This is a genomic window from Streptomyces sp. AK02-01A (genome assembly GCF_033795305.1).
Lineage (GTDB): Bacteria > Actinomycetota > Actinomycetes > Streptomycetales > Streptomycetaceae > Streptomyces.
On sequence record NZ_JARBAE010000011.1, the window covers coordinates 1 to 57,671 of the forward strand.

The 57,671-nt window shown below is 69.7% G+C and carries 48 protein-coding genes (1 of these 48 running past the window's edge); 30 read left to right on the forward strand and 18 right to left on the reverse strand.

What is annotated here, in order from left to right; translation table 11 throughout:
- The first annotated feature begins 131 nt into the window (after nucleotides 1-131).
- Entirely contained in the window at nucleotides 132-842 is a 711-nt protein-coding gene (locus PV679_RS13370; RefSeq protein ID WP_319680395.1) for a PspA/IM30 family protein, read from the forward strand.
- A gap of 272 nt (nucleotides 843-1,114) precedes the next feature.
- Here the strand turns inward: PV679_RS13370 and PV679_RS13375 are convergent, their stop codons facing one another.
- The 6 genes from PV679_RS13375 to PV679_RS13400 form a co-directional block, all read right to left on the reverse strand.
- Nucleotides 1,115-3,673 carry a SpoIIE family protein phosphatase gene (locus PV679_RS13375; protein ID WP_319680396.1) on the reverse strand — a complete coding sequence of 853 codons (2,559 nt, stop codon included), beginning with the start codon at nucleotides 3,671-3,673 and terminating at the stop codon, nucleotides 1,115-1,117.
- Between the two features lie 146 nt (nucleotides 3,674-3,819).
- On the reverse strand, nucleotides 3,820-4,269 hold the full coding sequence (locus PV679_RS13380; protein ID WP_319680397.1) for an ATP-binding protein: 450 nt from the start codon (nucleotides 4,267-4,269) through the stop codon (nucleotides 3,820-3,822).
- Between the two features lie 257 nt (nucleotides 4,270-4,526).
- Nucleotides 4,527-4,934: a (deoxy)nucleoside triphosphate pyrophosphohydrolase gene (locus PV679_RS13385; protein WP_319680398.1), complete on the reverse strand. Its 408-nt coding sequence runs from the start codon at nucleotides 4,932-4,934 to the stop codon at nucleotides 4,527-4,529.
- A 349-nt stretch (nucleotides 4,935-5,283) separates the two neighbouring features.
- The gene (locus tag PV679_RS13390; RefSeq protein WP_319680399.1) at nucleotides 5,284-5,463 is read right to left on the reverse strand and encodes an SPOR domain-containing protein; all 180 of its coding nucleotides are present in this window, start codon (nucleotides 5,461-5,463) and stop codon (nucleotides 5,284-5,286) included.
- Nucleotides 5,464-5,713: 250 nt separating this feature from the next.
- Nucleotides 5,714-7,486 (reverse strand): hypothetical protein, encoded by a 1,773-nt coding sequence (locus tag PV679_RS13395; protein WP_319680400.1) that lies wholly within the window; start codon nucleotides 7,484-7,486, stop codon nucleotides 5,714-5,716.
- Nucleotides 7,487-7,645: 159 nt separating this feature from the next.
- The gene (locus tag PV679_RS13400; RefSeq protein ID WP_319680401.1) at nucleotides 7,646-8,398 is read right to left on the reverse strand and encodes a GntR family transcriptional regulator; all 753 of its coding nucleotides are present in this window, start codon (nucleotides 8,396-8,398) and stop codon (nucleotides 7,646-7,648) included.
- A 270-nt stretch (nucleotides 8,399-8,668) separates the two neighbouring features.
- Between PV679_RS13400 and PV679_RS13405 the strand changes: the two genes are divergently transcribed.
- Nucleotides 8,669-9,796, forward strand: coding sequence for a threonine synthase (locus PV679_RS13405; protein ID WP_319680402.1), 1,128 nt, complete (start codon nucleotides 8,669-8,671; stop codon nucleotides 9,794-9,796).
- Here the strand turns inward: PV679_RS13405 and PV679_RS13410 are convergent.
- From PV679_RS13410 to ychF, 5 genes are all read right to left on the reverse strand, one after another.
- Nucleotides 9,781-10,263 carry a cupin domain-containing protein gene (locus PV679_RS13410; protein WP_319680403.1) on the reverse strand — a complete coding sequence of 161 codons (483 nt, stop codon included), beginning with the start codon at nucleotides 10,261-10,263 and terminating at the stop codon, nucleotides 9,781-9,783. The two genes, PV679_RS13405 and PV679_RS13410, sit on opposite strands and share 16 nt — an antisense overlap.
- A 544-nt stretch (nucleotides 10,264-10,807) precedes the next feature.
- On the reverse strand, nucleotides 10,808-11,722 hold the full coding sequence (locus PV679_RS13415; RefSeq protein WP_319680404.1) for a hypothetical protein: 915 nt from the start codon (nucleotides 11,720-11,722) through the stop codon (nucleotides 10,808-10,810).
- 262 nt (nucleotides 11,723-11,984) lie between these two features.
- Complete coding sequence (locus tag PV679_RS13420; RefSeq protein WP_319680405.1) at nucleotides 11,985-12,239, reverse strand: Txe/YoeB family addiction module toxin; 255 nt, start codon at nucleotides 12,237-12,239, stop codon at nucleotides 11,985-11,987.
- A complete protein-coding gene (locus PV679_RS13425) occupies nucleotides 12,236-12,517 on the reverse strand; it encodes a type II toxin-antitoxin system prevent-host-death family antitoxin (protein WP_319680406.1) in 282 nt (93 codons plus the stop codon). Before PV679_RS13425 ends, PV679_RS13420 begins: the two co-directional genes overlap by 4 nt.
- Nucleotides 12,518-12,713: 196 nt before the next feature.
- Nucleotides 12,714-13,802, reverse strand: coding sequence for a redox-regulated ATPase YchF (gene ychF / locus PV679_RS13430; protein ID WP_319680407.1), 1,089 nt, complete (start codon nucleotides 13,800-13,802; stop codon nucleotides 12,714-12,716).
- 197 nt (nucleotides 13,803-13,999) lie between these two features.
- Between ychF and PV679_RS13435 the strand changes: the two genes are divergently transcribed.
- The gene (locus tag PV679_RS13435) at nucleotides 14,000-14,629 is read left to right on the forward strand and encodes a DUF6542 domain-containing protein (RefSeq protein WP_319680408.1); all 630 of its coding nucleotides are present in this window, start codon (nucleotides 14,000-14,002) and stop codon (nucleotides 14,627-14,629) included.
- A 100-nt stretch (nucleotides 14,630-14,729) separates the two neighbouring features.
- On the opposite strand, the gene ppgK is transcribed toward PV679_RS13435, so the two are convergent.
- The gene (gene ppgK, locus PV679_RS13440) at nucleotides 14,730-15,467 is read right to left on the reverse strand and encodes a polyphosphate--glucose phosphotransferase (RefSeq protein ID WP_319680409.1); all 738 of its coding nucleotides are present in this window, start codon (nucleotides 15,465-15,467) and stop codon (nucleotides 14,730-14,732) included.
- Between the two features lie 147 nt (nucleotides 15,468-15,614).
- The gene (locus tag PV679_RS13445; protein WP_319680410.1) at nucleotides 15,615-16,643 is read right to left on the reverse strand and encodes a 4-hydroxy-3-methylbut-2-enyl diphosphate reductase; all 1,029 of its coding nucleotides are present in this window, start codon (nucleotides 16,641-16,643) and stop codon (nucleotides 15,615-15,617) included.
- Nucleotides 16,644-16,760: 117 nt separating this feature from the next.
- Between PV679_RS13445 and PV679_RS13450 the strand changes: the two genes are divergently transcribed.
- The 4 genes from PV679_RS13450 to PV679_RS13465 all read left to right on the forward strand — a co-directional run bounded on the left by PV679_RS13450 (nucleotide 16,761) and on the right by PV679_RS13465 (nucleotide 20,571).
- Complete coding sequence (locus PV679_RS13450; protein ID WP_416069713.1) at nucleotides 16,761-18,167, forward strand: APC family permease; 1,407 nt, start codon at nucleotides 16,761-16,763, stop codon at nucleotides 18,165-18,167.
- Nucleotides 18,168-18,252: 85 nt separating this feature from the next.
- The gene (gene xseA, locus PV679_RS13455; RefSeq protein WP_319680411.1) at nucleotides 18,253-19,461 is read left to right on the forward strand and encodes an exodeoxyribonuclease VII large subunit; all 1,209 of its coding nucleotides are present in this window, start codon (nucleotides 18,253-18,255) and stop codon (nucleotides 19,459-19,461) included.
- A gap of 63 nt (nucleotides 19,462-19,524) precedes the next feature.
- Entirely contained in the window at nucleotides 19,525-19,785 is a 261-nt protein-coding gene (locus PV679_RS13460; protein WP_319680412.1) for an exodeoxyribonuclease VII small subunit, read from the forward strand.
- Nucleotides 19,786-19,980: 195 nt separating this feature from the next.
- Nucleotides 19,981-20,571: a malonic semialdehyde reductase gene (locus PV679_RS13465; protein ID WP_319680413.1), complete on the forward strand. Its 591-nt coding sequence runs from the start codon at nucleotides 19,981-19,983 to the stop codon at nucleotides 20,569-20,571.
- Between the two features lie 88 nt (nucleotides 20,572-20,659).
- Here PV679_RS13465 and PV679_RS13470 read toward each other — a convergent pair whose 3' ends face one another.
- The gene (locus PV679_RS13470) at nucleotides 20,660-21,184 is read right to left on the reverse strand and encodes a DUF4245 domain-containing protein (RefSeq protein WP_319680414.1); all 525 of its coding nucleotides are present in this window, start codon (nucleotides 21,182-21,184) and stop codon (nucleotides 20,660-20,662) included.
- Between the two features lie 123 nt (nucleotides 21,185-21,307).
- On the opposite strand from PV679_RS13470, the gene glpX reads away from it, so the two are divergent.
- Nucleotides 21,308-22,339 carry a class II fructose-bisphosphatase gene (gene glpX / locus PV679_RS13475; protein ID WP_319680415.1) on the forward strand — a complete coding sequence of 344 codons (1,032 nt, stop codon included), beginning with the start codon at nucleotides 21,308-21,310 and terminating at the stop codon, nucleotides 22,337-22,339.
- A gap of 213 nt (nucleotides 22,340-22,552) precedes the next feature.
- Here the strand turns inward: glpX and PV679_RS13480 are convergent, their stop codons facing one another.
- Nucleotides 22,553-22,927, reverse strand: a complete 375-nt coding sequence (locus tag PV679_RS13480; protein ID WP_319680416.1) for a WhiB family transcriptional regulator — start codon at nucleotides 22,925-22,927, stop codon at nucleotides 22,553-22,555.
- A gap of 187 nt (nucleotides 22,928-23,114) precedes the next feature.
- On the reverse strand, nucleotides 23,115-23,816 hold the full coding sequence (locus tag PV679_RS13485; RefSeq protein ID WP_319680417.1) for a DUF1707 domain-containing protein: 702 nt from the start codon (nucleotides 23,814-23,816) through the stop codon (nucleotides 23,115-23,117).
- A gap of 209 nt (nucleotides 23,817-24,025) precedes the next feature.
- On the opposite strand from PV679_RS13485, the gene PV679_RS13490 reads away from it, so the two are divergent.
- Nucleotides 24,026-25,690 (forward strand): fumarate hydratase, encoded by a 1,665-nt coding sequence (locus PV679_RS13490; protein ID WP_319680418.1) that lies wholly within the window; start codon nucleotides 24,026-24,028, stop codon nucleotides 25,688-25,690.
- Nucleotides 25,691-25,758: 68 nt separating this feature from the next.
- Here PV679_RS13490 and PV679_RS13495 read toward each other — a convergent pair whose 3' ends face one another.
- Nucleotides 25,759-26,745, reverse strand: coding sequence for a LuxR C-terminal-related transcriptional regulator (locus PV679_RS13495; protein ID WP_319680419.1), 987 nt, complete (start codon nucleotides 26,743-26,745; stop codon nucleotides 25,759-25,761).
- A gap of 175 nt (nucleotides 26,746-26,920) precedes the next feature.
- Here PV679_RS13495 and PV679_RS13500 point away from each other — a divergent pair, with 175 nt between their 5' ends.
- From PV679_RS13500 to PV679_RS13545, 10 genes are all read left to right on the forward strand, one after another.
- Nucleotides 26,921-28,183 (forward strand): MFS transporter, encoded by a 1,263-nt coding sequence (locus PV679_RS13500; protein WP_416069717.1) that lies wholly within the window; start codon nucleotides 26,921-26,923, stop codon nucleotides 28,181-28,183.
- Nucleotides 28,128-31,247: a type I polyketide synthase gene (locus PV679_RS13505; protein WP_319680420.1), complete on the forward strand. Its 3,120-nt coding sequence runs from the start codon at nucleotides 28,128-28,130 to the stop codon at nucleotides 31,245-31,247. Before PV679_RS13500 ends, PV679_RS13505 begins: the two co-directional genes overlap by 56 nt.
- Entirely contained in the window at nucleotides 31,244-35,587 is a 4,344-nt protein-coding gene (locus PV679_RS13510; RefSeq protein WP_319680421.1) for a MupA/Atu3671 family FMN-dependent luciferase-like monooxygenase, read from the forward strand. Before PV679_RS13505 ends, PV679_RS13510 begins: the two co-directional genes overlap by 4 nt.
- Nucleotides 35,584-37,161 (forward strand): condensation domain-containing protein, encoded by a 1,578-nt coding sequence (locus PV679_RS13515; RefSeq protein WP_319680422.1) that lies wholly within the window; start codon nucleotides 35,584-35,586, stop codon nucleotides 37,159-37,161. Before PV679_RS13510 ends, PV679_RS13515 begins: the two co-directional genes overlap by 4 nt.
- Nucleotides 37,158-38,465, forward strand: a complete 1,308-nt coding sequence (locus PV679_RS13520) for a M18 family aminopeptidase (RefSeq protein WP_319680423.1) — start codon at nucleotides 37,158-37,160, stop codon at nucleotides 38,463-38,465. The genes PV679_RS13515 and PV679_RS13520 overlap by 4 nt, the downstream gene beginning before the upstream one ends.
- A gap of 70 nt (nucleotides 38,466-38,535) precedes the next feature.
- The gene (locus PV679_RS13525; RefSeq protein ID WP_319680424.1) at nucleotides 38,536-39,246 is read left to right on the forward strand and encodes a thioesterase II family protein; all 711 of its coding nucleotides are present in this window, start codon (nucleotides 38,536-38,538) and stop codon (nucleotides 39,244-39,246) included.
- A gap of 86 nt (nucleotides 39,247-39,332) precedes the next feature.
- A complete protein-coding gene (locus tag PV679_RS13530; RefSeq protein ID WP_319680425.1) occupies nucleotides 39,333-40,742 on the forward strand; it encodes a class II fumarate hydratase in 1,410 nt (469 codons plus the stop codon).
- A gap of 95 nt (nucleotides 40,743-40,837) precedes the next feature.
- Nucleotides 40,838-41,512 carry a DUF402 domain-containing protein gene (locus PV679_RS13535; RefSeq protein WP_319680426.1) on the forward strand — a complete coding sequence of 225 codons (675 nt, stop codon included), beginning with the start codon at nucleotides 40,838-40,840 and terminating at the stop codon, nucleotides 41,510-41,512.
- Nucleotides 41,513-41,787: 275 nt separating this feature from the next.
- Nucleotides 41,788-43,668, forward strand: coding sequence for a SpoIIE family protein phosphatase (locus PV679_RS13540; protein ID WP_319680427.1), 1,881 nt, complete (start codon nucleotides 41,788-41,790; stop codon nucleotides 43,666-43,668).
- Between the two features lie 144 nt (nucleotides 43,669-43,812).
- Nucleotides 43,813-45,276, forward strand: a complete 1,464-nt coding sequence (locus PV679_RS13545) for a catalase (RefSeq protein WP_319680428.1) — start codon at nucleotides 43,813-43,815, stop codon at nucleotides 45,274-45,276.
- Between the two features lie 79 nt (nucleotides 45,277-45,355).
- On the opposite strand, the gene PV679_RS13550 is transcribed toward PV679_RS13545, so the two are convergent.
- On the reverse strand, nucleotides 45,356-47,596 hold the full coding sequence (locus PV679_RS13550) for a transglycosylase domain-containing protein (protein WP_319680429.1): 2,241 nt from the start codon (nucleotides 47,594-47,596) through the stop codon (nucleotides 45,356-45,358).
- A gap of 254 nt (nucleotides 47,597-47,850) precedes the next feature.
- Between PV679_RS13550 and PV679_RS13555 the strand changes: the two genes are divergently transcribed.
- The 11 genes from PV679_RS13555 to PV679_RS13605 all read left to right on the forward strand — a co-directional run.
- The gene (locus tag PV679_RS13555; protein WP_319680430.1) at nucleotides 47,851-48,786 is read left to right on the forward strand and encodes an SPFH domain-containing protein; all 936 of its coding nucleotides are present in this window, start codon (nucleotides 47,851-47,853) and stop codon (nucleotides 48,784-48,786) included.
- Complete coding sequence (locus PV679_RS13560) at nucleotides 48,732-49,055, forward strand: hypothetical protein (protein ID WP_319680543.1); 324 nt, start codon at nucleotides 48,732-48,734, stop codon at nucleotides 49,053-49,055. The genes PV679_RS13555 and PV679_RS13560 overlap by 55 nt, the downstream gene beginning before the upstream one ends.
- 249 nt (nucleotides 49,056-49,304) lie before the next feature.
- Complete coding sequence (locus PV679_RS13565) at nucleotides 49,305-49,826, forward strand: YlcI/YnfO family protein (protein WP_319680431.1); 522 nt, start codon at nucleotides 49,305-49,307, stop codon at nucleotides 49,824-49,826.
- 143 nt (nucleotides 49,827-49,969) lie between these two features.
- Nucleotides 49,970-50,815: a DUF4097 family beta strand repeat-containing protein gene (locus tag PV679_RS13570; RefSeq protein WP_319680432.1), complete on the forward strand. Its 846-nt coding sequence runs from the start codon at nucleotides 49,970-49,972 to the stop codon at nucleotides 50,813-50,815.
- 29 nt (nucleotides 50,816-50,844) lie between these two features.
- Nucleotides 50,845-51,819, forward strand: a complete 975-nt coding sequence (locus PV679_RS13575) for an ATP-binding cassette domain-containing protein (protein ID WP_319680433.1) — start codon at nucleotides 50,845-50,847, stop codon at nucleotides 51,817-51,819.
- Nucleotides 51,816-52,661 (forward strand): ABC transporter permease, encoded by an 846-nt coding sequence (locus PV679_RS13580; RefSeq protein ID WP_319680434.1) that lies wholly within the window; start codon nucleotides 51,816-51,818, stop codon nucleotides 52,659-52,661. Before PV679_RS13575 ends, PV679_RS13580 begins: the two co-directional genes overlap by 4 nt.
- Before the next feature lie 384 nt (nucleotides 52,662-53,045).
- Nucleotides 53,046-53,570, forward strand: a complete 525-nt coding sequence (locus PV679_RS13585; protein WP_319680435.1) for a PadR family transcriptional regulator — start codon at nucleotides 53,046-53,048, stop codon at nucleotides 53,568-53,570.
- On the forward strand, nucleotides 53,567-54,253 hold the full coding sequence (locus tag PV679_RS13590) for an ABC transporter ATP-binding protein (RefSeq protein WP_319680436.1): 687 nt from the start codon (nucleotides 53,567-53,569) through the stop codon (nucleotides 54,251-54,253). Before PV679_RS13585 ends, PV679_RS13590 begins: the two co-directional genes overlap by 4 nt.
- Nucleotides 54,250-56,649 (forward strand): ABC transporter permease, encoded by a 2,400-nt coding sequence (locus PV679_RS13595; RefSeq protein ID WP_319680437.1) that lies wholly within the window; start codon nucleotides 54,250-54,252, stop codon nucleotides 56,647-56,649. The genes PV679_RS13590 and PV679_RS13595 overlap by 4 nt, the downstream gene beginning before the upstream one ends.
- 365 nt (nucleotides 56,650-57,014) lie before the next feature.
- Nucleotides 57,015-57,569 (forward strand): peroxiredoxin, encoded by a 555-nt coding sequence (locus PV679_RS13600; RefSeq protein WP_319680438.1) that lies wholly within the window; start codon nucleotides 57,015-57,017, stop codon nucleotides 57,567-57,569.
- 7 nt (nucleotides 57,570-57,576) lie between these two features.
- Nucleotides 57,577-57,671: the beginning of an alkyl hydroperoxide reductase gene (locus PV679_RS13605; RefSeq protein WP_319680439.1), read on the forward strand. 439 nt of this gene lie beyond the right edge of the window; 95 of the gene's 534 nt are visible here — the first part of the coding sequence; the start codon lies at nucleotides 57,577-57,579; the stop codon falls past the right edge of the window.

Sequence of the window (57,671 nt, forward strand, 5' to 3'; positions counted from 1 at the left end):
GGTTTCGGCGGGGGGTCCGGGAGTCGCGGTGGCGGCGGTCCTGGCAGTTTTGGCGGCGGCAACACGCGCGGCAGGTTGGGCGGCGGCGGCCGTTTCTGACGCGATTCCCTTTCCGCACAAGGAGAAGAGCCATGCGCAGACAGACCATCCTCGGCCGCGTCACACAGCTGGCGAAGGCCAACATCAACGCTCTGCTGGACCAGGCCGAGGATCCCCAGAAGCTTCTCGACCAGTTGATCCGCGACTACACCGACAACATCAGCGAGGCGGAGCAGGCGGTGGCCGGCACCATCGGGAATCTGCGATTGCTGGAGCAGGACCACCTGGAGGATGTGGAGGCGGCCCGGGAGTGGGGCGGCAAGGCGCTCGCGGCGAGCAGGAAGGCGGACGAGCTGCGTTCGGCCGGCCGGAGCGAGGAGGCGGACACCTTCGACAACCTCGCCAAGGTGGCGCTGGGACGGCAGCTCCAGTCCGAGAAGGAGGCGAAGACCGCCGAGCCGGCCATCGCCGCCCAGACCGAGGTCGTGGAGAAGCTCAAGAGCGGCCTGGAGCGGATGAAGTCAAAGCTGACCGAGCTGCGGTCGAAGCGCGACGAGCTGGTGGCCCGCTCCACATCCGCCTATGCGCAGAACCAGATGATGGACGCGGTCAAGAGCGTCGATGTGCTCGATCCGACCAGCGAGATCGGCCGGTTCGAGGACAAGGTGCGACGCGAGGAGGCGCGGGCGATGGGCAAACAGGAGCTCGCCGCCTCGTCGCTCGACGCGCAGTTCGAGCAGTTGGACAGCCTCGGCGACAGCGCGGAGATCGAAGCACGGCTGGCCGCACTGAAGGGCGCCTGACCAGCGGAGCAGGGACGCCGGAAGCGGTCCTGCCGGCGCCTCGAAGAGCTCTGCCTCCGCGCCCGGCGCCGTGCGAGCCGCCCAGGCGGCACAACCGGTACGGCCCACTCGATCGCGGTCGGCGCGGACAGCCCGGAGGACTCAGCCGCCAACGGCGGCTTGGCCGTATTCGCCGGCCTGGCTCCGGCGGTCTCGTCGTCGCTCCTACGGGCGCGACCGTCGCGGGCGGTCTCCTCGTCGCTCTCGGGCCCGGCGGCCCGGTCGGCGTTTCGTCAGAACATGCTCAGCAGTTGTTCGACGCTGGGTTCCGCTGTCGGGCCGCCGTCGGGCAGGGCGAGTTCGAACCAGACCGTCTTGCCTCGCGGTGTCCGGCGCGAGCCCCATGCCGCGCTCAGCAGACCGACCAGTTGCAGTCCCCGGCCGCCCTCGTCGGTGTCGCGGGCCCGCCGCCGCCTCGGCTGTACGAGGCCCGCGTCCCACACCTCACAGACGAGCGTGCGGTCGCGCAGCAGCCGGAGCCTGATCTCGCCCTCGCCGTAGCGCATGGCGTTGGTGACCAGTTCGCTGACCAGCAGTTCGACCGTATCCACCAGCGGTTCGAGGTCCCAGGCGAGCAACTGGGCGCGGGCGAGCTCCCGGGCCCGGCCCACGGAGCGCGGCTCGCGCGGCAGCCGCCAGTCACCGACGGCGTCGGTCGGCAGTCCCTGGATACGCGCCATCAGGAGCGCGATGTCGTCCTCGCCGTGCCGAGTGTCAAGGGTGCTCAGCACATGGTCACAGACGTCTTCCAGCGGCCGTCCGGAATTCGCGAGGGCGGCGCGGAAGGCGGTCAGGCCTTCGTCGAGCGGATGGTCACGGGATTCGACAAGGCCGTCCGTGTAGAGAGCGAGCAGCGCGCCCTCCGTCACTTCGACCTCCACCTGCTCGAATGGTTCACCGCCCACACCCAGCGGCATTCCCGGCGGCACATCGAGCAGCAGCGCCTCCTCGCCGGGTTCGACAAGCACCGGCGGGAGATGGCCGGCGTTGGCGAATGTGCAGCGCCGGGTGACCGGGTCATAGACGGCATAGACACAGGTGGCGAGATAGACCTCGGAGAGGTCCGCGTCCCGCGACTTGTGGGCGACCCGCGACGCCTGCTGGGCGCCGATGGGAGAGCCGAGGCCGCGTGCGATCTCGTCGAGCGCGGAGAGTACCTCGGCGGGCTCCAGGTCGAGCAGAGCCAGGGTGCGCACGGCCGTACGCAACTCGCCCATGGCTACGGCGGCTCGCAGGCCGCGCCCCATGACGTCGCCCACGACCAGCGCGGTCCGGTGTCCGGGCAGTTCGATGACGTCGAACCAGTCGCCGCCCACCTCGGTGGCCGTGTTGCCCGGCAGATAGCGGCAGGCGATGTCCAGCCCGGCGGCCTCCGGGTCGCCGGGCGGGAGCAGACTGCGCTGCAGAATCAGCGCGCGTTCATGCTCCCTCCGGTAGAGGCGGGCGTTGTCGATACAGACGGCGGCGCGCGCGGCGAGTTCGGCGGCGAGTGTCCGGTCCCGTTCGCCGAAGGGTTCGCTGCCCTTCGCCCGGGAGAACTGCACGAGCCCGATGACGGTGTCGTGGGCGACCATGGGAACGGCGAGCGTGGACTGGACGAGGCTGCCGGCCCCGCCGGGTATGGACTGCACGCGGCCTGTGCGCAGCGCGCTCGCGCCGCGCGAGCTGAAGGGGAAGCGGTGTACCGCACCGACCTCGGGTGGGACGTATCCGCTGTCGCTCAGACCGTCGGGACCGGTCAGCGGGGCGTCGGAGACTGCGCTGGCGAAGGCGACCCGGCGCAGCCGGGCGCTGCCGCCGCCGGATTCGGTCCCGGAGGAGCCCCAGCGTCCCGGCGGCGCCTCCTCTCCGGTGAGCAGGCTCTGGTAGAGATCGACGGCCGCGAGATCGCAGAAACCGGGGACGGCGACGTCGAGCAGCTCGCGGGCGGTGGTCTCCAGGTCCAGGGAGTTCCCGATACGCGCGCTCGCCTCGTTGAGGAGGGCGAGGTTACGGCGGGCGCTGGCGGCCTCGCGGGCGGCGATATGACGACGTGTGACATCGGTGCCGACTCCGGCGACGCCGATGGGGCGGCCGGAACCGCTGTGCACGCGATACAGGTCGACGGACCAGTGCCGGCGTTCCTTGCCGCCGGGCCGGGTGCCGACGATCTGGAGGTCGGTGACGGGCTCTCCGGTCTCCAGGACACGCTTGAGCGAGGCGGTCATGCGCTCGGCCTCGGGGCGGGAGAGATAGTCGTGGACCGTCCGGCCGCGATGGTCGTTGGCCTCGCCGCCGAAGACCGCGGCGAAGCGCTGGTTGGCGCGCTGCACCTTGAGGTCCACGCCGAACAACAGGAAGCCGAAGGGAGATTGGCCGAAAATCGCCTGCGAGGATGCGATGTCGGATTCGATCCGGCGGAGCGCGCGGACGTCGACGACGATACAGAGAGCGCCCCGTTCGCCGCTCTCCGTCTCGCTCGGCATCACATAGACCTCGGCGAGCCCGTGCTCTCCGCGCCCCCGGTCCAGCCGGAACGGGACCAGGCCGGTCCATTCCTTGCCGTCAAGTATCTCGCTGACCTTGCGGTGGCCCCGCGAGCGCAGGTCGGCGGGCATGAATACCTCGACCGGGTCCTTGCCCCTGACCTCGTGCGGGCCGATGTGGAACAGCTCGGTGGCCCGTTGGCTCCACTGGTCGACCAGCCCGTCCGGGCCGATCGAGAAAGAAGCGACTCTGATGTAGTCATAAATCGAGCCGGGCGGACTGCTCTGCCATACGACGTCGCCCGCCGTCCCAGATATTTCGCTCACGCGACCGTCCCCTCCAGCTCACGCACCGGACCGGCCATGTCCGCAGTATTCAGCACTACGGCCCCAGGCGACACGGCGTTCACGATCACAGCACGGTCTCGTTCTATTTGAGCCGAGTCCAGCGTGATCGTTGTCCCTTCACACTTCTAACCAGGGAGGGGCAGCTCGAACCACACGGTCTTACCCGTCTTCCCTCGTCGCGTGCCCCAGCGACGGGCGGAACAGGCCACGAGGTGCAGCCCTCGCCCACCCTCGTCGTCGGGGCCCGCGGGACGCTCGGTCGGAACATCCGGAAGTGGATCGGAGACTTCGACCAACAGCGCGGCGGGCTGTGCGTCGCCGGAGTCGTCGGGATTGCCCGAACTGGGAGCGAGGGCGTGGACAGCCATCCGTACACCGATCGGTCCCGCCGCATAGCGGAGGGAATTTGTCACCAGCTCACTGACCAGCAGCACGGCCATGTCTCGAACGGCGGGAGGCGCGCCCCAGGCGCTGAGTGTGTCGTAAACGGCATGGCGTGCGTCGCGCACGGCATCGAGTTCGGCAGGCAAGCTCCACTCGGCGCATGCGCCCTCTGTGCCGATCAAGCCGATCACTTCCCAAGACCGTCGGCTGAACCAGGTCCTTTTTAGGGGGTCAATCTGGACATACCCGATATATGGCGCAGCTACCGCCGCGGCGATGGCACGCCGACACGGAGGGAGTACGCGGGATACGGGGCCGGGTGCGTCCGGCGGGCCGCCGCATCTGGAGCCCGTGCGCCGGCACCGGGTGCGCCACGGCGCTGGTGGGTCAGGGCGCTGGTGGGTCACGGCCCTGGTGGGTCACGGCCGCGACCGGCAAGGGCGCCGGCTCAGGGGCTCCGCAGGGCGCCGCGGAGACGGCGGGCGGCCTCGGCCACGGCAGGCCGGTCCTGGTCGAGCCAGTTCACCGTGTGCGTCTCGTCCGGACCGAGCCAGCGGAGTTCGTCGTGGTCCTCAAGAGGCCGGGGCTCACCGGAAAGCAGCCGGGCAGTCCACACCTGGAGCACATAGCCGGGCTTCAGCGGCCACTCACCGGGGATCCGTTCCATCGGCCGCGCTTCCACACCGAGTTCTTCCCGCAGCTCGCGCACCAGAGCCTGCTCGGGCTCCTCTCCGGGCTCCACCTTGCCGCCGGGCAGCTCCCAGCGGCCGGCCAGCTCGGGAGGCGCACTACGGCGGGCGGCCAGCAGCCTCCCCCGGTCGTACACAGCGCCCGCCACCACTACACGATCACCCATGCGCCGCAGCGTAACGCGGGAGCCCGGGCGCCAGGGATGCCACCGCCCCGGAGCGCACCGCCCGCGCGGGCCGGGCATGGCCCGGAGCGCACCGCCGACGCCGGTCTCGCCGGACAGCGCCTTGGCCCTGTCCGGCCCACGAAGACCCGCCGGACGTCGCCTTGGTCGTGCTTTAAGAGCCCCGGCCGGCTCACGACGCCTGGCACGCGCACTCGCCGCGTTGTCGGAACCGTCCGCGTACGCCCGGGTCCACATACGTCCGGTAAGAGCACGATCCGCCCTGCGATCGCACGCACCAGACTCCGTGAGTCCGGCCCTGCGGGCGGACGACGCCACTCCTCGCGACGTCCTAGCGTGCGGCCTGGCCGACGCGCTCGACCCAGTAGAGCTGCTGATGGCCACGGCCGTCGAGGCTGTCAGCGATCTTCTGCGCCTCGTCCTGAGTGGCATACCTGCCGACCCGGTAGCGGTTGCCGTTGTCGTCCTGCCGTATCACCAGCCATGGGAGCAGGGCAGCAGCGTCGTTCATCGTGCCCCTCCCGCCGTCGGCCCGCATCTCTCTGAATCTCCCCAGGAAACCGCAATCCGCATATGCCCGAGCCTACGCCTGACCTTCACGCAGCGGATACGAGTTTTCACAAAGAGATACCGATCCGGCCAACAAAACACCGAAAGCCGGTGGGCACGCACCGGCGTGCGCGCCCCTTGTGGTCCCCACGTCCGCCGGCTTGAGCCTACGCCGGACCGACGTCCGCCGTCCCGGAGTTCCGTCGGACCGTTCAGTCCGTACGCGCCACCAGGTCCGCTCCCGCCGTCATGTCCGTAGGCGTCGCGTGGGCCACACGTACCGTCGGCAGCGGCATCAGTACGGGTCCGGCCACCGTGTCCTTCCTGCACACATCGCCGCACTCGGAGTCGAGCGAGCAGCAGAGAGAGCAGATCGGTCCCGAGTGGACCGGACAGTCCGCGATGTCCGGCAGTTCGTACGCCGTCTCGCACACCGCGCAGATATGGGTGGCGGTGATGTCCTCGACCTGGACATGCGGGCCGTTGACCGGATTCGGCCGGGCCAGGTAGTACTTCCCCTTTGTCGCCCAGGCGATCAACGGGCAGAGGACCAGGGCGAGTCCGGCCGCGATGAAGGTCGAGAAGGCTTCCGGGTACTCACCGAACAGCCCGAAGAAGGCCAGGATCGAAACGGTGGAGGCGATCACCATCGCGCCGAAGCCGGCCGGGTTCACCGCGTACAGATAAGCCCGTTTGAACTCGATGTACTTGGGGCTCAGTCCGATCCTCTTGTTGATGACCAGGTCGGCGGCGACGGCCGTGATCCAGGCGATGCCCACGTTCGAGTAGAAGCCCAGCAGCTTGTTGAGAGCCGCGAACATGTTCATCTCCATCAGCGTCAGAGCGATGGCGAGGTTGAGGAAGATGTACCAGACCCTTCCCGGATGCCTGTGCGTGATGCGGGAGAAGAAGTTCGACCAGGACAGCGAGCCGCTGTAGGCGTTGGTGACGTTGATCTTGATCTGGGAGACGATGACGAAGACCGCGGCCGCGGGCAGGGCGAACGAGCCGAGCCAGGGCTTGAGCGCCTCGATCTGCGGAGCGATCGGCTCCAGGGCATGCGTCTTGCCCACGGCCTCCAGCGCAACGAAGGCGAGGAACGCGCCACCCAGTTGCTTGGCCGCGCCGATGATGACCCAACCGGGTCCCGCGGCGAGGACGGCGACGTTCCAGCGGCGCTTGTTCTGCTCGGTCTTGGCGGGCATGAAGCGCAGATAGTCGGCCTGTTCACCGATCTGGGCGATGAGCGAGAGCGCGACACCCGTCCCCAGACCGAAGCCGATCCAGGAGAAACCGGAACCGGCCCCTTCCGTACCGCCGAAGGAACCGAAGGCGCCCCACGCGTCCGGCGCGTTGAATGCGAGCACCACGAACGGCAGCACCATGCCGATGATCCAGACCGGCTGGGTCCATGCCTGCACCTTCGCCAGCGCGCCCATTCCGCGGAACACGATCGGAATGACGATCAGGGTCGTCAGCAAGTAGCCGATCTCGACCGGGAGTCCGACGGCCTGATGCATGGCCTGCGCCATGATCGAACCTTCGAGCGCGAAGAAGATGAAGGTGAAGGAGGCGTAGATGAGCGAGGTCAGCGTCGAACCGAAGTAACCGAAACCCGCGCCACGGGTGACGAGATCCATGTCCAGGCCGTACGTGGCGCAGGCGCGCGCGATCGGGATCCCGGTCAGGAAGATGATCGCCGCCGCCGTGAGGATGGAGGCGAATCCACTGCTGAAACCGTAGGTGAAGACGATCGAGGCACCGATCGCGAAGTCGGCCAGATAGGCGATACCGCCGAGCGCGGTGCCCGCGACCATCGAGGGCGACCAGCGGCGGAAGGAGTGCGGGGCATAGCGGAGCGAGTAGTCCTCGCGGCTCTCGTCGGCGGCGAGCTTCGCGTAGCTGCGCCTCGGCAGGCCCAGTTCGGTGGCGCCGGCGGCGGGTGTCGCGCCGGATATCGCGGTTGATGCCTCGGTGTCCGTCATCGGTAACTTCCGTTCGTGTCGGCGGTATACCGGTACAAACGGGAAGGTAGGAGGTGGACATGACAAACCACATCAGCGGGTGATTGCCCCGCCGTTACGGCGACAGGCCAGGAGTTAACTCGCCGTCACGACGGCCGGACGAGAGCGTCCGGCCAGCGGTCACTTGACGGAAAGGTGGTAAGAGACGCGGTACCGGTCGGCGGGCACAACCACATCCGCCGTCTCCACGGCCCGCCCCGACGCGTAATACGTCCGCTCCAGGACCATCACCACATGGCCCGGTACGCCGCCGAGCGCCATGAGCTCCTCCGCCAGCCCCGGGCGCGCGCCGACCTCCTCCAGAACGTTGTCCACGACGATGTCGATGGCCGCCATCCGCTCGACCACTCCACAGCCTCCGAGTGGCCCTTCCTCGGGCAGCATCACCGGCGTGCGCCCGGTGACCGCGAGCGGCTCCCAGGAGGTGGAGAGCATCATGGGCTCGCCTCCGTCCCGGAACACATAGCGTGTACGCATCACCCGGTCGCCGGGCTCGATACCCAGCCGGGCAGCGATCTCCGGCCCCGCCTCGGCCTGCTCACTGCGGGACTCCCAGGTGCCCCGCGCACCTTCCTCCGTCTGCTCCTGGCGGAACGGGCTGGAGCCGGACGGCGGCCGGTAGCCGGAGCGCGCGATCCGGCGCGGGACCGGACGCTCCCGCACATACGTGCCTGATCCGGAGCGGCCCTCCACCAGCCCTTCGGCCATCAGGACCTTGCGTGCCTCCAGCGCGACCGTGTCGGAGACGCCGTACTCCTCGCGAATCCGGGCCTGCGAGGGCAGTCGGGTGTGCGGCGGCAGAGCGCCATTGGCGATCTTCTCTCGTAGATCGCTCGCAACGCGCAGATAAGCGGGCTGCTCACCGAAAGCCACTGGCCACTCCCATCAGGTTGACAGACAGCAACAGCCTGACGACCGTCGGTTGTTGACCGCAAGCATGGGCCAGAGTCTCACTCGAAGTGATGATCGGGGTTTGTCCAGGGCTCTGCCGTTCGGGTGGGCAAGGAAGTCGGCACGGAGCAGCACGAGACATCCGTCCATCTCTCCGCGCCCGGCCCGACCTGTCCGCTTCTCCCGGCGCGGCGCCGCCAACCACCGAGATCACTCCACCCGGCGCCGCGCGGAACTGCCATGCTGGCCGCCATGACGATGTACCGCTGCCCGGCCGACGGCACCCGCTCCTCCGTCGAGTCGCTCGCCTGGTGCTGTCCCGTCTGCCGCGGGCCCTGGGATCTCGACTTCGACGCCTCGCCCGTACCGCTCGGATCCCTTCCCCTGCGGGTCAATTCACTGTGGCGGTACGAGGAGGCGCTGCCGCTCTCCGCGCCGCTCACGACACTCGGCGAGGGCCGTACGCCGCTTGTCCCGCTGACGCCGTCCGTCTCCGCCAAGCTCGATTTCCTGATGCCGACGCTCTCCTTCAAGGACCGCGGCGCGGTGCTCCTGGCGGAGCTGGCGCGGCGGCTCGGGCCCGAGCGGGTGATCGCCGACAGCAGCGGCAACGCCGGGACGGCCGTCGCGGCATATTGCGCGCGGGCCGGCCTGCCCTGCACGGTCTATGTTCCCGAGGCCACCTCGCTCAAGAAGACCGAGCAGATCCAGGCCCATGGCGCACGCCTCGAACGTGTCGCGGGCAACCGTGAGGCCACGGCTCTGGCCGCCCGCGCGGCCGCCGACGAACCGGGCACGTTCTACGCCAGCCATGTTTACAACCCGTATTTCCTGCACGGTACGAAGACCTATGTCTACGAGCTGTGGGAGGACCTCGGAGGCCGTCTGCCGGAGGCCGTCGTCGTCCCGGTCGGCAATGGCACCCTGCTGCTGGGCGCGGCGATGGCGATCGCCGAGCTGCGTGGACACGGGCTCATCGGTGAAAGCCCCGCTCTGATCGTCGTCCAGGCCGAGGCGGTCTCACCGCTGGCGGCGGCTTTCCGCGCGGGCGCCGACGAATTGCTCACCGGGGCCGCTTCCGCCCCGGCGCCCACCGTCGCCGAGGGCATCGCCATCCGGAACCCGCCGCGCACCCGTCAGATTCTGCGTGCCGTCAGGGAGTCCGGCGGCACCTTCCTCACCGTGACGGAGGATCAGCTACGCGCCGCCCAGCTCGATCTGGCCGCGCGCGGACTCTTCGTCGAGCCGACCGGCGTCGCCTGCTGGGCGGCGGTGGACGGCTGGACCGCCCGTAGCACGGTCGTACCTCTCTGCGGCGCCGGTGCAAAGACAGGACTGGCCCCGGCCGGCGGCCCTCTCGCGCCTCAGTCCGTCCAGTAGGTGTCGTGCCTGATGAAGAAGGCGGACCGTTCCTCCTCAGTCATCCGTGCCACCGTCGAGATCTTCTCGAAGTACTCCTCGCGGGGCGCGCCTGGCGCGAACAGGATCAACACCGACGCGGGCTCGTCGGAGTCGTTGCGGAAGCCATGCAGCCCACCCGGTGGCACATAGAGGAAGTCGCCCTTCTCCGCGTCGGTCCAGCCCGCGCCGTCATACAGCCGGACGGTCCCGTCGAGCACGAAGAAGGACTCCGAGATCGTCTTGTGGAAGTGCGGCCCGGGCCCGCCGCCCCGCGGGACCATGTCCATCCGGTAGAGCCCGAACTCGCCGCGCGTCGACGCCGATGTGGCCACGAAATGGGTCCGGGCGCCGGAGGGCGACCGCACATCGGCCGGTGTGTCCGCGGGCCGGAACACCACATTGATCTCGCCGCTGTCCCCCGTATAACGAGCTTCCGGATACGACATCGCCCGCCCCCAACTTCCGTCCTGGTCCCATACTCGTGCACCCGCGCCGGATCACGGCGCGCCGGTTCAAATCTCCGTGCGCATCAGTACGATCAAGCGGCCCGACCGGCAGCGAGGAGGACCGGCGTGTACGGGATTTCACGACGTTCCGTGCCGGTGACGGTCACGCAGCGCTGGCGTACGCCTGATGGATGATCCAGCACCGATCCAGCACGGAAAAACGCAGGGGCCCGACTGCGAACAGCCAGACCCCTTCCGACCTGCATATTTGCCGGGGTTCCGCTACACGTTGAAGCGGAACATGTAGTACAGGGCTGCGACCTGCGGAAACAGGCTTCGAGAGGGTCGCATCCAGCACCGATCCAGCACGGTAGCTGTTCATCCAACACATCCAGCACCCGCGACCGCGATGCGAGGTCCTCCCACCGCCACCCGATCGAGGACATCACCAGGGAGACGTAGGCGCGCGGTGCGCGAGTACAGCCGCCTTGCGAAGGGAAGCGCAGACGCAACCGCGGAAGATCCATGGCGCCGGGCGCTACGCTCAGTCGAGCTTCTCGAACGACGGCCTCGGCGCGATGATGGGCGTACGCTTTTCATTGATATGGAGCCACGTAGGCGCTTCCACCGACATGAGCTTTCGGTCGACAGTAATCAGATTCTGCTGTGCCGCTTCGTTCAGGGCATCAAGTATGTCGACTACCTTCACCTTCCCGTACTTCTCCAGTTGCGCCTGGATCTTCTGCGCCTTCGCACTCGGCTTGTAGTAATAGGGCGCACGATCGTGCCTGCCAACCGTCAGAACCGCTTCAGCAACCGCCTCATACGCATCGTTGAACAAGCCCATAAAGCCGTCCGGGTCCGGTAGAGCGATCAGGTGGAGACTCTTCCACCTCTGATATCCTGCCGGAAGGTCTACGGCTTGGGGAACAATCGCCACTCGGAGCCCGTTACCATCTTCGAGTTGATGCCAATTACTCTTGATGGTGGCGGCAGCAAATCGCGCCTTCTCCGTACTACTCAGGAAGAGGTCGGTCTTCCATACCTTCTTGATCCGTTCTCGAAGCTGAGGCTCGGCGGCAACACCACCAGCAGCAATCGGCACCCAGGATCCGAATGCGAATGGCCTGCCTGATCCGTCAGGCAACAACACGGCATCACCACTCGCGTTGTTGACAACTGCCTCAGTGAATCCGAGATGGCGTGCACGTTCGTGCCCGAACATCAGAGACGTCGGTCTGCCCAAATCGGCAAATGCCCTAGGGCTTACCTTTCTGAGTGCTTCGCCGACCAGATCGACAACGCGTTGTTCGCCGCCGACAATCGCCTCGTGAACAGCCCACTCAAACCCATCTCCGCGCAATCCCTTGTCGCGATGGAGACGAGCAAGCTTAGCAAGCTGCCGAAACGTGACGTCCACCCGATCGCAATTGAGGTCTTCTAGATCCGCTTGCGACAACTCATCAAAATGAGCCCTCAGAATTGATCGCGATACCGCATAAAGAGCACGACCCTACTCATCGACCGGTTCAGCCTGACTCAGAAAGATGACATCAGCCATTCGAAAATCCCCCTATTTCCTCGAACCGTAGATCGGACCGGCACTCGGCCGGGGTGAAGCGGAACGCCGGACGCAGAGATTCCACTAACGGAAACGGAGGTTCCGACGAGGTCATCTCAGCCCAGGAGGGGCATCCCAGCCCACGCCGACAACTCAGCGATCAGTAGTGGTATCTGGCGGCGAGGACGACGATCTCCTTGTCCGTCACCAGGTAGACGAGGCGGTGCTCGTCGTCGATCCGTCGCGACCAAGCCCCCGCCAAGTGGTACTTCAGCGGTTCAGGCTTGCCGATTCCCGAGAAGGGATCACGCCTGACGTCCTCGATGAGCTTGTTGATCCGAGCAAGCATCTTGCGGTCGCTCTTGAGCCAGGACGTGTAGTCCTCCCAGCCCTGGTCCTCGAAGACGAGCCTCACGCGGCACCCGCACCAGCGTCCGACGGGCCTGGATCGATCAGCTCTCGTTCCGACACGTTGACGTGGGACAGGGCGTTCTCGTACGCCTTGAGCAGACGGCGGGCGTTCGCCGGCGAGCGCAGCAGGTACGAGCCCTCGCGCAGCGCCGCATAGTCATCAGCCGAGACAAGCACGGCGTTGCCGTGCTTGGAGACGATCTCGATGACCTCGTGGTTCTCGTTGACCTTCTTGATCAGCGGAAACAGTTCCTTGCGGGCTTCACTCGCAGTTATAGACATGCCCTGACCCTTCCATCAAGTGGTACCTAATAACGTACCACTCTTGATGCCGTCCAGGGAGAGGAAACGACTGACGGACGATTAGCCGCCCCAGCACCGATCCAGCACGGGAAAAGGCTTGGGACCCACTCCAGAGAAGTGGGCCCCTTCTGACCTGTATGTTTGCCAGATCAGCCATGTGGTGCTATATCACCCGCTACACGTTGAACCGGAACTCCACCACATCGCCGTCCTGCATCACATACTCCTTGCCCTCCATACGAGCCTTGCCCGCCGAGCGGGCGTCGGCCACCGAGCCGGTCTCGACCAGATCGGCGAAGGAGATGACCTCGGCCTTGATGAAGCCCTTCTGGAAGTCGGTGTGGATCACACCGGCCGCCTCGGGAGCGGTGGCGCCCTTCTTGATCGTCCAGGCGCGGGATTCCTTCGGGCCGGCCGTGAGGTAGGTCTGGAGGCCCAGCGTGCGGAAGCCGACATGGGCGAGGGTGGCCAGGCCCGGTTCCTGCTGGCCGACCGACTGGAGCAGTTCCAGAGCCTCCTCGTCGTCCAGCTCGGCGAGGTCCGACTCCAGCTTCGCGTTGAGGAAGATCGCCTCGGCGGGTGCGACCAGCGCCCGCTGCTCGTCCTTGAAGGTGTCGTCCGTCAGCTCCTCCTCGTCGACGTTGAAGACGTAGAGGAAGGGCTTGGTCGTGAGCAGATGCAGGTCGTGCAGCGGCTCTGCCTTCTCGGTGCCCTGGACGACACCTGCGGAGAAGAGGGTCTCACCGGTCTCCAGAATGGCCTGGGCCTCTTCGATGGCCTTGACCTTCGGCAGCACGTCCTTCTTGATGCGCGACTCCCTCTGGAGGCGCGGAAGGACCTTCTCGATCGTCTGGAGGTCGGCGAGGATCAGCTCGGTGTTGATCGTCTCGATGTCGTCCTTCGGCGAGACCTTGCCGTCGACATGGACGACGTTCTCGTCCTTGAAGGCACGGATGACCTGGCAGATCGCGTCGGACTCACGGATGTTCGCCAGGAACTTGTTGCCCAGGCCCTCACCCTCCGAGGCGCCGCGCACGATGCCGGCGATATCCACGAAGTCGACCGTGGCCGGCAGGATCCGCTGGGAGCCGAAGACCTCCGCGAGCTTGTGCAGGCGCGGGTCCGGCACGCCGACCACGCCGACATTGGGCTCGATGGTGGCGAACGGGTAGTTGGCCGCCAGCACGTCGTTCTTGGTCAGGGCGTTGAACAGGGTCGACTTGCCGACATTCGGCAGGCCGACGATTCCGATCGTGAGCGACACGTTGGCGACTTCCTGGAGTGAGGACTGGCAGATGGCCGGTGCGGCCCGATCCCCCAGTTTACGGGCGGTCCGCGGCGGCCGGCGACGGGTCCCGGGCGGCGCGCGGCCTGCCCTGCGGCCTCGAACTCAACGCCAAGGTCACCCAAAGGGCGTGTCCAACCCCTGAATCCTGCCCCTCCGCCACCTACGTTGTTCGGGTGGAGCAGCACAGGACACGTCAGCCCCAGCGCCGGCAGCGGCCGCGGCCCCCTCTCGCGCGGCAGGACGCCGTCGCCGAGAGCGTCGGTGTCTACCGGGTCCAGGCGGCGCCGCGGCGAGTGCCGCCGGTGGTGGTCCGGCTGCGCAGGCTGCCCAATCCCCGGTTCACCGGCCTCGGCGCGGGCCTGTTCGCCGTCTCGGCGATGCTGGTCGTCGCCTTTCTCGACGAGCTGCTCCTGGACGGCGCGCCCCTGGCGTACGGCCTGCTGTTTCTGCCGGTCAGCGCGCTGACCGCGCTCTGGGTACGGACCGCCGACCTGGTGACGGCCCCGATCAGCGTGCCGATCGCCTTCGCGGTCGGCACGATTCCGATCACCGGCGGAAGCGGATTCGTCGGGCACACCATGGCGCTCGTCACGGCGCTCGCGGTGCACGCGGGCTGGCTGTACGGCGGCACGCTCGTCGCCGGGCTCATCGCGTCCGTACGGAAGGTGCGGCAGATGAGCCGGCGGCTGCGGGCCCCGAACACCGCCACCACCTTCACCACCGCCACCACCAGGACCGGCGCGGCCGCCGCCCGGCCACCCGCGCCCAGAAGCGCCGCACCCAGGGCCGTGCGGCGCGGCTGAACCACGCGCCGCCGACGGCCCGGCGGACGGCTCGGCCCCGGAACGCGCGACGCGCGGTGACGGCCCGCGTGTCGTCGTACGGACCGTCACCGCGCCGGAGTCATCTCCCGGCCGCCGCCATCGCGGCGCCCACGATCCCCGCGTTGTTCTGCAGCTCGGCCGGCACGACGTCGGCCTTGATCCCCTCGATCAGCGGCAGGAACTTGTCGGCCTTTCGGCTCACTCCGCCGCCGATGATGAACAGCTCGGGCGAGAACAGCATCTCCACATGGGCCAGATACTTCTGGACGCGGTGCGCCCAGTGGTGCCAGCTCAGATCCTCGTCTTCCTTGACCTTCGTCGAGGCGTGCTTCTCCGCGTCGTGGCCGTGCAGCTCCAGATGGCCCAGCTCGGTGTTGGGCACCAGCTTGCCGTCGATGAACAGCGCGCTGCCGATACCCGTACCGAAGGTCAGCAGAAACACGGTGCCCTTACGGCCGCGTCCCGCGCCGAAGGCCATCTCGGCCACGCCCGCCGCGTCGGCGTCATTGAGGACGGTGGCACGGAGATTCAGCCGGTCGCCGAGCACCTGCCCCGCGTCCACATCGATCCATGCCTTGTCGACATTGGCGGCGGTACGGATCACCGAACCCGTGACCACACCGGGAAAGGTGATGCCGACCGGGCCCGACCAGCCGAAGTGCCGCACAACCTCGACCACACCGTCGGCGACGCTCTCCGGCGTCGCGGGATGCGGGGTCAGTACTTTATGTCGCGGTTCAACCAGGTCGCCGCGCTCCAGGTCCACGGGCGCACCCTTGATTCCCGAGCCGCCGATGTCCACTCCGAAGACGTTCATGGACACAACGTTACGGGCAGACTTCGGCCGCGACTTCCGGGACGGCCCAATTCCGGGCCAGGACGCCCGCATTGGCGGCGCGGCCGCCCGCTCCGGCGCGCACGTCCCGCGCCGGAGCGGTGGGCCGGACGGGAACCGGCCGGGCCGTCACTTCCCGGCGAGTGCGGCCGCCTCCGCGCGCAGATCGCGGCGCAGTTCCTTGGGCAGCGAGAACGTGATCGACTCCTCGGCCGCCTTGACGATCTCGACGTCCTCGAAGCCACGCCCCGAGAGCCACTCCAGCACGCCTTCGACCAGGATCTCCGGGACGGACGCGCCGGAGGTCACACCGACCGTGGAGACGCCGTCGAGCCATGCCTCGTCGATCTCGTCGGCGCCGTCGACGAGATGGGCGTCGCCCGCGCCCGCACCGAGGGCGACCTCGACCAGCCGTACCGAATTGGAGGAGTTCTTGGAGCCGACGACGATCACCAGATCCGCGTCGGAGCCCATCTGCTTGACCGCGATCTGGCGGTTCTGCGTGGCGTAGCAGATGTCGTCGCTCGGCGGCGAGATGAGCTGCGGGAACTTCTCCTTGAGCTTGTCGACCGTCTCCATCGTCTCGTCGACGGAGAGCGTGGTCTGCGAGAGCCAGACGACCTTGGAGTCGTCGCGGACCTCGACGTTCGCGACATCGTCCGGGCCGTCGACCAGCGTGATGTGGTCCGGCGCCTCGCCCGAGGTGCCGATGACCTCCTCATGGCCCTCGTGGCCGATCAGCAGGATGTCGTAGTCCTCGTTGGCGAAGCGGACGGCTTCCTTGTGGACCTTGGTCACCAGCGGGCAGGTCGCGTCGATGGTGGCGAGCCTGCGGCCGGCCGCCTCGTCGTGGACGACCGGCGCGACGCCGTGCGCGGAGAACATGACGATCGATCCCTCGGGGACCTCCGCCGTCTCCTCGACGAAGATCGCGCCTTTCCGCTCCAGGGTCTGCACGACGTACTTGTTGTGGACGATCTCGTGGCGGACATAGATCGGCGCCCCGTACTGCTCCAGGGCTTTCTCGACGGCGATCACGGCGCGGTCCACACCCGCGCAGTAACCACGGGGAGCGGCGAGCAGGACGCGTTTGCCGGCGTGGCGCACGGCGTCTCCGCTGGAGGCCGCGGCGGGCGACGGGCTGGGCGTAGCAGTCATGCGCCCCATCGTAAGGCCGCCCGGAAGAGGTGGAAGTCCGCCCGGCACTGGCCGTGGACGGGCCGCTGTCCGACACTGGCCCCGGACGGACACGGGGCCGACCGACGAAGGGACGGTATGACCGACACCGGCGCCGGGAGCGGCATGGACGGACGGTCGGCGGGCGGGCCCGCGGCCGGCGACGGCGGGCTGCGGCGGACGCTGGGCTTCCGTGACCTCGTCGTATACGGACTGCTCTTCATCGCGCCCATGGCTCCGGTCGGTGTCTTCGGCGCGCTCGACGCCACGTCGCACGGGTCGGTGGCGCTGGTCTATGTGGTGGCGACGGTCGCGATGGCGTTCACCGCGTTCAGTTACGCGCAGATGGTGCGAGTGGCCCCGCAGGCCGGTTCCGTGTTCGGTTACGCGCGCAAGGGGCTCGGCGAGGGCCCCGGATTCATCGCCGGCTGGATGGCGATGCTCAACTATCTGCTCATCCCGGCCGTCGCCTATCTCTTCGCCGGGATCGCGATGCAGGCGCTCGTGCCCTCCGTCGACCGGTGGATCTGGACCGCCGTAGCCGTGGTGGTCACGACGCTGCTCAATCTGTGGGGTGCCCGGGCCGCGGCCCGGGTCGGCTTCGCGGTGCTGGCGATGGAGATCGTGGTGCTGCTGGTGTTCGTGGTGTCCGCCGTGGTGGTGCTCGTGAGGAACGGAGCCGAGCGGGGCTGGGCCACGCCGTTCACCGGCGACGCGGGCTTCTCACTGACGGCGGTGCTGGGCGCCGTGTCCATCGCGGTCCTGTCGTATCTGGGTTTCGACGCGATCGCCTCGTTCGTGGAGGAGGTGCGTGGCGCGAGACGTACGGACGGTTCGCGGCTGGTGGCGCGGGCCGTGCTCTTCTGTCTGGTGCTCGCGGGCGTGCTGTTCATCGCGCAGACGTATCTGGTGGCGCTGCTGGAGCCGGTGGGCTCGGCGCGGCTGGCCGCCGATCCGGCCGGCCAGGGGACGGCGTTCTACGACGCGGTGGATGCCTCGGTCGGAGCCTGGCTGCATGATCTGGTGGCGGCGAGCAAGGCGATCGGCGCGGCGTTCGCGGCGCTGGCCGGGCAGGCGGCCGCGGGCCGGCTGCTCTTCGCGATGGGCCGGGAGCGCAGGCTGCCACGGACGCTGTCGAGGACCGACTCGGGTGTACCCCGAGTGGCGCTGCTGGGGGCCGCGGTGGTGACGCTGGTGGCCGCGGTGTGGGCGGCCCGGCGCGACAACGGCCTGGACGAGCTGGTCTCGGTGGTGGACGTCGGAGCGCTGACGGCGTTCGTCCTGCTGCACGCGTCGGTGGTGGGATGGTTCGCGGTACGGCGGATGGAGGGGCCACCGCGCTGGTTCGCACAGGTGGTGCTGCCGACGGCCGGCGCGGCGATCCTGGTCGCGGTGATCGTGGAGGCCGCGGCCCCGGCGCAGGTGGTGGGTGCGGTCTGGCTGGCCGTGGGACTGCTGGTGCTGATCGCGCAGCGGAGACGCGGCGGGCGTACGGCTCCGGAGTGAGTGATGGTCTCCGCCGGGTCGTGGCCACGGCCCGGCGGCGGGACATTCTCCGAGTGATGTCACAGCCGGCGGATACGCTCCCGGTATGGCTCTCAACACTTCGGCGGACGCCCCGCTGCCCGTCGGTGAGGTGTCGCGGCTCATCGGCGGATGGATCGACCGGCTCGGTGCCGTCTGGGTGGAGGGACAGATCACCCAGCTCTCGCGGCGGCCGGGCGCGGGAGTCGTCTTTCTGACGCTCAGAGATCCCTCGTACGACATCTCGGTGGGCGTCACCTGCTTCCGGCAGGTCTTCGACGCGATCGCCGACGTGGTCTCCGAGGGCGCGCGCGTGGTGGTGCGGGCCAAGCCGGAGTGGTACGCGCCGCGCGGCCAGCTCTCGCTGCGGGCCACGGAGATACGGCCGGTCGGGACCGGCGAACTGCTCGTGCGGCTGGAGCGGTTGCGGCAGTCCCTCGGCGCGGAGGGACTGTTCGCGGCCGACCGCAAGAAGCCGCTGCCCTTTCTGCCGCAGCTCATCGGACTGGTGTGCGGTCGGGCGTCGGCGGCCGAGCGCGATGTGCTGGAGAACGCGCGGCGGCGGTGGCCCGCGGTGCGCTTCGAGGTACGCAACACGGCGGTGCAGGGAGTCAACGCGGTGGCCCAGGTCGTCCAGGCGGTGAAGGAGCTGGACGGGCTGCCGGAGGTGGACGTGATCATCGTGGCGCGCGGCGGCGGCAGCGTGGAGGATCTGCTGCCGTTCTCCGACGAGCAGCTCGTCAGAGCGGTGGCCGCCTGCCGCACTCCGGTCGTCTCCGCGATCGGGCATGAGCCGGACTCTCCGCTGCTTGATCTCGTGGCGGATGTGCGGGCCTCGACACCGACCGACGCGGCGAAGAAGACCGTGCCGGACGTCGGCGAGGAGCTGGACCGCGTCCAGGCGCTCCGGGACCGGGCGCTGCGGACGGTGCGCGGGCTGCTCGACCGCGAGGAGCGCGGTCTCGCCCATGCTCTGGCCCGGCCCGTGATGGAGCGGCCGCACCGGATGGTGGAGGAGCGCGAGGCCGAGGTGGACGCGCTGGCCGACCGGGGCCGGCGGGTGCTGCGGCATCTGCTGGACCGCGCGGACTCGGAGCTGTCGCACACCTGGGCGCGGGTGGTGTCGCTGTCTCCCGCGGCGACGCTGGAGCGCGGCTACGCGGTGCTCCAGCGCCCGGACGGCACGGTCGTACGGTCGCCGGAGGACATCACGGCGGCCGAGGAGCTGCGGGCCCGGGTGGCACGCGGCGAGTTCACGGTGCGGGTCGCGGAGTGAGCCCGCACCGCCGCGCAGTCGTTGTCGGATCGCGCGCACAGGCGCGTACCTAAGGTGGATCACATGGCCAGGACGGACAACGGGACATCGGCGGCTACGGCCGCGGACACCCTCGGCTACGAGCAGGCGCGGGACGAGCTGATCGAGGTGGTACGCCGGCTGGAGGCGGGCGGCGCCTCGCTGGAGGACTCCCTGGCGCTGTGGGAGCGGGGCGAGGAGCTGGCGAAGGTCTGCCGCCGCTGGCTGGAAGGCGCCCGGGCGCGGCTGGACGCGTCACTGATCGACGACGCCAACGACACCGATACCGCCGATACCGCCGACTGACCCGGGCCGCGTCCATGGACCCGGCCCGGAGCGGAAGGCGGGAAACGAATAACCTTGATCCCTGCCCAGCGGGCCGTGCGGGACACCTGTGAATCGGATCACGCGAACCGCGATTTTTGTTGAAACTTAATATATCTAACCCGTACCGTATGAGGTGATCGTTCCACCCGCCGCATGTTCGGAAGGTACCTCCAGATGTCCCTCGTTCTTGACCCCGCCGCCCAGGACCTCCTCTTCCGAGAAGCCCGCACCGCCAACACGTTCACCGACGAGCCGGTGACCGAGGAGCAGGTGCAGGCGATCTACGACCTGGTCAAGTACGGCCCCACCTCCATGAACCAGTCGCCGCTGCGGGTCGTCCTGGTCCGCTCCGCGGAGGCCCGCGAGCGCCTGGTCCAGCACATGGCCGAGGGCAACCAGCCCAAGACCGCCAGCGCGCCCCTGGTCGCGATCCTGGCCGCGGACAACGACTTCCACGAGGAGCTCCCGCAGCTCTTCCCGCACTTCCCGCAGGCCAAGGACCTGTTCTTCGGTGACCGTACGGTCCGCGAGGGCAGCGCGGCGCTGAACGGCGCCCTCCAGGCCGCGTACTTCATCGTGGGCATACGCGCCGCCGGTCTCGCCGCGGGCCCGATGACCGGCTTCGACGCCGCCGGCATCCAGAAGGAGTTCCTGGACGCCGACCACACCCCGCTGATGGTCGTCAACATCGGCAAGCCCGGCGAGGAAGCCTGGTTCCCCCGCTCCCCGCGCCTCTCCTACGACGAGGTCATCACCACCGTCTGAGCCTCCGGGCCCGAACGCGCGAAGGCCGCCGTCCCTGCCGGGACGGCGGCCTTCATCCTTGCGTCTCAGGACCGCGCGGCGCGTGTTCTCACGATGTGCCGGACTCCAGCGCGGCCGCCATCTCGGCCAGTCGGCCGTAGGACGCGGTCCCGGTGACGACCGTCGTCGCGCCCGCGTCGGTACGGACCAGCGCGTCGTACTTCGGCCCCTCCCAGCGCTGCCAGGTCTCGCCCGCCACCTGCTGGGTCCTGCCGGTGTCCTCCGCCCGCCGGCTGACCTCCGGCACATACTTCTCCGCGGCCGCCGTCGACTGTTCGACCGCGACATATTCGCCGTCCGGGTCCAGATAGCCCAGGTGCCACGCGTTCTCGCTCTGCCGCTCGTAGGAGACCGACGTCGGCTTCCACTTCTCCGGCAGACCCGTCGGAGCCAGCACCGGATACGGCGCGGCCCGGCGCGCCGTCACCAGCTCGACCCGGTAGTCGACCGCCTTGACCGGATCGGCCTTCTCGTCATGCGGAATGAACACATAGATCCCGGCGACGACGACCCCGATGACCGCCATCGACAGGACCAGGTCCCGCACCGTCTGTCTGCCTCGCTGAGCTGCCACCCCACCATGGTCGCATCAAGGGCCCGCGCTCATACGTGGGCCCCTCTGCTCAAACTGTCGAGGTGCGGATACAGTCGTATCACCCTCTTATCCGGCCGTCGTCGTACAGAAAGGTGCGCTCCGATGACCGAGCATCAACTGCCGCCCCCACTGGAGGTGCCTCCCGAGGCACCCGACCGCAACCTCGCCCTGGAGCTGGTCCGGGTCACCGAGGCCGCCGCCATGGCGGCCGGCCGGTGGGTCGGGCGCGGCGACAAGAACGGCGCGGACGGCGCCGCGGTGAACGCCATGCGGACGCTTGTCTCCACCGTGTCGATGAACGGCGTGGTCGTCATCGGCGAAGGCGAGAAGGACGAGGCCCCGATGCTGTTCAACGGCGAGCGGATCGGCGACGGCACCGGCGCCGAGGTCGACATCGCCGTGGATCCCATCGACGGCACCACGCTCAACGCCAAGGGCATGCCCAACGCCATCGCCGTCCTCGCCGCCGCCGACCGGGGCACCATGTTCGACCCGTCCGCGGTCTTCTACATGGACAAGCTGGTCACCGGGGCCGAGGCCGCCGACTTCGTCGACATCAACGCGCCCGTCTCGGTCAATATCCGCCGGGTCGCCAAAGCCAAGCGGATGCTTCCGGACGACGTCACGGTGGTCATCCTCGACCGACCACGCCACGACGGCGTGGTCAAGGAGATCCGGGAGACCGGCGCCCGGATCAAGTTCATCTCCGACGGCGACGTGGCCGGTTCGATCATGGCCGCGCGCGAAGGCACCGGTGTCGATCTGCTGATGGGCATCGGCGGCACGCCCGAGGGCATCATCTCGGCGTGCGCGATCAAGTGCCTCGGCGGTGTCATCCAGGGCAAGCTCTGGCCCAAGGACGACGCGGAACGGCAGCGCGCGATCGACGCCGGGCACGACCTGGACCGCGTCCTGTCCACCGATGACCTGGTCAGCGGCGACAACGTGTTCTTCGTCGCCACCGGCATCACGGACGGCGAGCTGCTGCGCGGAGTGCGCTACCGCTCGGAGACCGCGACGACATCGTCCCTGGTGATGCGCTCCAAGTCGGGCACGATCCGGCAGATCGACTCGACCCACCGGCTGTCCAAGCTCCGGGCGTACAGCACGATCGACTTCGACCGCGCGAAGTAAGAGCTGTCCCGTCATCCCAGGCGGGCGCGCGACGACAGCCACGGCATCTCGTCGCCGCTCGGCACGGCCACGGCGCCGCCTCCACCTGGTGAGGCGGAGGGCCCTTACGGAAGGGGCGTCCCTGTTGTGCGGCGGGGACGCCCCTTCCGTATGCCCGGATACCTGACCGTATGCCTGGATGTCTGAGGCCGGGCGCCTGGGCGCCGAGGCGTGTCAGCCCGCGGCGGCGATCCGGTCGCCCGCCGAGGCGGCCTTCCGCAGCTCCACCTCGCGCCTGCGGCGACGGGCCAGGACGACGCGGCGCTCGGCCGCGGTCAGCCCGCCCCAGACGCCGTACGGCTCGGGCTGGAGCAGCGCGTGTTCCCGGCAGTCGACCATCACCGGACAGCGAGCGCAGACCCGCTTCGCGGCCTCCTCGCGCGCCAGCCTCGCGGCCGTCGGCTCTTTCGACGGGGCGAAGAACAATCCGGCCTCGTCACGGCGGCACACCGCCTCCGAATGCCAGGGGCCGGCCTGATCCTCCCGAGCGGGACTCCGCTGCGGGGGCACGGCGGCGACCTGCAGGGGCTGATGCGGCAGTTGCAGCACGGTCTACTCCTGACGACGGCTTCGCGAGCGAGAGACGATGCAGCACTCCCTACCCGCTGTGCGCGCGCCTATGCACTGCGTGGCACTCAGTTCCGGAGTTCGGAACGCAGTACGGAATTACGGACGCGCAATCACCGACGGACGGTTTTGGCCGAAAACAGCCATACAGGTCGAGGCCGCCCGGACCTTAACCGAGGTGCTTGCGCAAACGGTCGTGGAGATCCGCGATGCGCTTTCCGCGCTTCGGCTTGGCCTCGACATTGCCGAACACCGAGAAACCATTCACGACGACGACCGGCGCTTCACCGTCGGGCGCTTCCAGCGTGACGACTTCGAAGTTCCCGAAGACACCGGCGCCGTTGCCGCGCAGCGAGATGTTCTCGGGCACCCGGACCTCGACATTGCCGAAAATGGACGTCGCGTTGATCACGGATGTCCGCTGTCCGAAGAGCGCCTCCGTGAGATCGATCTCGACATTTCCGAAGAGCGCGAAGGCATTGGTCCTGCCGCCGACGCGCCAACGGCCCTTGCGGGTCGAACTGCTGAAGACCGCGACGAGGTTCTCGGCGGCGGTCGCCGGACCCTCGGGGCCGTATCCGTATCCCCGTGACGACGCCGCCGACGCCGCCGGCGAGGCGGCAGCGGCACCGACGGGGCGCGCGCCGTCACCGGCGGCCGGCAAGTCCCGCACCAGCGGCTCCAGTTCACCGACCGTCTTGGCCCGATAGACGGAGTCGATCCGCTCGGCATGCTCCTCGGCGTCCAGGCGGCCCTCCGCCAGGGCCTCCCGGAGGATGTCCGCGATCCGGTCACGGTCGGCGTCGGAGGCCCGGATGCCCGCGGGCTCCGCCGACACGACCGGCTTCTGAGGGTGCTTTTCGAGGTCCACGGCCCCAGGGTAGCGAAACGCGATAGATCGCGACTAGGCCCTGTCCGGCCGGTCTTCACCGGCCCGGCCGAGCCGTACCTCACACCGGCGCCGCCGGACCGCGGCCGGCGCTCCGTGCGCCCGGAGCCGCGTATCGGACAGGGCCTACGCTGGGTGGCGCGCTGCCAATGGAGGCCGTGCCGCCGTCTGTCGAGTGAGGAATGGCCGTAATGCCAGAGTTTGCGTACTCCGATCTGCTGCCCCTGGGAGAGGACACCACGCCCTATCGCCTGGTGACCGCCGAAGGTGTCTCCACCTTCGAGGCCGACGGCCGTACGTTCCTCCAGGTCGAGCCGGAGGCGCTGCGCACGCTCGCCGCCGAGGCGATGCACGACATCTCGCACTATCTGCGCCCGGCCCATCTCGCCCAGCTCAGGCGGATCGTCGACGATCCCGAGGCGTCCTCGAACGACAAGTTCGTGGCGCTCGACCTGCTGAAGAACGCCAATATCGCGGCCGCCGGAGTCCTCCCCATGTGCCAGGACACCGGCACGGCGATCGTGATGGGCAAGCGCGGTCAGAACGTGCTGACGCGCGGCGGCGACGAGGAAGCCCTCTCGCACGGCATCTACGACGCGTACACCAAGCTCAATCTGCGCTACTCGCAGATGGCGCCTCTCACCATGTGGGAGGAGAAGAACACCGGCTCGAACCTGCCCGCGCAGATCGAGCTGTACGCGACCGACGGCGGCGCGTACAAGTTCCTCTTCATGGCGAAGGGCGGCGGCTCGGCCAACAAGTCCTTCCTCTACCAGGAGACCAAGGCGGTCCTCAATGAGACCTCCATGATGAAGTTCCTGGAGGAGAAGATCCGTTCACTCGGTACGGCGGCCTGCCCGCCGTACCACCTGGCGATCGTCGTGGGCGGTACGTCCGCCGAGTTCGCGCTGAAGACCGCGAAGTACGCCTCCGCGCACTACCTGGACGAGCTGCCGGCCGAGGGCTCCGCCACCGGTCACGGCTTCCGTGACAAGGAGCTTGAGGAGAAGGTCTTCGAGCTGACGCAGAAGATCGGTATCGGAGCGCAGTTCGGCGGCAAGTACTTCTGCCACGACGTGCGCGTGGTGCGGCTGCCGCGCCACGGCGCCTCGCTGCCGGTCGCCATCGCCGTCTCCTGCTCCGCCGACCGCCAGGCCGTCGCGAAGATCACCGCGGAGGGCGTCTTCCTGGAGCAGTTGGAGACCGACCCGGCGCGCTTCCTCCCGGACACCACCGACGAGCACCTGGACGAAGGCACCGTGGTGCGTGTCGACCTCAGCCGGCCGATGGACGAGGTCCTCGCCGAGCTGACGAAGTACCCGGTCAAGACCCGGCTCTCGCTGACCGGACCGCTGGTCGTGGCCCGGGACATCGCCCACGCCAAGATCAAGGAACGCCTTGACGCGGGCGAGGAGATGCCGCAGTACCTGAAGGACCACCCGGTCTACTACGCGGGCCCGGCCAAGACTCCGGAGGGCTACGCCTCCGGTTCGTTCGGCCCGACGACGGCGGGCCGGATGGACTCGTACGTGGAGCAGTTCCAGGCGGCCGGCGGCTCCAGGGTGATGCTCGCCAAGGGCAACCGCTCGAAGCAGGTCACCGACGCCTGCGGCACGCACGGCGGCTTCTATCTCGGCTCGATCGGCGGCCCGGCCGCCCGGCTCGCCCAGGACTGCATCAAGAAGGTCGAGGTCGTCGAGTACGAGGAGCTGGGCATGGAGGCGGTCTGGAAGATCGAGGTGGAGGACTTCCCCGCGTTCATCGTCGTGGACGACAAGGGCAACGACTTCTTCACCGAGCCGGCGCCCGCACCGACGTTCACCAGCATCCCGGTGCGCGGTCCCGGTCTGGCCTGACCGCACCGCCCTGTCCCCGCACGGCCCGTGGCCGCTCCGGTCTCCGCCGGGACGGCCACGGCCCGTGCTCAGGGATCGAGCAGCCCCGAGGTGGCGAGCAGATAGCCGAGCTGCGCGCGGCTGTTGCTGCCCAGTTGTGCCGAGACCCTGCGCATGTGCTCGGCGACACTGCGCCGGCTCATACCGACCCGGCGGGCGATCGACGCGTCCGTCTCGCCGTTGACCACCGCCAGCAGGATGGTCCGCTGGAGATCGGACGTGATGACGGGGCTGCGTGTCGGCGCCTCGTCCGGGCTGACCGGCACCGACCGGGCCCAGGCGTTGTCGAAGTTCTTGACCAGGAAGCGGACCAGGGCCGGATGCTGGACCCGCAGGGCCGTGTTCGGCTCCTCCGAGAACGGGATGAACGCGACGTCCCGGTCGCAGATGATCAACCGGTCGACGACCTCGGCGAGCGTCCTGATCTCCGCACCGGCCGCGACGACCTGCTCGATGTAGGAGAGCGTCGCCGGATGGGTGCGGACGGTGTGCTGATAGATCGTCCGCTGCCGTACGCCGCGCTGCAGCGTCCGCAGATCGCGGGGCAGGGCCTCGCCGAGGACATGGGAGGGACGCCCGCCGCCCGGCTGTGCGGTGCGCAGCTCCTCGTGGCAGCTTCCCACCGCCGCGTCGAGCGCCCTGCTGATGGCGGCGTGGCCGGTGAGCCGGGTGAGCGCGGGCTGTTCCTGCCGGTGCACATCGGCGTACAGGGTCTCGAAGACCGAGAGCGCGGCGCGCGCGGAGCGGAGATTCCTGCGCTGTCGCGCGAGCGCCTCCTCAATGGGACCGAGCGCGGCGAACGAGGCCGTCTCGGGCGAAATAGGGATCATAAATCCCGGCGAGTCCCGGTCCTCCACGACGAGATGCAGAGAGCGCAGACAGCCGGGCACCTCGTCCTGCGGAAGGTCTCCTTCCACGAGCGCGCGCCGGTACGCCGCCAGGGCCGCGTCACACGGCCGGTCCGGCGACGATTCGCGGCAATCACATGCCCGTGTGCTGGAATGATCGTCCTTCACAAGTATGCAGATTACATTTGTACTGACGAGGCGACATCGGTGATCGCGGTGACTCGACGAGTATGTGCCCGTGACGCTCGGCATCGACCACACAAACAACACGGCCCATGGAGAACGGCGTTACCGGCTCCTTGTCGCCGGTTACGCGATCTCCTCATACGGCACCTTCCTGAATATGGTGGCGCTGAATCTGTTCGTCTACGAGACGACGGGAAGAGCGCTCGCCCTGGGCCTGTTCATGGCGGTAAGGCTGGGCGCCGGTTTTGTGGCCGGTCTGCTGGCCGGTGGTCTGCTCGCGCGGTGGAAGGCCAAGAGCATCATGCTCTGGGCGAATGTCGCGCAGGCAGCGGTGATGCTCCTGCTGATCTTCGCGCCGGACGGGCTGCGGACGGCGGCCCTGATGGCCGTCTCCCTGGTGGTCGGCGGCTGCGGGACGCTGTTCATGGTGGCCCTGCGCAGTTCCATTCCGGAGATGGTCGGCGCCGACCGGCGCGGCTGGGCGAACTCCCTGTCGATCACCGGACGTTCACTCGCGATGGTGGCCGGGTTCGCCTCGGCGGGCGTGGTGGTGTCGCTGGTCGGTTACACCGCGGCGTTCGTGGTCGACATGACGACGTTCACGGTCTGCGCCGTGACCGTCGCGCTGCTGCCGATCGCGGGCGGAGGCAGGGGAAAGGCCACCGCGCCGGAGCCGGCGGAGGCTGCCGAGGAGGGCATGGAGCAGGAGCGGACGGCGGAGAAGAAGGCCGTCCGACGGCGCACGCCCGTCGCGTTCGCCGCGCTGGCCGCCGCGCCCGGTCTCGGTCTGATGGTGGCGCTGCGCGGAGTCGACGCCTTCGGTTCTTCCTCGCACAACGCGGCTCTGCCGGTGTACTCCAGCGAGCTGGACGCCTCGCGTCCCGCCGTCTTCGTCAGCGCCTTCTGGTGTCTGTGGGCGCTCGGCAACGTCCTCGCCCAGCAGTTGATCCAGCGGTACGCGAAACGCACCGGGCGTTCGGTCAGTGCGCTGGGCTTCGGTTACGGCACGATCGTCATGTCCGGCGCGTTCATCCTCGCCTTCGCCGGCTTTCCGCTGGCCGCGACCGCCGTGGTCGCTCTGGTCGCGGGAGCCGCCGACGGACTCACCGAGGTGTCGTACACCTCGCATCTGCAGACGCTCTCCGACAAACTGCGCGGACATGCCTTCGGACTCTCCGCGACCTTCGAGAATCTCGGTTTCGGCGTGGGCACGATCCTGGTCGCCGTGGCGCTGGACCGGTACTCACCGCTGGCGGTCGTCGCGTGGTCGCACGGAGCGGCCATCCTGGTCGCGGTCGCGTTCGTGTTCCGGGTGGTGAGGCTGCGGAGTGCCGGGCGCGCCCCGGCGGGGAGAGGAGAGGCCGATGCCGGAGGAGCGCATCGCGGTGATCGGGATGGCGCTGAGGTTCCCGGGAGCTGACACCGCGGAGCGGTACTGGCGGGACATCAGGAGCGGGATCTCGCATGTGCGGCGGTTCACCGACGCGGAGTTCGCCGCCGCCGGGATGTCGCCGGCGGAGTACGGCGCGGCCGGCTTCACCGGTGCCAGCGCGCTGCTGGACGGTATCGACGGCTTCGACGCGGAGTTCTTCGGGATGAGCGGCCGGGAGGCGACCGTCACCGATCCGCAGCAGCGGCTCTTCCTGGAGTGCTGCTACAAGGCGCTGGAGGACGGTGGTTACGCGGGCGCCGGCGACACCGTACGGACCGGTGTCTACGCCAGTGCCGGTTACCGGCTCTACTCGCTGCACAGCTATCTCGCCGGGAATCTCGCCGAGGAGGCCGGATCCGGCGACTGGCTGGCCGTCAAACAGATCCAGGTCGGCAACTATCCGGATTTCACCGCCAACCGGGCCGCCTTCCGGCTCGGGCTGACCGGACCCGCGGTCAATGTGGCGACGGCCTGTTCCAGCGCGCTGGTCTCCGTCCATCTGGCCTGCCAGGCGCTGCGCGCCGGTGACGCCGATCTGATGGTGGTGGGATCGGCGGCGCTGCATGTGCCGCAGGTGACCGGGCACCGTCATATGAAGGGCTCGACGATCTCCAGGTCCGGCACGGTGCGGGCGTTCGACGCGGACGCGGACGGCACGGTCGGCGGCAACGGAGTCGCGGCCGTCCTGCTGAAGCCGCTGGACCGCGCGCTCGCGGACGGGGACACGGTGCACGCCGTGATCCTCGGCTCGGCGGTGACCAACGACGGCGCGGGCAAGGCCGGATTCGCCGCGCCGAGCGCCGCCGGGCAGCGCGACGCCGTGCTGGGCGCGCTGCGCGCCGCCGGTGTTCCGGCCGATTCCGTGGGCTATCTGGAGACGCACGGCACGGGCACGCTGAAGGGCGATCCGATCGAATTCGCCGGTCTCACGGAGGCGTTCCGCCGCCACACCGACCGGATCGGCTTCTGCGCGCTGGGCTCCGCCAAACCGGCCATCGGACATCTCGACAGCGCGGCGGGTCTCGCGGGGCTGATCAAGGCGGTCCTGGTGCTGCGGCACGGGATCGTACCGCCGCTGGTGAATTTCTCCCGGCCCAATCCGGCGCTGGCGCTCGCCACCAGCCCCTTTCTGCTGCCGGAGCGCGAGCGCGCGTGGCCGGTCGAGGGAGACGGGCCGCGCCGGGCCGGTGTGCACTCCATCGGACTGGGCGGCACCAACGCCCATGTCGTACTGGAGCAGGCGCCACCAGTGGCTGCCGCCGTGGCCGTGGCCGGAACAGCGGACGCGCCGCGGCTGCTGCCGCTGTCCGGGCACAGCCAGGCCGCGCTGGTGGCGTACGCCCGCGCCTTCCGGGACCATCTCGCGCGCCGTCCGGCGACCGCGCCGGCCGATCTGCTGGTCAGCACCGCGCTGGGACGGCGCCATCTGCGCCACCGGCTGGTCGTGACCTCCGAGGACGCGCGCGCCGGACTCGACGCGTTCCTGGCGGGAGTCACCTCGGACGCGTACACGACAGGAACGGTGGCCGACTCGGAGCGTCCGCCCGCGCCCGTCTTCCTGTTCGGCGGACAGGGCGGCGGCCGTCCCGGCATGGCGGCCGGACTCGCCGCGCGCTTTCCCGTGGTGGCCGAGGTCCTGGCGCGCTGCGCCCGCGTGTACGAGGAGGAGACCGGGAGCGGTGACTTCCTCGACCGGGTGGTGCGCGGCCACGGGCCCGCTCCGTGGGACACGGCGTTCGCGCAGCCCGCGCTCTTCGCGCTCCAGATCGCCCAGGCCCGGCTCTGGCGGCACCTCGGTGTCACACCGTCACTCGTCGCCGGACACAGCGTCGGCGAGTACGCGGCGCTCTGTGTGGCGGGCGCGCTGAGCACGGAGGACGCCATGCGGCTGCTGTGCCGGCGAGGGCGGCTGATGCGGTCCGCCGCGGCCGGCGCGATGCTCGCCGTCTTCGTACCGGAGACGCGGGTGAAGGAGCTGCTCGGCGCCGTCGAGGAGCTCGAACTCGCGGTGATCAACGGCCCGGGCCACCATGTCGTCGCCGGTCCGCCCGAAGCCGTCGCGGCGGCGCGTGCGTCACTCGCGGAGCGCGGCGAGACCTTTGAGCCGCTGGCCGTCGACCGCGCCTTCCACTCGGCGCTGCTCGATCCGGTCCTCGACGAGCTGCGCACCGCCGCCGGCCGGGCCCGGCCGCGTCCGCTCCGTATCGCCTTCGTCAGCGGTCTCGACGGTGTGGTGCGGCCACCGGGCTGGCTGCCCGACGCCGGCTATCTGGTCCGGCAGGCGCGCGCGGCCGTCGATTTCCACGCGGTGCTGCGGACGGTGGCGCCGGACCCCGGCGGCCCCGCCGTACTGCTGGAGCTCGGACCCACCGCCGCGCTGACCGGAATGGCGCGCCGGACGCTGCCCGGAGTCGCCGCCGCGCCGACCCGGCGGCTGTGGGAGGCGGTGGCCCTGCTGCACTGCTCCGGTGCCGACATCGACTGGACGGCGCTGCTCGCCGGTCGCGGCGGTCGGCGGGTGCCGCTGCCGACCTATCCGTTCCAGCACCAGTCGTACTGGACCGGTCCGCCGCCGGTACCGGTGTCCGCGCTTGACCACGATCGCCCAACGGAGGATGGCATGACCGAACAGGCCGTACTGGAGCGGGTGTTGGAGCTGACCGCCCGTCATCTTGGCTATGAACTGCCGGAGGTCGGCGCCGACCGTTCGTATGTCGGTCTCGGCGCGGACTCGCTTCAGCTCGTCGGGATGGTGCGGCAGTTGGAGGCGGAGTTCGGCGCGGAGATAGCGATACGGGAGATCCTGGAGGAGGCGGGTACGCCGAGACTGACGGCCCGGCTGATAACCGCTCGTACGGCGCCGGCGCAACCGGAACCGGAAGCACAAGTGGAACCGGAACCGGCGCCGGAACCGGCGTACGCGACCCGGGCCGAGATCGAGGAACTGTCGCGCCAGATACGGCAGCTCGCCCAGGCCCAGTCGGCCATGCTGACCCAGCTCTCCGACGCGGTCGCCCTGCTGACCGGCGCACCGGAGGCGACGGACCGATGAGCACGGACGAGACCGGCGCGGCCGGCACGACCGAGGCCGAGGTGGCCAGGGCCGCCGAACTCTCGAAACGGCTGAGCGCACAGCTCGCGGCGGCGAAGCGGCCGCGGGCCGGCGACCAGACAAACCCGCGCAGGGACCCGCCGCCGGCGGACCGGCCGGCGCGGGCCCGGCCGGATCCCGGCCACGGTCCCCGTCTCGTCGTGGACCCGGCCGGCGGAATGGCCGGTGAGGGAGCCGGCGCCGTCCAGCGCGCGCACACCGACTCCCTGATCCGGCGGTTCACGGAGCGCACCCGCACCTCCAAGGAGATCGCCGCGCGCCACCGGCCGGTGCTGGCCGACAGCCGGGCCGTGGTCGGATTCCGCGCCGCCACCAAGGAGATGCTGTATCCGATCGCGGCGCGCTCCGCCCATGGCGCGCGGATCACCGATGTCGACGGCAACGACTACACCGACATCACCATGGGGTTCGGCGCGCTGCTCTTCGGACACGAGCCGGAGTTCGTCACCGACGCCGTGCGGCGCCATCTCTCCGGAGGGCTGCGGTTCGGACCGCGCTCCGCCGACACCGGCGAGGCGGCGGAGCTGCTCGCCGGACTGACGGGAATGGAGCGGGTCGCGTTCGCCGGGTCGGGCACGGAGGCGAACTCGGCCGCGCTCAGACTGGCCCGCGCCGCCACCGGACGCGACAAGGCCGTGATGTTCCGTGGCTCGTACCACGGCCATATCGACTCGGTGCTCGGCAGGCCCGGCGACCGCGAGGGCCACCGCACGGTCCCCGTCTCCCGGGGCATCCCGGGCAGCGCCGTCGCGGAGCTGATCGTGCTGGAGTACGGCAGCCAGGAGGCCCTCGACACCATCGACGCACTCGGCGACACCATCGCCGCCGTCATCGTCGAGCCGGTGCAGTGCCGCAACCCGGGCCTGCGGCCCGCCCAATTCGTGCGGTCGCTGCGCGAGCTGACCCGCCGCCGGGGCATCGTGCTGCTCTTCGACGAGATGCTCACCGGACTGCGACCGCACCCGCGCGGCGCGCAGCACCACTACGGTGTCGTCCCCGACCTCGCCACCTACGGCAAGGCGCTCGGCAGCGGCTTCCCGATCGGCGCCGTCGCGGGCCGGGCCGACATCCTCGACGGAGTCGACGGCGGCCTCTGGCAGTACGGAGACGACAGCCGGCCGCCGCACGAAACCACCTATTTCGGCGGTACGTATATGCAGCATCCGCTCTCCATGGCCGCGGCCAGAGCGGTGCTCACTCATCTCAAGGAGCAGGGTCCCGGGCTCCAGGAGCGGCTGAACGCCCGTACCGACGCGCTCGCCGCCGAACTCAACCGGTTCTTCCGCGACGAGGAATTCCCGCTGGAGACCGCTCACTTCGGCTCGATGTTCCGCTTCAGGCACCGCGCCGACATGGAGCTGCTCTACCACCACCTGCTGCTGCGCGGCCTCTATGTCTGGGAGTGGCGCAGCTTCTATCTCTCCACCGCGCACACGGACGAGCACACCGAGGAGATCGCCGCCGCGGTGCGGGGCTCACTGCGCGAGCTGCGCGACGGCGGATTCCTTCCGGTCACGCACGCGCGCCGGACCACCGCCGCCGCACGGCCCCGGCCCGCTCCCGACTTCGGCGTGTACTTCTTCGGCGACTATCCGGAGACCGGCGGAAACGGCAGCGCGGAGGCGTACGAGGCGCTCGTCGAGACCGCCCGGTTCGCCGACGAGCACGACTTCAGCTCCGTCTGGGTGCCGGAGCGGCACTTCCACTCCTTCGGCGGTCTCTTCCCGAACCCGGCCGTCCTCGCCTCCGCGCTCGCCCGCGAGACCGGCCGGATCCGGATCAACGCCGGGTCCGTCGTGCTGCCGCTGCACGACCCGATCAGGGTCGCCGAGGAGTGGTCGGTGGTCGACAATCTCTCCGGCGGCCGGGTCGGCATCGGCTGCGCCACCGGCTGGCACGCGCGGGACTTCGCGCTGCACCCGGAGCGGTTCGCGGACCGCAAGGAGATCGCCTTCGCCCATCTCGACGACATCCGGCGGCTGTGGCGCGGCGACGCCGTGCGGCGGCGGACCGGCGAGGGCGCGGAGACCGACGTACGGATCCATCCGCGGCCGGTCCAGGACGCGCCGCCGATGTTCCTCGCCACCACGGGACAGCGCGCCTCCTACGAGGAGGCGGCCCGCCGCGGACTGGGCATCGTCACCAATCTGATGAGCCAGACCGTGGACGAACTGGGCGCCAATGTCGCGCACTACCGGCGGGTGCGCGCCGAGAGCGGGCTCGACCCGGACGCGGGCCGGGTGACCGTCCTCGTCCACACCTATCTGGGCACGGACCACGAGGAGGCGCGGGCCGAGGCGCTGGAGCCGATGAGCCGGTATCTGCGCTCGTCGCTGCTGATGCGGTCGGCCGCCACCGCGCTGGGCCACCGCGCGGAGGATGTGGCGGCGGCCGGCGAGGAGGACCTGGACTATCTCTTCCGCCGCGCGTACGACCGGTACTGCGACCAGCGGGCGATGATCGGTACGCCGGAGAGCTGCGCGCCGTTCGTCGAGGCGCTGCGCCGCGCCGGTGTGGACGAGATCGCCGCGCTCGTCGACTTCGGAATGCCCGTGGAGCGGCTGCGGGCCGGACTGGACCAGCTCGATCTGCTGCGCCGCCGCTCGCGTCCGTCGCCGGAGGACGGCGGGCCGCGACTCGCGACGGAACGCGGCGGAACCGCGGGGGACGACAGCGCGGACCGGCCGGACGAGACCGTCGCTCCGGCGACCTCGGGCCAGCGGCGGCTGTGGCTCGCGGCGCGGCTGCTCGCCGATCCCGCCGCGTACAACGAGACACAGGCGGTGCGGCTGCGCGGCCCGCTCGACGAGGACGCCCTGCGTACCGCCGTGGACGGCCTGGTCGCCCGGCACGCCGGGCTGCGGACGGTGTTCCGCACGGGGCACGGCGACGAGACCGTGCTCCAGGTCGTGCGGCACGGACGGCGCGTCCCGCTGCGGCTGACCGACGCCCGGGACCAGGACCCGGCGGAGGCGATCGGCGCGGCGCTCACCGAGGAGAGCCGGCGCGCCTATGACCTGGCCGAGGGACCGCTGTTCACGCCACGGCTGGTCCGGCTGGCGCCGGACGACCACGTGCTGGTGTTCGGCATGCACCACATCATCACCGACGCGCACTCCGCCGCGCTGCTCGCCGCCGATCTGGAGGAGTTGTACCGCGCCGCGCTGGAGCGCCGCGCTCCGGTCTTCGAACGGCCCGCCGGTACGACCGCCGGTGCGGCGGAACCGGCGCGCGACAACGCCGATCTGGCCTGGTGGCAGGAGCGGCTCGGCGAGAAGCCGCCGGTGCTGGAACTGCCCACCGACCGGCCGCGCGAGCGCCGGATCGCGGGCCGTGGCGGCGCCGCCGCGATCCGGCTGGATCCGGAGCGTACGGCGCGGCTCCAGGACTGGAGCGGCGCGCGGGGCGTCACGCTGTTCGCGACGCTGTTCACCGCCTGGCGGCTTGTGCTGCGGCGGCGCTCCGGACAGGACGAGTTCGTCCTCGGCTCCACCTTCGGCCGGCGCACGGCCGAGACCCGCGACACCGTGGGCTTCCATGTGGCGCTGCTGCCGCTGCGGGTGTCGCTCACGGACGCGATGACGGTGACCGAGGCGGTACGGGCCACCGGACGCGCGCTGTTCGAGGCGGCCGAGCACCAGGAGGTCGATCCGGACGCTCTGCTGGCCGGTGTCCATCCCGCGCCGGGCAGTCCCCGGCCGCTGATCACGGTCTCGGCGGACCTGGACACCGAGACCCTCGGCCGGATCGATCTGCCGGGACTGCGTGCGGAGGAGGTGACCGCCGGGACGGAGTCGGCGCCGCTGGAACTGGCCCTGATGGCCACCCGCGCCGCGTCCGGGCTGCGGCTGCGGCTGCGCTACGACGCGGACCTCTTCGACGCGGCGACCGCGCGCCGTTTCCTCGACGAGCTGGACCGGACGCTGGAGTCGATGACGCGCGGCGACGAACATCTGCGGGTGGGCGAGGCGGTGGCGCCACAGGACGGCCGGGGCGCCGTCGCCGATGTGCTCAGGGATGTCTGGGAATCGGTCCTCGATGTCCGTGGCTTCCCCGCGGACACCAGCTTCTTCGACATCGGCGGAAACTCGATCGCCGCGATCCGGCTGGTCAACCGGGTACGCGACGTCCTCGGCGTCGACTATCCGATGGCCGACTTCTTCATGGACGCCACTCTGCGCGCCATGACCGAACAACTCGCGGGCGGTCCCGGCACACCGGCCGGCCCGGTGGCGACCGGTGCGTCCGACGCCGGCGCGCGCGTACGGGGGGAACTGTGATCGACGCTCTGCTCGACCGGCTGTCCGCACTCGATGTACGCCTCGCCGCGGGGCCGGGCGGAGTGCTGCGCTACGACGCGCCGCGCGCCGCTCTCACCGATGAGCTGCTGGCCGAACTGCGCGACCACAAGCGGGAGCTGCTGGGGCGGCTGACCGGCGCCGAGGTGATCGACCGGGCACCGGTCAGCGATCAGCAGGCACGGATGATCGCCGGGCATCACGCCGCACCGCACTCCGAGGTGTGGAACATCCCGACCAGGATCAGCTTCACCGGGGCCCTGGATCCGGACGCGCTGCGGTCGGCACTCACCGAGCTGATCGCCCGCCACCACGGGCTGCACAGCCGGTTCGTCCGACCCGAGGAAAACACCGGAGGAACCGGCGCTGAGGAGGACGCCGGAGCCGGCACCTGGTGGCAGGAGGTGGTCGTACCGCCGCCTCTCGATCTGCCGGTCGAGGATCTCACCGGGCTGCCCGCCTCAGAACGGGAGCCGCGCTCCGAGGAGTTGTGCCGGGAGACGGCGGCCGGCGGCTTCGACCTCACCCAACCCGTGCTGCCCCGGCTGCGGCTGCTGCGCGTCGCGGAGGACCGGTGGGCGCTGATGTTCGTACTGCACCACATCACCGCCGACGGCTGGTCCCTGTCGCTGCTGCTGGCGGAGATCGCCGAGCTGTACACCGCCGCCGCGGCCGGCGTCCCGCACGCGCTCGACCCTCCCGGCGCGCAGTCCACGGACTACGCCCGCTGGCAGATCGCGCACCATGACCCGGAGACGGAGGCCCGCAGGGCCGCGTACTGCGCCGCGTATCTCGACGGCGTCCCGTCCGGAGTGCCCGTACCCACCGACCGTCCCAGGCCCGAGCGGCTCAGCGGACGCGGCGACACCGTACGCGGCCTCGCCTCCGGCGAGGTGCGCGCGGCCGTCGAGGAGTTCGCCGCGGCCCGGCACACCACGCCGTTCGCGGTGGCGGCGACCGCTCTCGGGGTGTTTCTGGCCGGACTCTCCGGCGAGCGGGACATCCTGCTCAGCGTTCCGTACGCCAACCGCCAGGGCACCGCCTTCGAGTCGCTGGTCGCCATGACCTCGACCGCCGTGATGGTGCGGGTACGGCTCGATCCGGCCGAGAGCCGCGCCGCCCTCGTGGCACGCACCGGCGAAGGCGCGATGGGCGCGATGGCCCATGTGCTGCCCACGGCCCGGATCATGCGCGCGATGCGGGAGGCCGGCGCCCGCGACGTCCCGGACCGGGTGCCGCACATCCTCGCCTTCCAGAACTCGCTCGACACGGACATCGAGATCCCGGGACTCCGCGTCGAGGTGGAGGACCTCGCGCCGCCGCTCTCGCGCGGCGAACTGTGCTTCGGCCTGGCACCGTGCCGGGACCGCGCACGCGGATACCGGACGTTTCTGGAGTACTCCGCGGACCTGTGGAACCGTGGGACGGCCGAAGATCTGCTGTCCTCCTACACCGCGCTGCTCGCGGAGTTCTGCGCCTTCCCCGACCGGCCGGTCAGTGATCTGCTGCCGACCGCACCGACACCCCCCACCACTGGAAAGGCGGATGCCGTATGACGCCGGCCCCCCACCGCAGCCACGCCGACGACCTCCTCTCGTTCATCGGATCAAGCCCTTCGCCGTACCACGCGGTGGCGAGCGCGGTCCGAAGACTGGAGAAGGCGGGCTTTCGCGAGCTGTGCGGAACGGACGACTGGGCCGGCGCGAGCGGCGGCTGTTTCGTCGCCCGCGGCGGCGCCCTGATCGCCTGGTACGTCCCGGAGGGCGCGCCGGGCCACACGCCCTTCCGGATTGTCGGCGCCCACACCGATTCACCGAATCTGCGGGTCAAGCCGAGACCCGACACCGGTTCGTCCGGCTGGCGGCAGATCGGCGTGGAGATCTACGGCGGAGTCCCTCTCAACACCTGGCTCGACCGCGATCTGGGCATCTCCGGACGGCTCGCCCTGCGCGGCTCCGGCGCCGGAGACAGGCCGCGGACACGGCTCGTCCAGATCGACGAACCGCTGCTGCGCGTACCGCAGCTCGCCATCCATCTCGACCGTTCGGTCAACGACGGACTGGCACTCGACCGGCAGCGGCACATCGCCCCGCTGTGGGCGCTCGGCGCACCGGAGGAGGGCGCGCTGCTGCGCCGGGTCGCACGGGCCGCCGAGGTGGATCCGGCCGAGGTGCTGGCCTGGGACCTGATGCTCCACGACATCCAGCCGCCCGGATATCTCGGCGCGGACCGGGAGTTCGTGGTGTCGTCCCGGCTGGACAATCTGGTGTCGGTGCACGCGGGCGTGACCGCCCTGGCGAACGCCGCGACCGCCATGGAACAGCCCGCGTACATCCCCGTCCTGGCGGCCTTCGACCACGAGGAGGCCGGCAGCGGCTCCGAGACGGGCGCGCAGAGCCCGATGCTCGAACGGACCCTCAGCCGCTCCGTCGCCGCCCGGGGCGGCGGTTCGGAGGACTGGGCGCGCGCCCTCTCCGGTGCGCTGTGTGTCTCCGCCGACATGGCGCACGCGGTGCATCCCAACTACGCGGAGCGGCACGACCCGGACCATCGTCCGCTGCCCAACGGCGGCCCCACGGTCAAGGTCAATGTCAATCAGCGGTACGCCACCGACAGCACCGGCATCGCGGTGTTCGCAGAGGCGTGCGAGCGGGCCGGCGCGCCGTGGCAGCCGTTCGTCTCCAACAACGCGATGCCCTGCGGCACCTCGATCGGGCCGCTCACCGCCGCCCGGCTCGGCGTCACCACGGTCGATGTGGGCGTGCCGGGGCTGTCCATGCACTCGGCGCGTGAGCTGTGCGGAGCGGCGGATCCCGGGCATCTCGCCGCCGTCCTCGGCGCCTTCGTCGCGGGCGGCTGACCGGGCTCCCGCCCGTCCGCTCCCGCCGCCGTCCATCCTTGTCGCACAACGAATCGGAGAGACATCCGCCGTGGAAGAGACCGTCCTGATCTGTCTGCCGTTCGCCGGCGCGGGTCCGTCGTTCTTCACCCCCTGGACGGCCTACGCACCTGCCTGGATGCGCGTCCTGCCCGTGCGGTTGCCGGGACGCGAGAAGCGCTTCGCCGAACCGGCCCACACGACCGCGGCTCCGGCCGTCGAGGACGCGTACGGCCAGGTGACCGAGGCACTGGAGGCCGGGACACGGGTGGCGCTGTTCGGGCACAGCATGGGCGCGGTCCTCGCGTACGAGCTGGCGCACCGCCTCGAACAGGACCGCGCGGTGCGTCTTGACGCTCTGTTCGTCAGCGGCTCTCCGGGACCCTGGACGGTGCGGGCCGACCGGGCCGGCGGGCTGCCCGACGACGAGTTCGTCGCGCGGGTGCGGTCCTTCGCCGGATACGCGCACCCGGCGCTGGAGGATCCCGAGATGCGGGAGCTGCTGCTGCCGTCGCTCCGGGCCGACGTACAGCTCCACGAGACCTACCGCCCGCTGTCGGACCGTCCGCTGTCCGGACCCGTCACCTCGGTCAGAGGCCGTACGGACACGCTGGTCAGCGCGGTCGAGGCGGCCCAGTGGGCGGACGCGACCACCGGAAAGCTGACCACCGCCGAGCTGGACGGCGGGCACATGTATCTGACCCGGGAGCCGCGCGCCCTCCTCGAAGTGATCGCCGACGGGCTGCGGTCCGCGCGGGAGTGATGCCGCCGGACGCCGGGCCCGGCCGGCGCAGGACGGGGAATACACAGGTCAGGAGCGCTGCTCAGCCTTCCAGGAGGTCATACGCGATGGACGCACAGGACACACAGGACCCGGCGGAGTACCGGACCGAGCACGACTCGATGGGCGAGGTACGGGTCCCGGCGCACGCCAAGTGGCGGGCCCAGACCCAGCGCGCCGTGGAGAACTTCCCGATTTCGGGACAGCGGCTCGAACGCGCGCACATCGAGGCGCTGGCCCGGATCAAGGCCGCCGCCGCCAAGGTCAACGCCGATCTCGGTGTGATCGGCGAGGACGTCGCCGAGGCCATCCAGGAGGCCGCCGCCGAGGTCGCGGAGGGCCGCTGGGACGAGCACTTCCCGGTGGATGTCTTCCAGACCGGCTCGGGCACGTCCTCCAACATGAACACCAATGAGGTGCTCGCCACGCTCGCCACCGAGCGCCTCGGCCGGGATGTCCATCCGAACGACCATGTCAACGCCTCGCAGAGCTCCAACGACGTCTTCCCTTCGAGCATCCATATCGCCGCCACCGCGGCCGTCACCGGCGAGCTGATGCCGGCGCTGGACCATCTCGCCGCCTCGCTGGAGCGCAAGGCCGAGGAGTTCCGCGAGGTCGTGAAGTCCGGTCGTACGCATCTCATGGACGCCACTCCCGTCACGCTGGGGCAGGAGTTCGGCGGCTATGCCGCGCAGATCCGGTACGCCGTGGAGCGGCTGACCGCCTCACTCCCGCGCCTCGCCGAGCTTCCTCTCGGCGGTACGGCGGTGGGCACCGGCATCAACACTCCGCCGGGCTTCTCCGCCGCCGTCATCGCCGAGGTCGCCCGCACGACCGGGCTGCCGCTGACCGAGGCCCGCAATCACTTCGAGGCGCAGGGCGCCCGCGACGGCCTGGTGGAGACCTCCGGACAGCTCCGTACCCTCGCCGTCTCGTTGACCAAGATCTCCAACGATCTGCGCTGGATGGCCTCGGGCCCGCGCACCGGGCTCGCGGAGATCAGTCTTCCCGATCTCCAGCCGGGCTCCTCCATCATGCCCGGCAAGGTCAATCCGGTGATTCCGGAGGCCGTGCTGATGGTCGCCGCGCAGGTCACCGGCAATGACGCCACGGTCGCCGCGGCCGGCGCCGCCGGGAACTTCGAGCTGAATGTCATGCTCCCGGTGATCGCCAAGAACCTCCTGGAGTCCGTACGGCTGCTCGCCAATGTCTCGCGGCTGCTCGCGGACCGTACGGTCGACGGTGTCACGGCCCATGTCGAGCGGGCCCGTGAGTACGCCGAGTCGTCGCCGTCCGTCGTCACTCCGCTGAACAAGTACATCGGCTACGAGGAGGCCGCGAAGGTCGCCAAGAAGTCCCTCGCCGAGCGCAGGACGATCCGCGAGGTGGTCCTGGCCTCCGGCTACGTGGAGCGCGGCGATCTCACTCTGGAACAGCTCGACGAGGCGCTGGACGTACTGCGTATGACACGGCCGTGAACAGTCACCGGCACGGCGGCGTCCGGCGACCGGGCCTCCCGGCCGCGTCGCCGGCCCCGCCGACGCCGTCCGGCTCCAGGGCCTAGGATCTGCGCATGACAGAGACGGCAGCCGACGGGCACTGGACGCCCGGCACACAGATCCTGTGGCGGTACCGGGAGAACGCCGGTGACCGTGTGCACATCTGCCGTCCCGTCACGGTCGTACAGGACACCGACGAGCTGCTCGCGGCCTGGCTGGCGCCGGACACACCGTGTGTGAAGCCGGTCCTCGCGGACGGCACGCCGGTCCACCGCGAACCGCTGGCCAGCCGCTACACCAAGCCGCGCACGGTGGTGCGCGACCGGTGGTACGGCATGGGTGTGCTGAAGCTGGCGCGGCCCGGCGAGCCCTGGTCGGTATGGCTGTGGTGGGAGCGCGGCTGGCGCTTCCAGAACTGGTACGTGAATCTGGAGGAGCCCCGCACCCGCTGGTCCGGCGGCATCGACTCGCAGGACCACTTCCTCGACATCGACGTCTTCCCGGACCGGAGCTGGCGGTGGCGCGACGAGGACGAGTTCGCCCAGGCGCAGCACGACGGACTGATGGAGCGGGAGCAGGCGCGGCAGGTCAGGGAGGCCGGCCGCGCGGCGATCGACGTGGTCACCTCCTGGGGCTCGCCGTTCCGTGACGGCTGGGAGCACTGGCGGCCCGATCCGCGCTGGACGGTGCCGGAACTGCCGGACGGCTGGGACCGGGCACCGGGCCGCTCCGGGGTTCCGGCCGGATGAACCGGCCGACGCCGTGATCGCGGGGGCACCGTCACCGACGTCATGAGACCCTTGATGTACCCCCGGGGTTCAAACGTAGGATCGTCCTCCGGAAGGCCGCTCCCGGTCAACGGGGCAGCGCGGCACCGGACCTGACCGCAAGTCACACACACGTCACACCGTTAGTCACTACGAACGTGAGTCACTTTCCGAGGGGGTGGAGCCGTGCGGGACGGCAGCCGCTCCTTCGACGCGATCGCATCGCACCACCGGCCCGGACGGACGGAACCCCACGCGTGACGGAGCATCCCACCTCCCACGAAGGCCGGCAGCCCCTGGTTGCCCGGTCTCAGGAACGCACACGGCCGCGGCAGGAGGCGGGCGCCTCCGCCGTCCCGCAGTCGGCGGTGCCCACGCCCGATCCCGCGCTGACCGCGCGGCGCGAGGGCGACCGGCTGCGCTTCGTGGGAGCCGCCACCCGGCGCATCGCCCGCGGCATAGATCTGGACGAGATCGTGCTCGGGCTGTGCCGGGCGACCGTGCCGACGTTCTCCGACGCCATCCTCGTCTATCTGCGCGATCCGCTGCCGGTCGGCGACGAACGGCCGGTGGCTCCCTTCGTACTGCGCCTGCGGCGCACCGACCGGCTCCGGCTGACCGACGAGGATCCCGAGCACGTCACCGGCCCGGGCGGTATCCCGTCGCAGATCGCCCCGGCGGCCCTGCTGCCGCTCCTCGATCCGCAGTCCGAGGTGATGCCGGCGTCCGAGCTGTGCGAGGTGCTCTCGGGCGGCGCGCTCTCCGAGGTGCTGCGTGGTGTGCGCCCCGTCTTCGGCGATTCGGCCGCGGCCCGCGCCGCACTGCCGGAGCTGCTGGGCGCCGACCGCGCCGTGCCGAGCGGGCATCGCGCGATTCTCGCGCCGCTGCGCGGACGGCGACGGGTCATCGGCGCGGCCGTCTTTCTGCGCAGGCCGGACCGCGCGGCCTTCGAGCCGAACGATCTGCTGGTCGCGGCGCAGCTCGCGACCCATACGGCGCTGGGAATCGACAAGGCGGTGCTGTACGGACGTGAGGCGTACATCGCCGACGAGCTCCAGCGCACGATGCTGCCGGAGAACCTCCCGCAGCCGACAGGGGTGCGGCTCGCCTCCCGCTATCTGCCGGCGGCCGAGACCGCCCGGGTCGGCGGCGACTGGTACGACGCGATCCCGCTGCCGGGCAGCCGGGTCGCGCTGGTCGTGGGCGATGTCATGGGCCACTCCATGACCTCCGCGGCGATCATGGGCCAGCTCCGGACGACCGCGCAGACCCTCGCGGGGCTGGATCTGCCGCCGCAGGAGGTGCTGCACCATCTCGACGAACAGGCCCAGCGCCTCGGCACGGACCGGATGGCGACCTGTCTGTACGCGGTGTACGACCCGGTCTCGCACCGGATCACCATCGCCAACGCCGGCCATCCGCCGCCCATACTTCTGCACCTGGGAGGCCGGGCCGAGGTCCTCCGGGTGCCGCCGGGCGCACCGATCGGCGTCGGTGGCGTGGACTTCGAGGCCGTCGAGCTGGACGCGCCCGCCGGAGCGACGCTCCTGCTGTACACGGACGGGCTCGTCGAGTCGCGGCTGCGCGACGTGTGGACGGGCATCGAGCAGCTCCGGGAGCGCCTCGCGGCGACCGCGCAGCTCACCGGGCCGGATCATTCACCGCCGCTGGAGGCGCTCTGCGACGACGTCCTCGACGTCCTGGGTCCCGGCGACAGGGACGACGACATCGCGCTGCTCGCGGCCCGTTTCGACGGGATCGCGCCGAGCGATGTCGCGTACTGGTTCCTGGAGCCGGAGGACGCCGCTCCGGGCCGGGCCAGGCGGCTGGCCCGGCGGGCGCTGGCGCGCTGGGACCTGGAGGAGCTGAGCGACTCGGTCGAGCTGCTGATCAGCGAGGTCGTGACCAACGCCGTGCGGTACGCGGAGCGCCCGGTGACGCTGCGGCTGCTCCGTACGGACGTACTGCGCTGCGAGGTCGGCGACGACTCGCCGCAGTTGCCCAGGCAGCGGCGCGCCCGTGAGACGGACGAGGGCGGTCGGGGACTGTTCCTGGTCAACCGGCTGGCGCGGCGGTGGGGAGCGACCCGGCTGTCCACCGGCAAGGTGGTCTGGTTCGAGCTTCCCACCAGGACGTAGACCGTACCGGGACCAGGTCTGGACCTGATCCAGATGTTGCCGACAAGGTGTCGTGGAGGTTGACTGGGGCAGGCGGCCACTTGACCGCTGCCATTCCCCGGGTCGCCCCGGTTTCCCGGGCCTTCTATCGACGGGAGGACGCTCGTGACTGAGTCACCCCCCAGGACTCCTTACACGACGAACAACGTCGGCATCCCGGTGGAGAGCGACGAACACTCGCTCACCATCAGTTCCGACGGCCCGATCCTGATGCAGGACCACTATCTCATCGAGAAAATGGCCCAGTTCAACCGCGAACGGGTCCCCGAGCGAGTGGTCCACGCCAAGGGAGCAGGCGCTTATGGCTTCTTCGAAGTGACAAATGACGTCAGCCAGTTCACCAAGGCCGACCTTTTCCAGCCGGGCAAACGCACGGACATGCTGGCGCGTTTCTCCACCGTCGCCGGTGAGCTCGGCTCTCCGGACACCTGGCGCGACCCCCGAGGCTTCGCGCTGAAGTTCTACACGGAACACGGCAACTACGACATGGTCGGCAACAACACGCCGGTCTTCTTCGTACGCGACCCGATGAAGTTCCAGGACTTCATCCGCTCGCAGAAGCGCCACCCGGCCACCGGGCTGCGCAACAACGACATGCAGTGGGACTTCTGGACCCTGTCACCCGAATCCGCGCACCAGGTGACATGGCTGATGGGCGACCGGGGCATCCCGAAGTCCTTCCGCCATATGAACGGCTACAGCTCGCACACGTATATGTGGGTGAACGGCGCCGGTGAGCGGTTCTGGGTGAAGTACCACTTCAAGACCGATCAGGGCATCGACTTCCTCACTCAGGCCGATGCCGACGAGATGGCCGGCTCGGACGGTGACCACCACCGCCGGGACCTGTACGAGTCGATCCTGTCCGGGAACGCGCCGACCTGGAGCCTGAAGGTCCAGATCATGCCGTTCGAGGACGCGGCCGACTACCGCTTCAATCCGTTCGACCTGACCAAGGTGTGGCCGCACAGCGACTACCCGCTGATCGATGTCGGCCGGATGACCCTCAACGAGAACCCGGACAACTTCTTCATCCATATCGAGCAGGCCGCCTTCGAGCCCTCGAACCTGGTGCCGGGCATCGGCCCGTCGCCGGACAAGATGCTGCTCGGCCGGCTCTTCTCGTATCCGGACACACACCGCTACCGGATCGGTCCGAACTACACCCAGCTTCCGCCGAACCGGGCGCGTACGCGGGTGAACTCGTACGCGAAGGACGGACCGATGCGGTACGAGGCGTCCAACACGGCCATGCCGTACGCGCCGAACTCGTACGGCGGTCCCGCGGCCGACACGGAGCGCTTCGGCGACCCGGCGGGCTGGTCGGCGGCGGGCGAGATGGTGCGCGAGGCGACCAGGCTGCACCGCGAGGACGACGACTGGGGCCAGGCGGGCACGCAGGTCCGCGAGGTGCTGGACGACGCGCAGCGCGACCGTCTGGTGTCGAACGTCGCCGGCCACCTGGCGCAGGGCGTGACCCGGCCGGTGCTGGAGCGGGCGCTCCAGTACTGGCGCAATATCGACAAGGAGATCGGCGACCGTATCGCCAAGAAGGCGAACGGCGGCTGACTCCGGACCGGGTAGCGGCGGCCCCGCCGGACGCGAGCGCGTCCGCCGGGGCCGCCGCTTTCTCACCGCGGGTGCGCCGTCACCGGCCGGCGGGCAGTCTCAGGAGTCCGTCGGGAGGACCGGGAGCCTCCGTCGGGCCGCCGCTCTCCGGGCCGCCCGGGCCGCCCGGGTCGCCGCCGGGATCGGTCGGGACGGTGGGCGGCGGCGTCTCCTCGGGCGGCACGGGGACGCTCTCGCTCGGGTCGGCCGGGTCGGGCTCCTGCGGCGGCGGCGCGGTCTCTGACGGCTCCTCGCTCGGCGTCCGCTCGGGAGCGGTCTCGACCGGGGGCGCCGTGGGCCTGTCGGGTACGGGCTCCGTGTACTCCAGGTCGAACTTCGCGTCGGAGCCGCCGTTCAGCGCGGCCAGCGTGTAGTTCGCCCAGATCCTGGCGGGGAAGCCGCCGCCGTTGGCGCGGCCGGAGTTGGCGGTACCGGTCAGAGTGACCTGTCCGCCGCCTTCCTCGGGCGACTCGCCGAACAGCGCGACCACCGTGGTGAGCTGCGGAGTGTAGGCGGCGAACCACGCCGACTTGTTGTTCTCCGACGTACCGGTCTTGCCCGCCGCGTCGTAGTCCGGAGTGTCGGCCTCGAAGCCCGAACCGTTGTCGACGACGCTCTGGAGCACATGGGTCACGGTGTCGGCCGTCTCCCGGCTGATCACCTGCTTGCCCACCGGATCGGGCAGCTTGACCGTACGGTCCTTGTGCTCGGCGGACTTCACGATGGCCGGTGTGACCTTCCGGCCGTGATGGTCGAGGGTCGCGTAGACGCCCGCCATGTCCCAGGTGGAGGCGTTCATCGTGCCGAGCGTGATCGCGGGACGCTCGGGGAAGTTCTTGTCCCGCATCCCGAGGTCGAGCGCGGTCCGCTTGACCGTGCCGGGACCGACGTCCACGACCATCTGCGCGAAGACGGAGTTGATCGAGTCCTCCATCGCGGTCCGTACGTCGACGGTGCCGTAGTCCTGGTCGTCCTCGTTCTCCGGAGCGAAGGGAGTGTCACTGCCCTCGACCGGCCGCTTGCTCGTGCCGTCGTACGTGGTGCCGATGTCGATCTTCCGGCCGTCCTGGGTCTCGGAGCCGTTCTCCAGCGCGGAGGTGAGGACGACCGGCTTGAAGGTCGAGGCGGGCTGGTAGTCGGTGCGGGTGGCGTTGGAGATCCAGTGCTCGGTGGCGCCCACACCACCGTAGAGCGCGACCACCCGCCCGGTCTTCGGGTCGACGGAGGTGGCGCCGGCCTGCACCGTGGCGTCCGTCTTGTTCTTCTCGCGGTCGATCTTGCTTTCGAGCTGCTTGTCGACCGAGTCGACAAGCGCCTTCTGCCGCTTCTCGTCGATGTTGAGGGTGATCGTCCAGCCGCCGGCGTCGATGTCCGCCTTGTCGACGCCCTGCCGGGCCAGTTCGTCATTGGCGGCCTCGACGAGATAGCCGGTCTGGCCCTCCATGCCGGGTGCGGCCTTCGGCTCGTGCGGTACGGGGAACTTCAGGCCCTGGCGGACCGAGGCGTCCAGCCAGTGCTCGCCGACCATGTTGTCCAGGACGTAGTTCCAGCGCTCGGTGACCAGCCGCTTGCCGGTGTCGGTGGCGACGGCCCAGTCGTACTGGCTCGGGGCCTGGAGGAGAGCGGCGAGATAGGCGCCCTGCGCGACATTCAGCTCGCCGGCGTCGATTCCGTAGTACGCCTGGGCGGCGGCCTGGATGCCGTACGCGTTGCGCCCGTAGTAGCTGGTGTTGATGTAACCGGCGAGGATCTCGTTCTTGCTCTTCTTCTGGTCCACCTTCAGCGAGATCACCAGCTCCTTGAGCTTGCGGGTGACCGTCTGGTCCTGCTCCAGGTAGTAGTTCTTGACGTACTGCTGGGTGATGGTCGAACCACCCTGCTTGCCCTTGCCGGAGAGCGTGTTCATCAGGCCGCGCGCGGTGCCCTTGAGGTCTACGCCGGAGTCCTTGTAGAAGGTCTTGTTCTCGGCCGCGACAAAGGTTCGCTGGACGTCCCTGGGAATCTGCTCCAGCCCGACTATCTCGCGGTTGACCTCGCCGGTACGGGCCAGGATCTTCCCGTCGCTGTACTTGTAGACATTGCTCTGCATCTCGGCCTGCGCGTTGGCGTTCGGCACCGGAACCAGCACATAGATCACGACGAACGCGCCCATGGCGAGCAGGCAGAGCCCGAAGAAGGTGCCGAGCAGTTTCTTCGGTGTGAACAGGCGGCGTATGCCGCCCGCGTTCGTCACCCGGCGCGTCGCGCGCTGCCGGGCCCGTCTGGCTTCAGCTCGGCCCATCGCCGTGTCGCTCCGCTCTCAGATCTCGTCGTCAGGACTCTCGCAGCTCTCACCCACCGGAATCAGCTCAGAAAGCTAACACCGCTCGCTATGACAAAGAGCACTGTTTCCTGCCTTTTGGGGCGTGACAATCAGCACCCGTTCCCATGGAACCGACTCACCAGACCGCCAGAGGGTTGTGAAGACCATTAATGTGCTAGCACAATGATAGCTACCGCCGGATGGCGGAAGAGTGAGAGAAACGGGGAACGAACATGGCCTCCACCAGCACCGTCACACCCGACGACCTGCCCGAGATGCCCGCGCCACAGGTCCGGGAATTCTCCGCCCACAGCATCGGCGGTGGCCTCGCACTGCTGTTCGGACTGTTCGGTCTGATCGTCGGCACCGGCCTGATCGTCTTCGGTGCCACGCTCGACTCGGCCGGACCGAAGGCGGCGCTGATCGTGGTCGGCGTGCTGACGGGCATAGCCGCGTTCTTCGCGATGTGCGGACTGAACATGGTCGCGCCGGGCGAGGCGCGGGTCGTCCAGCTCTTCGGCCGCTATCGCGGCACGATCCGTACCGACGGCCTGCGCTGGGTGAATCCGCTCACCTCGCGCAGCAAGATCTCGACCCGGGTCCGGAACCACGAGACGGCGGTCCTCAAGGTCAACGACGCCTACGGCAATCCGATCGAGCTGGCCGCGGTCGTGGTCTGGAAGGTCGAGGACACCGCGCAGGCGACCTTCGAGGTGGACGACTTCCTGGAGTTCGTCTCCACTCAGACCGAGGCGGCCGTCCGCCATATCGCCATCGAATACCCGTACGACGCGCACGACGAGGACGGCCTGTCGCTGCGCGGCAACGCCGAGGAGATCACCGAGAAGCTCGCCGTCGAGCTGCACGCGCGGGTCGAGGCGGCCGGCGTCCACATCATCGAGTCCCGCTTCACCCATCTCGCCTACGCCCCGGAGATCGCTTCCGCGATGCTCCAGCGCCAGCAGGCGGGCGCCGTCGTCGCGGCCCGCCGGCTGATCGTGGACGGCGCGGTCGGCATGGTCGAGGCCGCGCTCACCCGCCTCACGGAGCAGGACATCGTCGAGCTGGACGCGGAGCGCAAGGCCGCGATGGTCAGCAATCTGCTGGTCGTGCTCTGCGGGGACCGGGCCGCACAGCCGGTCGTGAACACAGGCACTCTCTACCAGTGACCGAACGCAAGCAGGCCCTCCTGCGACTGGACCCGGCGGTGTACGACGCTCTGGCCCGCTGGGCGTCCGACGAGCTGCGCAGCACCAACGCGCAGATCGAGTTCCTGCTCCGCCGGGCCCTGGCGGAGGCGGGCCGGCTTCCCGGCGGCGCGGCACCGATCCCGCGCCGGGGCCGGCCGCCGAAGGCCGCGCAGCGGCCGGCTCCGGGCCCGGTGGACACAGCCGGCCCGGCGGCCACGGATCCCGGGAGCGCGACCGGCGAGGAGTGAGCCGGCACCTCCCGGCACCGGCGCCGTCCACCCGGCCGAGGTGCCGGGCCGGGAGGAGCCGGTGGAGCGGCAGCGCGGCGCACCGCGCTCCCCGGTGCGCGCAGACATCACCGATCGACCCGACACCTCCCGCCTCATCCGCTCCTGACCAGCACCTTTCAGCCGAGAGACACCAGGCTGTGCCACATTGGCACTTAACTGAGCCACTATGGCTTGCGCTGGCGCCCATTGCCGTGCCATTGTGGCGCCATGGACTTGAACTCGTATGTGGGCAACCTCGGACGTGAATTCGCCACGCTCGCCGAAGTCGGCGGTGACGAGGCCCGTGCGTTGGTCGAGCGCCTGACCGGGTCACTTGAGTCGGCGATCCGGATGACCCTGCTGGACGCGCTGTCCGCCGCCACGGACGAGATCACCCGGGACCTGGCCCCGGGTTCGGTGGAGCTGCGCCTGCGCGGTCGCGATCCGGACTTCGTCGTGACCGCACCGCCCGCCGAGCCGGTCGAGGACGCGGCCGAGGACGATCCGGTGACGGCGGACGGCGGCGCACTGATCGCCGAGGACGGTCCGAGCGCGCGGATCAATGTGCGCCTCCCGGAGCAGCTCAAGGCCGCGGTCGAGGAGGCCGCCGCCAAGGAGGGACGCTCGGTCAACGCGTGGCTGGTCCGTGCGGCCTCGGCCGCCGTGCAGCGCTCCGACCGCGACCAGCGCCCCGAGCAGCGCGGCGGCGGCAAACGGACCCAGCAGCGCCTCACCGGCTGGGTGCGCTGAGGGCTGTCCCGTAATCCCCGGCGGGCGCGCGACGACAGCTACGGCGGACAGCCCTGAGCCGCACCGGTACCGCTTTCCACCACACCACACCACACGCCCCGACCTGCGGGGACGCATCACCTACCCATGATGAGGGGACAGCCATGCCCAGTTTCGAGACACCCGAACCGATTTCCGTCACGCTCAAGCTCGGCGTCGGCAATGTGCGGATCACCGCGAGCGACCGCACCGACACCACCGTCGAGGTGCGCCCGAGCGACAAGGCCGACGAATCCGACGTGAAGGCCGCACAGCAGATCCACGTCGCGTACACGAATGGCCTGTTGCAGGTCACAGGGCCGATGGCGCGCGTTTTCGACTTCTCCCGCAAGACCAGGTCGGTCGATGTGTCCATCGGCCTGCCCAGCGGTTCGCAGGTGTCCGGCGAGGTGCAGGTGGGAGACCTCAGCGGTACGGGCCGGCTCGGAGAGTGCGGGTTCAAGACCTCCACCGGGAACGTCCGGCTTGAGCGAACCGGCCCGCTGCGTGTGGACACCGCGGCCGGTCACATCACCGCGGACCTCGTCGCGGGCGACGCCGAAATCCACACCGGCTCCGGGAAGGTCAGCATCGGCGAGATCGAGGGCTCCGTGGTCGTCAAGAACTCCAACGGCGACACCACCATCGCCGCGGTCAGCGGCGACGTACGGGTGCGCTCGGCCAACGGCGACATCTCCGTCGACCGGGCCGGCGCGGATGTCGAGGCGAAGACGTCCAACGGCGGCATTCGCCTCGGCGAGGTGGCCCGTGGCTCGGTCGAGCTCGGGACCGCGATGGGCGAACTGGAGATCGGCATCGCCGAGGGCACCGCCGCCCGGCTTGACGTGAACACCGGGTTCGGACGCATCCGCAACCTGCTGGACAACGCCACCCGGCCCGAAGAGTCCGACGAAACCGTCGAGGTGCGGGCGCGCACCTCCCACGGCGACATCACGATCCGCCGCTCCTGATCCGCTCACGACCCTTCGAGAGGGAACCCATGACCACCAACCACTTCCCGCCGGCGATCGCGGTGACCGGGCTGCGCAAGTCGTTCGGCGACCATGTCGTACTCGACGGTATCGATCTGCACGTCCCGCGAGGAGGCGTCTTCTCGCTGCTCGGCGCGAACGGCGCCGGAAAGACCACCACGGTCAAGATCCTGTCCACTTTGATCAGTGCCGACGCCGGCGATGTCCGGGTCGCCGGCCACGACCTCGCGACCGAACCCGACGCGGTGCGCGCCGCGATCGGTGTCACCGGTCAGTTCTCGGCGGTGGACAACCTGCTCACCGGCAGGGAGAACCTGCTCCTGATGGCGGATCTGCTCCACCTCGCCCGGGCCGAGGGCCGACGGCGCGCCGGCCGGCTCCTCGAACAGTTCGACCTGGTCGAGGCGGGCCGGAAACCGGCCTCGACCTACTCCGGGGGGATGCGGCGGCGGCTTGACCTCGCGATGACCCTGGTCGGCAGCCCGCAGGTGATCTTCCTCGACGAACCGACCACCGGCCTGGACCCTCGTAGCCGCCGCGGCATGTGGCAGATCGTCCGCGAGCTGGTGGCCGAGGGCGTCACCATCTTCCTCACCACGCAGTATCTGGAGGAGGCCGACGAACTCGCCGACCGGATCGGGGTCCTCGACCACGGCCGACTGGTCGCGGAGGGGACCCCGGACGAGCTCAAGCGCCGCATCCCCGGTGGGCATGTCCGCCTGCGGTTCGCCGATCCGCGCGGCCTCGACACGGCCGTGCGCGGCCTCGGCGAGGTCTCGCGCGACAACGACGCGCTCACGCTGCGGGTGCCCAGCGACGGCAGCCTCCGCTCGCTGAAGACCCTGATCGACCGGCTCGACGAGCAGGCCATCGAGGTCGACGAGCTGTCGGTGCACACGCCCGATCTCGACGACGTCTTCCTCGCCCTCACCGGCAACCCGGAGCACGAGAACTTCCCACACGAGAAGGTGACCACCCGATGAGCACCGCCACGCACGCTCTCACCGGCCCCGCTCCGGCGGGCATCCGTTTCCGTCCGCTGCGCGACTCGGTGACGATGCTGCGCCGCAACCTCAAGCACATGCTCCGGTACCCGTCGATGACCGTGATGCTCGTCGGGATGCCGATCATCTTCCTGCTGCTGTTCGTGTATGTGTTCGGTGGCACGCTGGGCGCCGGGCTCGGCGGGTCGGGGAACAGCGGCGCGGGCGGCGGGCGCGCCGAGTACGTCAACTACGTCGCGCCCGCGATCATCCTGATGACCGTGACGGCCACGGTCCAGGGGACCGCGATCTCGATAGCCATGGACATGACCGAGGGCATCATCGCCCGGTTCCGCACCATGAACATCGCCCGCGTCTCGGTGCTGACCGGGCACGTCCTCGGCAGCGTGATCCAGGCGATGCTGAGCCTGGCGATCGTGGTCGGCGTGGCGCTGCTCGTCGGCTTCCGGCCCGCCGCGGGGCCGGTTGAGTGGCTGGCCACGGCCGGTTTCCTGGTGGTGGTGACGTTCGCGCTCGTCTGGCTCGCCGTCGCGCTCGGCCAGGTGAGCAAGAGCGTCGAGACCGCGAGCAACCTGCCGATGCCGTTGGTGCTGCTGCCCTTCCTCGGCAGCGGGTTCGTCCCCACCGACTCCATGCCCGCCGGGCTGCACTGGTTCGCCGAGTACCAGCCGTTCACACCGATCATCGAAACCCTGCGTGGCCTGCTGATGGACAAGCCGATCGGCGACAACGCGTGGATCGCGCTCGCCTGGTGCGCCCTCATCGCCCTCGGCGGATACCTCTGGTCCAAAAGGCTGTTCAACCGCGAATACTCCCGCTGACCGCTCCGGTGCGAGGAGTTCACGATGTCGCGGAACGGATGACGACCTCGGCTCCTGGTGTGGCCGGGTCGCCGGCAGCGCGTTCGATCCGCCTTCGGAGCCGGGCCGGATCCGCGAACAGACCCTCCGGTCCGGATGACCCACCGCGACAGTCCAGGGCGTAGCCGGTGACCGGCTGCGCCCTTGGCCGTGCGGTCCTGGCCGACCGGCGCTTCAGCCACCGGCGGCCGAGACGGGTTTGAGGCGGATCGTGGGTGACATCGAGATCAGACCATGGCGAACACCCAGGTCGGACAAGGTCAACACGGCGTTGGCGAGGAGACGCCACAGCCGGAGGACCCTCACTATACACAAGGGGTATACACGCGGTGTAGAGTGCCTGTCATGTCAATCGGCCACACCCTCCTCGGGCTTCTGGAGTCCGGACCGCGCCACGGCTACGACCTCAAGCGCGCCTTCGACGAGAAATTCGGCCACGACCGGCCGCTCCACTACGGACAGGTCTACTCGACCATGTCCCGGCTGCTGAAGAACGGCCTCGTCGAGGTCGACGGCATAGAGGCCGGAGGCGGTCCCGAGCGCAAGCGGTACGCCATCACCGAAGCCGGTGTCACCGATGTCGCGCGGTGGCTCGCCCAGCCGGAGAAGCCGGAGCCCTACCTCCAGTCGACGCTCTACACCAAGCTCGTCCTCGCGTTGCTCACCGGACGCAGCGCGACCGAACTCCTCGACGTCCAGCGCGCCGAACATCTGCGGCTGATGCGTGTCCTCACCGACCGCAAGCGGCACGGCGACCTCGCCGACCAGCTCATCTGTGACCACGCGCTGTTCCATCTGGATGCCGATCTGCGCTGGCTGGAGCTGGCCGCGGCCCGGCTGGACAAACTCGCCGAGCAGGTGCGCGCATGACGCCCGCCGGTTCCCTGCTCGTCGCCGAGGAGCTGCGCAAGGCGTACGGCCCCACTCCCGCGCTCGACGGCGCCTCGTTCTCCATCCATCCGGGCGAGGTCGTCGCCGTCATGGGCCCGTCCGGCTCCGGGAAGTCGACCCTGCTGCACTGCCTCGCCGGGATCGTCCGTCCCGACTCGGGCACCATCACCTACGAGGGCCGGACGCTGAGCGCCATGACGGACTCCGAGCGCAGCGCCCTGCGCAGGCACGCCTTCGGCTTCGTCTTCCAGTTCGGCCAGCTCGTGCCCGAGCTGACCTGTCTGGAGAATGTGGCGCTGCCGCTGCGGCTCGCGGGCACCCGCCGCAAGGAGGCGGAGCACGCCGCGCTGACGTGGCTGGAGCGCCTGGAGGTCGACGGCATCGGGCACAAGCGTCCCGGCGAGGTCTCCGGCGGACAGGGCCAGCGGGTCGCGGTCGCCCGCTCGCTGGTCGGCGATCCGCGCGTGATCTTCGCCGACGAGCCGACCGGAGCGCTCGACTCGCTCAACGGTGAGCGGGTGATGGAGCTGCTGACCGACGCGGCCAGGTCCGCTCGTACCGCCGTCGTACTGGTCACGCATGAGGCGCGGGTCGCCGCCTACTCGGACCGTGAGGTCGTCGTACGCGACGGAAAGTGCCGCGATCCGGAGCACGCGGGATGACCCTCCTCGACCGGCGGAACACCTCCGCCACACGGCCGGAATCCAGCTCCTCGGGCATCGGCGCCTGGCCGCGCGACCTCGCGCTCGGCATCCGGTTCGCCGTGTCCGGCGGTCGCGAGGGCTGGGCCCGTACCGCGCTCACGGCGGTGGGTGTCGGACTCGGTGTCGCGCTGCTCTTCTTCGCGGCGTCCGTACCGCACATGACCGCCGCCCGCGCGGAACGCGGCGACGCGCGGTCGATCGCCGACGCATCCTCCGAGGAACGGACACCGGCCGGCGGCTCGACGCTGCTGTGGACCGACGCGGACACCGAGTACCACGGTGACTCCGTCGGCGGTCAACTGCTGCGGCCGGAGGGCCCGAAGGCTCCGAAGCCGCCCGGCGTGACCGCACTGCCGGGCCCCGGCGACATGGTCGTCTCGCCCGCGCTGCGCGACCTGCTCGGCTCACCGGACGGCGCGCTTCTCAAGGAGCGGCTGGACTACCGGGTCGTCGGCACCATCGCCGACCGCGGCCTGCTCGCCCCCGGCGAACTGCGCTTCTACGCGGGCAGCGACACCCTCTCCACCGACAAGGGCGCCCAGCGGACGGCCGGTTACGGCTCAGACGACTCCGGGCGCCCGATGAGTCCGGTCCTGGTGGTGCTGATCATCCTGATCTGTGCGGTGCTGCTCGCGCCGGTGGCCGTTTTCATCGCCACCGCCGTCCGGTTCGGCGGCGACCGCAGGGACCGCAGGCTCGCCGCGCTGCGGCTGGTCGGCGCGGACACCAGGATGACCCGGCGCATCGCCGCGGGCGAGGCCCTGTGCGGCGCGGTGCTGGGACTGCTCCTCGGCGCCGGGATCTTCCTGGCCACCAGACCACTGGCGGGCGGTGTCCAGTTGTGGAGCCTGAGCGCCTTCCCGTCCGACATCGCACCGGTGCCCGCGCTCGCCGCGCTCATCGTGTTCGCCGTACCGGCCTCGGCCGTCCTGGTCACCCTCGCCGCCCTGCGCTCGGTCGCCATCGAACCACTCGGCGTCGTACGCGACGCCGGCCCCCGCCGGCGCCGGCTCTGGTGGCGGCTGCTGATGCCCGTCGTCGGCATCGCCGTCCTCGCTCTGACCGAGACCGTCGAAGGCGACAGCAAGGGAGTCGATCCGTATCCCGTCGCGGCCGGGACACTCCTGGTGCTGACCGGCCTCACCGCCCTGCTGCCCTGGCTGGTCGAGGCGGTGGTGGCCAGGCTGCGAGGCGGTCCCGTGCCCTGGCAGCTCGCCATGCGCCGCCTCCAGCTCAGCAGCGGCACCGCGGCCCGCGCCATGAGCGGTATCACCGTGGCCGTGGCCGGAGCCATCGCGCTGCAGATGATGTTCGGCGGGATACAGGAGGACTTCCTGAGACCGACGGGCCAGGACACCGTCCGCGCCAACCTCGACATCAGCACGGAGTTCGGCGACGGGAGGCTGGCGGAACGGATGATCGAGGACTTCCGCCACACCAAGGGAGTCACCGCGGTCATCGGCACCGTCGAGGCTTATGCCATCCGGCCCGGGGCCGTCTCCGGCGGCGAGATCCAGCCCACCACGACCCTGACGATCGGCACCTGCGCCACCTTGCGCGAACTGGCCCGGCTGCCTTCCTGCCGGGACGGGGACACCTTCGTCTCCCATATGGCCGGGAGCACGGAAGGCAATGCCTGGATCGACGAGACGGCCCGGCCGGGCAAGCCCGTCGATCTCAACACCAGATCCGTGAACGACGGTTCGAAGCCGGTGCTGTGGACCCTGCCCGCGTCCACTCGTACGGTGCGGGCCGTGCCCGACCCGATGGGCACCGAACACCATGGCATCCTCGCCACCACAGGAGCCGTCGACACGGGCCTGCTGCCCGGAGGGACGACCCATGCCTCGGTCCGTATCGACAAGCGGACACCCGACGCCGAGGAGTATGTCCGCAACACCGCGGCGCGCCTCGACCCGACGCTGCGCGTGTGGAAGCTGCAGAACATGCAGCGCGACAAGCAGTACTCCACCGTGCAGACGGGCCTGCTGGCCGGCGGCGCCGCCACGTTGGCACTGATCGCCGCGAGCATGCTGGTCTCACAGATCGAGCAACTCCGCGAGCGCAAGCGGCTGTTGTCCGTACTGGTGGCCTTCGGCACCCGGAGATCGACCCTCGCCTGGTCGGTCCTGTGGGGGACCACCGTGCCGGTCCTGGCGGGCACCGTCCTCGCGATCGGCGGTGGGCTGGTCCTCGGCGACGCCATGCTGAACATCGTGAACAAACCGGTCAAGGACTGGTCGGTGTTCCTGCCCTTCGCGGGCGCGGGTGTCACCGTGATCCTGCTGGTGACGGCGGGCAGTCTGCCGTTCCTCTGGCGCATGATGCGGCCGGACGGCCTGCGGACGGAGTGACGCTCCTGCCGGCCGGGCCCTCCGCTAGGGCGTGTCTGACACATAGCGCCGTCCGCCCGGAGGGCGGGGCCCGCGGCGTCTGGTGCGTGCGGTCCCAAGGCGGAGGATCATCCGTGTACTGGACGTACTCGGATGACTCCGACAACGCGGTGAGCGTGCGTGCCAGGCGTCGCAGGCCCGGCGGGATGTGTCAGACAGGGCCCAGGCCGGCCGGTGCGCACGGTCCACCGCGCGACGGCGGGTGCATCCATGACGGCGGCCATGGCAGGTTATTTCTATGCTCCATGCTCTCTGTGCCACCATCAGTAACCTGTCCGGCCACCGGAAGCCCCCAAAAGGGATTTCCTCCCCCACAAGGAGTGCGCGTGCTCACTGTTGGTGACAGGTTCCCCTCGTTCGAGCTGACCGCCTGTGTCTCGCTGGAGAGCGGCAAGGAGTTCGAAGAGATCAACCACAAGACCTATGAAGGCAAATGGCTGGTCGTCTTCGCCTGGCCCAAGGACTTCACCTTTGTCTGCCCGACCGAGATCGCGGCCTTCGGCCGGCTGCACAAGGACTTCGGGGACCGTGATGCCCAGCTCCTCGGCTTCTCCGGCGACTCCGAGTATGTCCACCACGCCTGGCGCAAGGACCATCCGGACCTGCGGGATCTGCCTTTCCCGATGATGGCGGACTCCAGGCACGAGCTGATGCGCGACCTGGGCATCGAGGGCGAGGACGGCTTCGCCCGGCGCGCCGTCTTCATCGTCGACCCGGACAACGAGATCCAGTTCACGATGGTGACCGCGGGCTCCGTCGGCCGTAATCCCAAGGAGGTCCTGCGGGTGCTGGACGCCCTCCAGACCGACGAGCTGTGCCCGTGCAACTGGAACAAGGGCGAGGAAACCCTCGACGCCGCCAAGCTTCTGTCAGGCGTGTGATGCCGCGATGGCACTCGACGATCTGAAGTCGGCCCTGCCGGACTACGCCAAGGACCTGCGGCTGAACCTCGGTTCGGTCATCGGCAACAGCGAGCTGCCGCA

Excerpts from the sequence above, each read along its gene's own strand:
- PV679_RS13570 (WP_319680432.1), top strand. The coding sequence starts at position 49,970 with ATGCCCAGTTTCGAGACACCCGAACCGATTTCCGTCACGCTCAAGCTC.
- PV679_RS13500 (WP_416069717.1), top strand. The coding sequence starts at position 26,921 with ATGGTGGCGCTGAATCTGTTCGTCTACGAGACGACGGGAAGAGCGCTC.
- PV679_RS13550 (WP_319680429.1), bottom strand. The coding sequence starts at position 47,596 with ATGGGCCGAGCTGAAGCCAGACGGGCCCGGCAGCGCGCGACGCGCCGG.
- glpX (WP_319680415.1), top strand. The coding sequence starts at position 21,308 with ATGACCGAGCATCAACTGCCGCCCCCACTGGAGGTGCCTCCCGAGGCA.
- PV679_RS13590 (WP_319680436.1), top strand. The coding sequence starts at position 53,567 with ATGACGCCCGCCGGTTCCCTGCTCGTCGCCGAGGAGCTGCGCAAGGCG.
- PV679_RS13580 (WP_319680434.1), top strand. The coding sequence starts at position 51,816 with ATGAGCACCGCCACGCACGCTCTCACCGGCCCCGCTCCGGCGGGCATC.
- PV679_RS13530 (WP_319680425.1), top strand. The coding sequence starts at position 39,333 with ATGGACGCACAGGACACACAGGACCCGGCGGAGTACCGGACCGAGCAC.
- PV679_RS13450 (WP_416069713.1), top strand. The coding sequence starts at position 16,761 with ATGACCGACACCGGCGCCGGGAGCGGCATGGACGGACGGTCGGCGGGC.
- PV679_RS13565 (WP_319680431.1), top strand. The coding sequence starts at position 49,305 with ATGGACTTGAACTCGTATGTGGGCAACCTCGGACGTGAATTCGCCACG.
- PV679_RS13510 (WP_319680421.1), top strand. The coding sequence starts at position 31,244 with ATGAGCACGGACGAGACCGGCGCGGCCGGCACGACCGAGGCCGAGGTG.
- PV679_RS13575 (WP_319680433.1), top strand. The coding sequence starts at position 50,845 with ATGACCACCAACCACTTCCCGCCGGCGATCGCGGTGACCGGGCTGCGC.
- PV679_RS13390 (WP_319680399.1), bottom strand. The coding sequence starts at position 5,463 with ATGAACGACGCTGCTGCCCTGCTCCCATGGCTGGTGATACGGCAGGAC.
- PV679_RS13460 (WP_319680412.1), top strand. The coding sequence starts at position 19,525 with ATGGCCAGGACGGACAACGGGACATCGGCGGCTACGGCCGCGGACACC.
- PV679_RS13490 (WP_319680418.1), top strand. The coding sequence starts at position 24,026 with ATGCCAGAGTTTGCGTACTCCGATCTGCTGCCCCTGGGAGAGGACACC.
- PV679_RS13595 (WP_319680437.1), top strand. The coding sequence starts at position 54,250 with ATGACCCTCCTCGACCGGCGGAACACCTCCGCCACACGGCCGGAATCC.
- PV679_RS13465 (WP_319680413.1), top strand. The coding sequence starts at position 19,981 with ATGTCCCTCGTTCTTGACCCCGCCGCCCAGGACCTCCTCTTCCGAGAA.
- PV679_RS13520 (WP_319680423.1), top strand. The coding sequence starts at position 37,158 with ATGACGCCGGCCCCCCACCGCAGCCACGCCGACGACCTCCTCTCGTTC.
- PV679_RS13535 (WP_319680426.1), top strand. The coding sequence starts at position 40,838 with ATGACAGAGACGGCAGCCGACGGGCACTGGACGCCCGGCACACAGATC.
- PV679_RS13445 (WP_319680410.1), bottom strand. The coding sequence starts at position 16,643 with ATGACTGCTACGCCCAGCCCGTCGCCCGCCGCGGCCTCCAGCGGAGAC.
- PV679_RS13505 (WP_319680420.1), top strand. The coding sequence starts at position 28,128 with ATGCCGGAGGAGCGCATCGCGGTGATCGGGATGGCGCTGAGGTTCCCG.
- PV679_RS13385 (WP_319680398.1), bottom strand. The coding sequence starts at position 4,934 with ATGGGTGATCGTGTAGTGGTGGCGGGCGCTGTGTACGACCGGGGGAGG.
- PV679_RS13555 (WP_319680430.1), top strand. The coding sequence starts at position 47,851 with ATGGCCTCCACCAGCACCGTCACACCCGACGACCTGCCCGAGATGCCC.
- PV679_RS13425 (WP_319680406.1), bottom strand. The coding sequence starts at position 12,517 with ATGTCTATAACTGCGAGTGAAGCCCGCAAGGAACTGTTTCCGCTGATC.
- PV679_RS13410 (WP_319680403.1), bottom strand. The coding sequence starts at position 10,263 with ATGTCGTATCCGGAAGCTCGTTATACGGGGGACAGCGGCGAGATCAAT.
- PV679_RS13585 (WP_319680435.1), top strand. The coding sequence starts at position 53,046 with ATGTCAATCGGCCACACCCTCCTCGGGCTTCTGGAGTCCGGACCGCGC.
- ppgK (WP_319680409.1), bottom strand. The coding sequence starts at position 15,467 with ATGAACGTCTTCGGAGTGGACATCGGCGGCTCGGGAATCAAGGGTGCG.
- PV679_RS13370 (WP_319680395.1), top strand. The coding sequence starts at position 132 with ATGCGCAGACAGACCATCCTCGGCCGCGTCACACAGCTGGCGAAGGCC.
- PV679_RS13405 (WP_319680402.1), top strand. The coding sequence starts at position 8,669 with ATGACGATGTACCGCTGCCCGGCCGACGGCACCCGCTCCTCCGTCGAG.
- xseA (WP_319680411.1), top strand. The coding sequence starts at position 18,253 with ATGGCTCTCAACACTTCGGCGGACGCCCCGCTGCCCGTCGGTGAGGTG.
- PV679_RS13395 (WP_319680400.1), bottom strand. The coding sequence starts at position 7,486 with ATGACGGACACCGAGGCATCAACCGCGATATCCGGCGCGACACCCGCC.